The sequence below is a fragment of the Streptomyces sp. NPDC001902 genome (assembly GCF_042891295.1).
Classification (GTDB): Bacteria; Actinomycetota; Actinomycetes; order Streptomycetales; family Streptomycetaceae; genus Actinacidiphila.
The window spans coordinates 226,323-280,924 of sequence record NZ_JBIATA010000008.1; the positions used below are offsets into that span (position 1 = coordinate 226,323).

56 protein-coding genes and 2 pseudogenes (2 of these 58 cut by a window edge) are annotated in these 54,602 nt (G+C 73.3%); 31 read left to right on the plus strand and 27 right to left on the minus strand.

The features are described 5' to 3' along the window. From ACFYYN_RS16375 to ACFYYN_RS16385, 3 genes are all read left to right on the plus strand, one after another. Positions 1-1,986, plus strand: partial view of an FdhF/YdeP family oxidoreductase gene (locus ACFYYN_RS16375; RefSeq protein WP_500546343.1) — the 3' portion only. It extends 309 nt beyond the left edge of the window; only the last 1,986 of its 2,295 coding nucleotides appear in the window; the start codon falls outside the window, past its left edge; the stop codon is at positions 1,984-1,986. Continuing rightward, complete coding sequence (fdhD, locus tag ACFYYN_RS16380) at positions 1,974-2,813, plus strand: formate dehydrogenase accessory sulfurtransferase FdhD (protein ID WP_500546344.1); 840 nt, start codon at positions 1,974-1,976, stop codon at positions 2,811-2,813. Before ACFYYN_RS16375 ends, fdhD begins: the two co-directional genes overlap by 13 nt. Positions 2,814-3,073: 260 nt before the next feature. Next, positions 3,074-3,991 (plus strand): LysR family transcriptional regulator, encoded by a 918-nt coding sequence (locus ACFYYN_RS16385; RefSeq protein ID WP_500546345.1) that lies wholly within the window; start codon positions 3,074-3,076, stop codon positions 3,989-3,991. A gap of 94 nt (positions 3,992-4,085) precedes the next feature. Here ACFYYN_RS16385 and ACFYYN_RS16390 read toward each other — a convergent pair whose 3' ends face one another. The 7 genes from ACFYYN_RS16390 to ACFYYN_RS16420 form a co-directional block, all read right to left on the minus strand. Then, complete coding sequence (locus ACFYYN_RS16390; protein WP_500546346.1) at positions 4,086-5,750, minus strand: glycoside hydrolase family 13 protein; 1,665 nt, start codon at positions 5,748-5,750, stop codon at positions 4,086-4,088. Next, entirely contained in the window at positions 5,747-6,943 is a 1,197-nt protein-coding gene (locus tag ACFYYN_RS16395) for a Gfo/Idh/MocA family protein (protein ID WP_500546347.1), read from the minus strand. Before ACFYYN_RS16395 ends, ACFYYN_RS16390 begins: the two co-directional genes overlap by 4 nt. Further along, complete coding sequence (locus ACFYYN_RS16400; RefSeq protein WP_500324916.1) at positions 6,940-7,956, minus strand: glycoside hydrolase family 130 protein; 1,017 nt, start codon at positions 7,954-7,956, stop codon at positions 6,940-6,942. Before ACFYYN_RS16400 ends, ACFYYN_RS16395 begins: the two co-directional genes overlap by 4 nt. Before the next feature lie 91 nt (positions 7,957-8,047). Further along, positions 8,048-8,941, minus strand: coding sequence for a carbohydrate ABC transporter permease (locus tag ACFYYN_RS16405; RefSeq protein WP_499605135.1), 894 nt, complete (start codon positions 8,939-8,941; stop codon positions 8,048-8,050). Between the two features lies 1 nt (position 8,942). Then, complete coding sequence (locus ACFYYN_RS16410) at positions 8,943-9,905, minus strand: carbohydrate ABC transporter permease (RefSeq protein ID WP_499515940.1); 963 nt, start codon at positions 9,903-9,905, stop codon at positions 8,943-8,945. A 9-nt stretch (positions 9,906-9,914) separates the two neighbouring features. Further along, positions 9,915-11,189 (minus strand): extracellular solute-binding protein, encoded by a 1,275-nt coding sequence (locus ACFYYN_RS16415; RefSeq protein WP_500546348.1) that lies wholly within the window; start codon positions 11,187-11,189, stop codon positions 9,915-9,917. Between the two features lie 113 nt (positions 11,190-11,302). After that, positions 11,303-12,334, minus strand: coding sequence for a LacI family DNA-binding transcriptional regulator (locus ACFYYN_RS16420; RefSeq protein ID WP_500546349.1), 1,032 nt, complete (start codon positions 12,332-12,334; stop codon positions 11,303-11,305). A 435-nt stretch (positions 12,335-12,769) separates the two neighbouring features. On the opposite strand from ACFYYN_RS16420, the gene ACFYYN_RS16425 reads away from it, so the two are divergent. Together ACFYYN_RS16425 and ACFYYN_RS16430 are read left to right on the plus strand one after the other, a co-directional pair. Continuing rightward, on the plus strand, positions 12,770-13,330 hold the full coding sequence (locus ACFYYN_RS16425; protein ID WP_500546350.1) for a GNAT family N-acetyltransferase: 561 nt from the start codon (positions 12,770-12,772) through the stop codon (positions 13,328-13,330). Between the two features lie 401 nt (positions 13,331-13,731). Then, the gene (locus tag ACFYYN_RS16430; RefSeq protein WP_500546351.1) at positions 13,732-14,277 is read left to right on the plus strand and encodes a GNAT family N-acetyltransferase; all 546 of its coding nucleotides are present in this window, start codon (positions 13,732-13,734) and stop codon (positions 14,275-14,277) included. A gap of 420 nt (positions 14,278-14,697) precedes the next feature. Here the strand turns inward: ACFYYN_RS16430 and ACFYYN_RS16435 are convergent, their stop codons facing one another. Continuing rightward, positions 14,698-15,489, minus strand: coding sequence for a class I SAM-dependent methyltransferase (locus ACFYYN_RS16435; RefSeq protein ID WP_500546352.1), 792 nt, complete (start codon positions 15,487-15,489; stop codon positions 14,698-14,700). A 50-nt stretch (positions 15,490-15,539) separates the two neighbouring features. Further along, on the minus strand, positions 15,540-16,295 hold the full coding sequence (locus ACFYYN_RS16440; RefSeq protein WP_500546353.1) for an SDR family NAD(P)-dependent oxidoreductase: 756 nt from the start codon (positions 16,293-16,295) through the stop codon (positions 15,540-15,542). Positions 16,296-16,388: 93 nt separating this feature from the next. On the opposite strand from ACFYYN_RS16440, the gene ACFYYN_RS16445 reads away from it, so the two are divergent. After that, positions 16,389-17,018, plus strand: a complete 630-nt coding sequence (locus ACFYYN_RS16445) for a TetR/AcrR family transcriptional regulator (RefSeq protein WP_500546355.1) — start codon at positions 16,389-16,391, stop codon at positions 17,016-17,018. 16 nt (positions 17,019-17,034) lie between these two features. On the opposite strand, the gene ACFYYN_RS16450 is transcribed toward ACFYYN_RS16445, so the two are convergent. From ACFYYN_RS16450 to ACFYYN_RS16465, 4 genes are all read right to left on the minus strand, one after another. Continuing rightward, positions 17,035-17,877 (minus strand): aldo/keto reductase, encoded by an 843-nt coding sequence (locus tag ACFYYN_RS16450; protein ID WP_500324831.1) that lies wholly within the window; start codon positions 17,875-17,877, stop codon positions 17,035-17,037. Between the two features lie 78 nt (positions 17,878-17,955). Further along, positions 17,956-18,741 (minus strand): rod shape-determining protein, encoded by a 786-nt coding sequence (locus ACFYYN_RS16455; RefSeq protein ID WP_500546356.1) that lies wholly within the window; start codon positions 18,739-18,741, stop codon positions 17,956-17,958. Continuing rightward, positions 18,741-19,136 carry a TraR/DksA family transcriptional regulator gene (locus ACFYYN_RS16460; RefSeq protein WP_500546357.1) on the minus strand — a complete coding sequence of 132 codons (396 nt, stop codon included), beginning with the start codon at positions 19,134-19,136 and terminating at the stop codon, positions 18,741-18,743. The genes ACFYYN_RS16455 and ACFYYN_RS16460 overlap by 1 nt, the downstream gene beginning before the upstream one ends. A gap of 26 nt (positions 19,137-19,162) precedes the next feature. Further along, positions 19,163-19,486 carry a TraR/DksA C4-type zinc finger protein gene (locus tag ACFYYN_RS16465; RefSeq protein WP_500546358.1) on the minus strand — a complete coding sequence of 108 codons (324 nt, stop codon included), beginning with the start codon at positions 19,484-19,486 and terminating at the stop codon, positions 19,163-19,165. Here ACFYYN_RS16465 and ACFYYN_RS16470 point away from each other — a divergent pair. The 6 genes and pseudogenes from ACFYYN_RS16470 to ACFYYN_RS16495 all read left to right on the plus strand — a co-directional run. Further along, positions 19,425-19,622 (plus strand): annotated as a pseudogene (locus ACFYYN_RS16470) (sensor histidine kinase); the annotation flags it as partial. The gene ACFYYN_RS16465 and the pseudogene ACFYYN_RS16470 overlap by 62 nt on opposite strands. Next, positions 19,619-20,284, plus strand: a complete 666-nt coding sequence (locus ACFYYN_RS16475) for a response regulator (protein WP_500546359.1) — start codon at positions 19,619-19,621, stop codon at positions 20,282-20,284. The pseudogene ACFYYN_RS16470 and the gene ACFYYN_RS16475, both read left to right, overlap by 4 nt. 59 nt (positions 20,285-20,343) lie before the next feature. Then, entirely contained in the window at positions 20,344-20,772 is a 429-nt protein-coding gene (locus ACFYYN_RS16480) for a hypothetical protein (protein WP_500546360.1), read from the plus strand. A gap of 64 nt (positions 20,773-20,836) precedes the next feature. After that, complete coding sequence (gene secD, locus ACFYYN_RS16485) at positions 20,837-23,101, plus strand: protein translocase subunit SecD (protein WP_500546362.1); 2,265 nt, start codon at positions 20,837-20,839, stop codon at positions 23,099-23,101. 108 nt (positions 23,102-23,209) lie between these two features. Beyond that, entirely contained in the window at positions 23,210-24,034 is an 825-nt protein-coding gene (locus ACFYYN_RS16490) for an LLM class F420-dependent oxidoreductase (RefSeq protein ID WP_500546363.1), read from the plus strand. A gap of 31 nt (positions 24,035-24,065) precedes the next feature. Beyond that, positions 24,066-24,518, plus strand: coding sequence for a TIGR03668 family PPOX class F420-dependent oxidoreductase (locus ACFYYN_RS16495; protein WP_500546364.1), 453 nt, complete (start codon positions 24,066-24,068; stop codon positions 24,516-24,518). 28 nt (positions 24,519-24,546) lie between these two features. Here the strand turns inward: ACFYYN_RS16495 and ACFYYN_RS16500 are convergent, their stop codons facing one another. Further along, positions 24,547-27,066: an excinuclease ABC subunit UvrA gene (locus ACFYYN_RS16500; RefSeq protein ID WP_500546366.1), complete on the minus strand. Its 2,520-nt coding sequence runs from the start codon at positions 27,064-27,066 to the stop codon at positions 24,547-24,549. A gap of 130 nt (positions 27,067-27,196) precedes the next feature. After that, positions 27,197-28,072 carry a LysR family transcriptional regulator gene (locus ACFYYN_RS16505; RefSeq protein ID WP_500356608.1) on the minus strand — a complete coding sequence of 292 codons (876 nt, stop codon included), beginning with the start codon at positions 28,070-28,072 and terminating at the stop codon, positions 27,197-27,199. 169 nt (positions 28,073-28,241) lie between these two features. Here ACFYYN_RS16505 and ACFYYN_RS16510 point away from each other — a divergent pair, with 169 nt between their 5' ends. Next, positions 28,242-29,099 carry an aldo/keto reductase gene (locus tag ACFYYN_RS16510; protein WP_499515961.1) on the plus strand — a complete coding sequence of 286 codons (858 nt, stop codon included), beginning with the start codon at positions 28,242-28,244 and terminating at the stop codon, positions 29,097-29,099. Between the two features lie 56 nt (positions 29,100-29,155). Here the strand turns inward: ACFYYN_RS16510 and ACFYYN_RS16515 are convergent, their stop codons facing one another. Then, positions 29,156-29,923: an NPP1 family protein gene (locus ACFYYN_RS16515; protein WP_500436722.1), complete on the minus strand. Its 768-nt coding sequence runs from the start codon at positions 29,921-29,923 to the stop codon at positions 29,156-29,158. 271 nt (positions 29,924-30,194) lie between these two features. On the opposite strand from ACFYYN_RS16515, the gene ACFYYN_RS16520 reads away from it, so the two are divergent. The 5 genes from ACFYYN_RS16520 to ACFYYN_RS16540 all read left to right on the plus strand — a co-directional run bounded on the left by ACFYYN_RS16520 (position 30,195) and on the right by ACFYYN_RS16540 (position 33,741). Then, positions 30,195-30,617, plus strand: coding sequence for a hypothetical protein (locus ACFYYN_RS16520; protein ID WP_500546367.1), 423 nt, complete (start codon positions 30,195-30,197; stop codon positions 30,615-30,617). A gap of 259 nt (positions 30,618-30,876) precedes the next feature. Then, complete coding sequence (locus ACFYYN_RS16525; protein ID WP_500546401.1) at positions 30,877-31,452, plus strand: VIT1/CCC1 transporter family protein; 576 nt, start codon at positions 30,877-30,879, stop codon at positions 31,450-31,452. 171 nt (positions 31,453-31,623) lie between these two features. Then, the gene (locus ACFYYN_RS16530; RefSeq protein ID WP_500324848.1) at positions 31,624-32,496 is read left to right on the plus strand and encodes an aldo/keto reductase; all 873 of its coding nucleotides are present in this window, start codon (positions 31,624-31,626) and stop codon (positions 32,494-32,496) included. A 94-nt stretch (positions 32,497-32,590) separates the two neighbouring features. Then, positions 32,591-33,046 carry a tellurite resistance TerB family protein gene (locus tag ACFYYN_RS16535; RefSeq protein ID WP_500358628.1) on the plus strand — a complete coding sequence of 152 codons (456 nt, stop codon included), beginning with the start codon at positions 32,591-32,593 and terminating at the stop codon, positions 33,044-33,046. 104 nt (positions 33,047-33,150) lie between these two features. Further along, positions 33,151-33,741 (plus strand): shikimate kinase, encoded by a 591-nt coding sequence (locus tag ACFYYN_RS16540; RefSeq protein ID WP_500546368.1) that lies wholly within the window; start codon positions 33,151-33,153, stop codon positions 33,739-33,741. A 65-nt stretch (positions 33,742-33,806) separates the two neighbouring features. On the opposite strand, the gene ACFYYN_RS16545 is transcribed toward ACFYYN_RS16540, so the two are convergent. Next, positions 33,807-34,241 (minus strand): hypothetical protein, encoded by a 435-nt coding sequence (locus ACFYYN_RS16545; RefSeq protein ID WP_500546369.1) that lies wholly within the window; start codon positions 34,239-34,241, stop codon positions 33,807-33,809. Positions 34,242-34,323: 82 nt separating this feature from the next. Here ACFYYN_RS16545 and ACFYYN_RS16550 point away from each other — a divergent pair, with 82 nt between their 5' ends. From ACFYYN_RS16550 to ACFYYN_RS16560, 3 genes are all read left to right on the plus strand, one after another. Then, entirely contained in the window at positions 34,324-35,175 is an 852-nt protein-coding gene (locus ACFYYN_RS16550) for a DUF3626 domain-containing protein (RefSeq protein WP_500546370.1), read from the plus strand. Positions 35,176-35,210: 35 nt separating this feature from the next. Beyond that, a complete protein-coding gene (locus ACFYYN_RS16555) occupies positions 35,211-36,491 on the plus strand; it encodes an MFS transporter (protein ID WP_500546371.1) in 1,281 nt (426 codons plus the stop codon). A gap of 65 nt (positions 36,492-36,556) precedes the next feature. Beyond that, a complete protein-coding gene (locus ACFYYN_RS16560) occupies positions 36,557-37,285 on the plus strand; it encodes an HAD family hydrolase (protein WP_500546372.1) in 729 nt (242 codons plus the stop codon). 134 nt (positions 37,286-37,419) lie between these two features. On the opposite strand, the gene ACFYYN_RS16565 is transcribed toward ACFYYN_RS16560, so the two are convergent. From ACFYYN_RS16565 to ACFYYN_RS16575, 3 genes and pseudogenes are all read right to left on the minus strand, one after another. After that, positions 37,420-37,734: a hypothetical protein gene (locus tag ACFYYN_RS16565; protein WP_500546373.1), complete on the minus strand. Its 315-nt coding sequence runs from the start codon at positions 37,732-37,734 to the stop codon at positions 37,420-37,422. Further along, on the minus strand, positions 37,731-38,033 hold the full coding sequence (locus ACFYYN_RS16570) for a hypothetical protein (RefSeq protein WP_500546402.1): 303 nt from the start codon (positions 38,031-38,033) through the stop codon (positions 37,731-37,733). The genes ACFYYN_RS16565 and ACFYYN_RS16570 overlap by 4 nt, the downstream gene beginning before the upstream one ends. A gap of 92 nt (positions 38,034-38,125) precedes the next feature. After that, positions 38,126-38,467 (minus strand): annotated as a pseudogene (locus ACFYYN_RS16575) (hypothetical protein); the annotation flags it as partial. A gap of 81 nt (positions 38,468-38,548) precedes the next feature. Between ACFYYN_RS16575 and ACFYYN_RS16580 the strand changes: the two are divergent. Then, a complete protein-coding gene (locus ACFYYN_RS16580) occupies positions 38,549-38,836 on the plus strand; it encodes a DUF6480 family protein (RefSeq protein WP_499515973.1) in 288 nt (95 codons plus the stop codon). A gap of 45 nt (positions 38,837-38,881) precedes the next feature. On the opposite strand, the gene ACFYYN_RS16585 is transcribed toward ACFYYN_RS16580, so the two are convergent. Together ACFYYN_RS16585 and sbnA are read right to left on the minus strand one after the other, a co-directional pair. Then, positions 38,882-39,811, minus strand: coding sequence for an ion transporter (locus tag ACFYYN_RS16585; protein WP_500546374.1), 930 nt, complete (start codon positions 39,809-39,811; stop codon positions 38,882-38,884). Positions 39,812-39,932: 121 nt separating this feature from the next. After that, positions 39,933-40,943, minus strand: a complete 1,011-nt coding sequence (gene sbnA, locus ACFYYN_RS16590; protein ID WP_500546375.1) for a 2,3-diaminopropionate biosynthesis protein SbnA — start codon at positions 40,941-40,943, stop codon at positions 39,933-39,935. A 277-nt stretch (positions 40,944-41,220) separates the two neighbouring features. On the opposite strand from sbnA, the gene ACFYYN_RS16595 reads away from it, so the two are divergent. Further along, a complete protein-coding gene (locus tag ACFYYN_RS16595) occupies positions 41,221-43,845 on the plus strand; it encodes a non-ribosomal peptide synthetase (RefSeq protein WP_500546376.1) in 2,625 nt (874 codons plus the stop codon). A 476-nt stretch (positions 43,846-44,321) separates the two neighbouring features. Then, positions 44,322-44,588: a hypothetical protein gene (locus ACFYYN_RS16600; protein WP_500324872.1), complete on the plus strand. Its 267-nt coding sequence runs from the start codon at positions 44,322-44,324 to the stop codon at positions 44,586-44,588. Positions 44,589-44,863: 275 nt separating this feature from the next. On the opposite strand, the gene ACFYYN_RS16605 is transcribed toward ACFYYN_RS16600, so the two are convergent. Then, a complete protein-coding gene (locus ACFYYN_RS16605; RefSeq protein ID WP_500546377.1) occupies positions 44,864-45,685 on the minus strand; it encodes an SAM-dependent methyltransferase in 822 nt (273 codons plus the stop codon). 82 nt (positions 45,686-45,767) lie between these two features. Further along, positions 45,768-46,676: a Sco1979 family transcriptional regulator gene (locus ACFYYN_RS16610; RefSeq protein WP_500324875.1), complete on the minus strand. Its 909-nt coding sequence runs from the start codon at positions 46,674-46,676 to the stop codon at positions 45,768-45,770. 160 nt (positions 46,677-46,836) lie between these two features. Between ACFYYN_RS16610 and lplAB the strand changes: the two genes are divergently transcribed. The 3 genes from lplAB (at position 46,837) to ACFYYN_RS16625 (ending at position 49,963) form a co-directional block, all read left to right on the plus strand. Continuing rightward, positions 46,837-47,901: a lipoate-protein ligase LplAB gene (gene lplAB / locus ACFYYN_RS16615; protein WP_500324877.1), complete on the plus strand. Its 1,065-nt coding sequence runs from the start codon at positions 46,837-46,839 to the stop codon at positions 47,899-47,901. A gap of 136 nt (positions 47,902-48,037) precedes the next feature. Then, complete coding sequence (locus tag ACFYYN_RS16620) at positions 48,038-49,225, plus strand: CE1758 family FMN-dependent luciferase-like monooxygenase (RefSeq protein WP_500546378.1); 1,188 nt, start codon at positions 48,038-48,040, stop codon at positions 49,223-49,225. A 3-nt stretch (positions 49,226-49,228) separates the two neighbouring features. Next, positions 49,229-49,963, plus strand: coding sequence for a CE1759 family FMN reductase (locus ACFYYN_RS16625; RefSeq protein WP_500546379.1), 735 nt, complete (start codon positions 49,229-49,231; stop codon positions 49,961-49,963). On the opposite strand, the gene ACFYYN_RS16630 is transcribed toward ACFYYN_RS16625, so the two are convergent. Further along, positions 49,908-50,777, minus strand: a complete 870-nt coding sequence (locus ACFYYN_RS16630) for a phosphatase PAP2 family protein (protein WP_500546380.1) — start codon at positions 50,775-50,777, stop codon at positions 49,908-49,910. The two genes, ACFYYN_RS16625 and ACFYYN_RS16630, sit on opposite strands and share 56 nt — an antisense overlap. 685 nt (positions 50,778-51,462) lie before the next feature. On the opposite strand from ACFYYN_RS16630, the gene ACFYYN_RS16635 reads away from it, so the two are divergent. Both ACFYYN_RS16635 and ACFYYN_RS16640 read left to right on the plus strand, forming a co-directional pair. Further along, the gene (locus ACFYYN_RS16635; protein WP_500546381.1) at positions 51,463-51,615 is read left to right on the plus strand and encodes a thiamine pyrophosphate-binding protein; all 153 of its coding nucleotides are present in this window, start codon (positions 51,463-51,465) and stop codon (positions 51,613-51,615) included. A 37-nt stretch (positions 51,616-51,652) separates the two neighbouring features. Then, positions 51,653-51,910 (plus strand): hypothetical protein, encoded by a 258-nt coding sequence (locus ACFYYN_RS16640; protein ID WP_500546382.1) that lies wholly within the window; start codon positions 51,653-51,655, stop codon positions 51,908-51,910. 19 nt (positions 51,911-51,929) lie between these two features. Here ACFYYN_RS16640 and ACFYYN_RS16645 read toward each other — a convergent pair whose 3' ends face one another. Beyond that, on the minus strand, positions 51,930-52,415 hold the full coding sequence (locus ACFYYN_RS16645) for an MFS transporter (protein WP_500546383.1): 486 nt from the start codon (positions 52,413-52,415) through the stop codon (positions 51,930-51,932). Then, complete coding sequence (locus ACFYYN_RS16650) at positions 52,412-53,359, minus strand: MFS transporter (protein WP_500546384.1); 948 nt, start codon at positions 53,357-53,359, stop codon at positions 52,412-52,414. The genes ACFYYN_RS16645 and ACFYYN_RS16650 overlap by 4 nt, the downstream gene beginning before the upstream one ends. A 160-nt stretch (positions 53,360-53,519) precedes the next feature. On the opposite strand from ACFYYN_RS16650, the gene ACFYYN_RS16655 reads away from it, so the two are divergent. Both ACFYYN_RS16655 and ACFYYN_RS16660 read left to right on the plus strand, forming a co-directional pair. Continuing rightward, on the plus strand, positions 53,520-54,089 hold the full coding sequence (locus tag ACFYYN_RS16655) for a MarR family winged helix-turn-helix transcriptional regulator (protein WP_500546385.1): 570 nt from the start codon (positions 53,520-53,522) through the stop codon (positions 54,087-54,089). A 205-nt stretch (positions 54,090-54,294) separates the two neighbouring features. Next, positions 54,295-54,602, plus strand: partial view of an LLM class flavin-dependent oxidoreductase gene (locus ACFYYN_RS16660; RefSeq protein WP_500546386.1) — the beginning only. 1,990 nt of this gene lie beyond the right edge of the window; 308 of the gene's 2,298 nt are visible here — the first part of the coding sequence; its start codon is at positions 54,295-54,297; its stop codon lies beyond the right edge, outside the window.

Genomic DNA, 54,602 nt, shown 5'->3' on the forward strand with positions numbered 1-54,602 from the left:
GAGGAGTTGGGACGTAAGTCCGACTACTGGCTCAACCAGCAGGGCAGACTGACCGAACCGATGGTCAAGCGGCCCGGGTCGGAGCACTACGAGCCCATCGCCTGGCCCGAGGCCATCGCCCTGATGGCCGAGGAGCTGCGCGCCCTGGACTCCCCGGACGAGGCCCTGTTCTACACCTCCGGGCGGGTGGGCAACGAGGCCGCCTTCCTCCTCCAGCTCTTCGCCCGCGCCTACGGCACCAACAACCTGCCGGACTGCAGCAACATGTGCCACGAGTCCAGCGGCGCCGCCATGAACGAGACGCTCGGCGTTGGCAAGGGCACCGTCAGCCTCGACGACATCCACGAGGCCGACCTGATCTTCGTCGTCGGACAGAACCCCGGCACCAACCACCCGCGCATGCTGTCCGCACTGGAGGAGACCAAGCGGGGCGGCGGAAGCGTCGTCGCCGTCAACACCCTCCCCGAGGCCGGGCTGATGCGGTTCAAGCACCCGCAGAAGGCGCGCGGCGTCATCGGGCGCGGCACGGTCATCGCCGACCAGTTCCTCCACATCCGCGCGGGCGGCGACCTCGCCCTCTTCCAGGCGCTGAACCTGCTGCTCCTGGAGGCCGAGGACGCCGCTCCCGGTACGGTCCTGGACCACGACTTCATCCGCGAGCACAGCACGGGCTTCCAGGAGTTCGCCGAGCACGCGCGCAAGACGTCGTGGGACGACGTGCTGACGGCCACCGGCCTGACGCGCGAGGAGATCGAGCAGGTCCACGAGCGCGTCCTGGCCGCCAAGAGCGTCATCGTCTGCTGGGCCATGGGCGTCACGCAGCAGAAGCACGGTGTGCCGACCATCCGCGAGATCGTCAACTTCCTGATGCTGCGCGGCAACCTGGGCAAGCCCGGCGCCGGGGCGTGCCCGGTGCGTGGCCACAGCAACGTCCAGGGCGACCGCACCATGGGCATCTGGGAGAAGATGCCGCAGAGCTTCCTCGACTCCCTGGGACGGGAGTTCGGCTTCACACCCCCCGTCAAGCACGGCCACGACTCCGTCGACGCCATCCGTGCCATGCGCGACGGCGAGGCGAAGTTCTTCCTCGGGGTGGCGGGGAACTTCGTCCGGGCGACCCCCGACAGCGACGTCACGGAGCGGGCGATGCGCCGCTGCCGGCTGACGGCGCACATCTCCACCAAGCTCAACCGCTCGCACACCGTGTGCGGTGACACCGCACTGATCCTGCCCACCCTGGGCCGCAGCGACCGGGACGTCCAGGCGGGCGGCGAGCAGTTCGTCACCGTCGAGGACTCCATGAGCATGGTGCACGCCTCCCGCGGCAAGCTGGCGCCCGCCTCCCCCGACCTGCTGAGCGAGGTGGCGATCATCTCCCGGCTGGCCCGGGCCACCCTCGGCGATTCCCCGGCGATCGGCTGGGAGGAGTTCGAGGCCGACTACGGCACCGTCCGGGACCGGATCTCCCGGGTCGTCCCGGGGTTCGCGGACTTCAACCGGCGCGTCGCCGAACCGGGCGGCTTCCAGCTGCCGAACCCGGTGAACGCGATGACCTTCCGGACGCCGAGCGGCAAGGCCGTCTTCACCCGCAACGACTTCGAGATGCCGCGGGCGCCCAAGGGCCACCTCATCCTGCAGTCCCTGCGGTCGCACGACCAGTGGAACACCATCCCGTACGCCATGGACGACCGCTACCGCGGCATCCAGGGCGGACGCCGGGTCGTCATGGTCAACCCCGAGGACATCGCGGCCCTGGGGCTCACCGAGATGCAGATGGTGGACCTGGTGAGCATCTGGACCGACGGCAGCGAGCGCCGGGCCGAGTCCTTCCGCCTGGTGCCCTACCCCACCTCCCGGGGGTCGGCCGCCGCCTACTACCCGGAGACCAACGTCCTGGTCCCGCTGGACAGCGTCGCGGACGTCAGCAACTGCCCCACCTCCAAGGCCGTCGTCGTACGACTGGAGGCGGCGGCATGGGCCGGGTGACCGCGCGGCGGCGGGTGCTGCGGATCAGGGACGGGGTGCCCGGGCACCGCTCGGACACGCTGGCCGCCGAGGAGCCGATGGAGATCCGGGTCGGCGGCCGCGCGCTGACGGTCACCATGCGCACCCCCGGCAGCGACTTCGACCTCGCGGTGGGCTTCCTTGTCAGCGAGGGCGTCATCCACGGTCCGGACGACGTGCTGGGCATCCGCTACTGCGCCGGCGCCACGGACGACGGCGGCAACACCTACAACGTCGTCGACGTCGTCCTGGCCCCTGGCGTGCGCCTGCCCGACCTCTCCCTGGAGCGCAACTTCTACACCACCTCCTCCTGCGGTCTGTGCGGCAAGGCGAGCCTGGACGCGGTGCGGACCACGCAGCGCTGGAGCGTGGCGGGCGACGACGCGGAGATCGATTCCGAGGTGCTCTTCACCCTCCCCGACCGGCTGCGGGCGGCGCAGCGGGTCTTCGACAGCACGGGCGGGCTGCACGCTGCCGGGCTGTTCACGACGGAGGGCGAGATGCTGTGCCTGCGTGAGGACGTGGGCCGTCACAACGCCGTCGACAAGGTGGTCGGCCACGCGTTGCAGGAGGGGCTGCTGCCGCTGCGGGGCACCGTGCTCATGGTCAGCGGGCGGGCGTCCTTCGAACTCGTGCAGAAGGCGGCCATGGCGGGCATCCCGGTGCTGGCCGCGGTGTCCGCGCCGTCCTCCCTCGCCGTGGACCTGGCCGACGAGACGGGGATGACCCTGGTGGGCTTCCTGCGCGGCCGCTCGGCGAACGTGTACACCGGCGCCGGGCGGCTGCGCGTGGCCCAGCCCGTCGCCTGACGCGGAGCGTCGCCCGGCGGTGCGTGCGCGAGGGGTGCCGCCCGTCCGGGCGGCACCCGTTCCGCGCCCGGTGCCGGCGTGACCGCATCCTCGACTCGCCGCGCACGGCACTCACCGGTTCACTGGGAACACGGGCGCTCCGGGCACTTCGCGGAGGCGGGCGCCGTCGGCCCGCCGGGAGCGACTTGGTATACAGCTCGGAACCCGGGAACAGGTCCGACGCGTCTCCCGGCCGGTGGAATCCTGAGAGGTGCTCAGCCGTGCTCTTCCGGCAGCTCGAATACCTGGTGGCCCTGGCGCAGGAGGGGCATTTCGCCCGTGCCGCGCAGAGCTGCGGGGTGTCCCAGCCCTCGTTGTCCGAGGGCATCCGCAAGCTGGAGGAGGAGATGCGGGTCCCGCTGATCCAGCGGGACCGGCGGTTCGACGGCCTCACCGCCGAGGGCGAGCGCGTCGTGGTGTGGGCGCGGCAGATCCTGGCCGACCGGGACGCCATGGAGGGCGAGGTCGCCGCCATGCGCACCGGACTGAGCGGCCGCATCCGCATCGGCGTCGTGCCCAGCGCGGCCACCGCCGTGCCGCGCCTGGTCGACCCGTTGTGCACGCGGCACCCGCTGCTCACCGCGCACATCGTGAACGACCTGACGTCGAGTGACATCCTCACGATGCTCAGGGACTTCACCCTCGACGCCGCCGTCACCTACCTGGACGACGAGGTGCGTGCCGCCTTTCGCACCGTGCCGCTGTACCGGGAGAAGTACGCACTGCTCACCGACGCCTCGTGGGCCCCGGCCGGCGGCGCCACGGCGACCTGGGCGGAGGCGGCGGCCCTGCCACTGTGCCTGCTCACCTCGACCATGCGGGGACGGCGCACCATGGACGCCCTCTTCGCCGCGGCCGGGGCCGAACCGACGGCGAGGGTGGAGACCGACTCGTTCGCCTCGCTGATCGCCCACGTCGTGCCCGGGCGATGGGCCGGGATCGCCCCTCTGGCGTGGATCCATGCCCTGGGAGTGCCGCCCGGGGTGCGGGCGGTCCCGATGGTGGAGCCCGCCCGGGCTGCCGAGATAGGGCTGGTCGCCTTCCGCCGCGATCCCGAGTCCGTGATGGTGCAGGCGCTGGTCGCCACCGCGCAGCACGCCGACCTCAAGCCGCTGGAGTCGCTTCCCCGGATGCCGTGAGACCGGGGATCGCGGCCGACGACGCCCGGCGGCGGGAGCGCGGACGCACGTCCCCGTGCCCCCGCGAGTCCCGGTCCGCCCTGGGACTGCCCGTCTAGGACGTGACCCCGGTCGTGGCCCCGGCGGGGCGGAGCCACACGGTGGTGTCCGCGGGCACCGAGCGGCCGTCGAGCGGGGTGCTGGCCAGCAGCACCTCGTCCCCCTCCGCGAGGGCCAAGGGATCCGGGCCGAAGTTGGTCAGGCACCGCAGCCCCGGCGCGCGGTCGAAGGCGAACCAGGAACCGTCCGCGGGCCCCTGCGGAACCGGCGCCGCCTCCGCCGGGACCGGTGCGGCGCGGCGCAGCCGCAGCGCGGAGCGGTACAGGGCGAGCATCGAGGCGGGGTCGTCCTCCTGGGCCCGGACCGTCAGGTCCGCCCAGTCGTCGGGCTGCGGGAACCAGCAGGCCTCGGCGGGGGCGCTGCTGAAACCGTAAGGAGCCGCCGGGCCCTCCCAGGGCAGCGGCACCCGGCAGCCGTCGCGGCCGCGCTCGCGGTGGCCGGAACGCTCCCAGAGGGGATCACGCAGCCGCTCGTCCGGCACGTGGGCCTGCGGCAGCCCCAGTTCCTCGCCCTGGTAGACGTACGCGGCGCCGGGCAGCGCGAGCATGAGCAGCGCGGCGGCCCGGGCACGGCGCCGGCCGCGCTGCCCGCCGCCGTAGCGGGTGACCGGGCGGACCGCGTCGTGGCTGGACAGGACCCAGGTGACCGGCGCCCCGACGGCCCGCATCGACGCGACGGACCGCCCGATGACCGCGCGCATTTCCCTCCCGTCCCAAGGGGACTCCAGGAAGGCGAAGTTGAAGGCCTGCTGCATCTCGCCGGGGCTGACGTACCGGGCCAGCCGGGCCGGTTCGAACACGGCGGCCTCGGCCACCATCACGCGCTGCCCCGGGGGGACCGCGCCGGGCGGTGCCGGATGGGTGTCCAGCAGCCGGCGCCAGGAACGGAACAGCGGGTGCAGTTCCTCCTGGTCGTGGTACGGCAGCAGGTGGTTGCGCAGGATGTCCTGGTGCTGCCCGGGTCCGGCGTCGGGCAGGCCCGGGGCTTTGAAGAGGGTGTGGGCCACGTCGATGCGGAAACCGTCGACGCCGCGGTCGAGCCAGTGCCGCAGGATCCGCTCGAAGTCGGCGACGACCTCCGGCCGGCGCCAGTTGAGGTCCGGCTGCTCGGGCGCGTGCAGATGCAGGTACCACTCGCCCGGGCCGCCGTCCGGTGCGGGCACACGGGTCCACGCCGGACCCCCGAACGCGGACTCCCAGTCGTTCGGGGGGAGTTCACCGTCCACGCCGCGTCCGGTGCGGAAGAGGTAGCGGTCCCTCGCCGCGCTCCCCGGGCCGGCCGCGAGCGCCTCCCGGAACCAGGGGTGCGTGTCGGAGGTGTGGTTGGGAACGAGGTCGATCAGGACCCGCAGCCCCAGGCCGTGGGCGCGCGCGACGAAGGCGTCGAAGTCCGCGTCGGTGCCGAGGTCGGGGGCGACGGCGGTGTGGTCGGCGATGTCGTAGCCGCCGTCGGCCAGCGGGGACGGGTAGAACGGGGTGATCCACACCGCGTCCGCCCCCAGCCGGGCCACGTGGTCCAGGCGGGCGGCGGCGCCGGCGAGGTCGCCGACGCCGTCCCCGTCGCCGTCGGCGAACGCGCGCGGGTGGATCTCGTAGCAGACCGCGTCCCGCCACCAGGGCGTGTCCGGTGCGGGAATGGTGGTGCTCACGGTGCTCCTCATGCTCCTGTCGGGCCGGACGGGACCGGCAGGGTGCGGCCGGTCTCCGCGGAACGCGTGGCGGCCTCGGCCACCGCGACCGCGGTCCGCCCGGACCGCGCGTCGGCCACCGGGGTGCCGCCCTCGGTCGCGCAGCGCAGCAGGTCGGTGAAGGCGGCGCGCACGCTCTCGGCGTACACGTGCTGCTTGCGCGCCTCTCCGCCCAGGTCGACCACGCAGGTCACCCGGTGCGGGACGCTCCGCTCCGCACCGCGGCCGCGGGCGGGCGCCGCCGGTCCCGCGTCGCGTTCCACCGTGACGGTGATCCGCTCCTCGCCGTGCGGCCGCAGCCCCGGTACGGCCAGCAGCGCGGCGGCACGCGAGGGCAGGTCCTCCCAGCGGCGGGCGCCCTGCTCGTCCGTCCAGGCCGTGACCGTCGCGTGGGTCGGGATCCAGCCGGTGACCCGGGCCTCGGCGAAGCCGTAGTCCAGGCGCATCAACTGCCGTTCGGCGCGATGGGCGTGGGTGAAGGAATGGGTGTGGGTGGCGACGGCGCCGCCGGGGTGGGTGGCGGTGGCCACGACGATGTCGACCGGGCCGCCCTCGCGGCGCACGGCCGTGCCGTGCACCTCGACGGGCTCGCTGCCCATGAGGGCGCGGGCGGCGTCGAAGAAGTGCACGCCGTGCTCGACGTGGATGCCGCCGCTGTGGGCGGGGTCCCAGAACCAGTGGCCGGGGCCCAGGTCCTCGTCGGCGGCGTCGTTCTCGAAGGCGAAGCGCACCAGCGGGTCCAGCAGCCCTTCATCACGCAGCCGCTCGAGCATCCGCAGGACGGGGTTGTAGCGCAGGACGTGGTCGACGACGAGGACGCCGGCGGAGCGTTCGGCCTCGGCCTCCACCCGCAGGGCGTCCTCCAGCGTCACGGCCAGCGGCTTCTCGCAGAACACGTGCCGGCCCGCGCGCAGCGCGCCGACGGCGAGTTCCGCGTGGGTGGCCGGGGGAGTGGCGATCGCCACGACGTCCACCCCGCGCAGGCCGGCCAGCGCCGCGGCGTCGGCGGAGACGGCGGCGCCGTGCCGCCGCGCGAGGGCGGCGGCACGGTCACCGTCGGGGTCGGCGCACGCCACGACGCGTACGCCGGGCAGGTCGGCCACGGCGTCCAGCAGGTAGGCGCCGAACGCGCCGCAGCCGGCCAGGCCCAGACCGAGCGTGGTCACTCGGCACGGTCCAGGCGGGCGACGCCGATGTGGGCGTCGGCCATGCCGTAGAAGACGTAGCGCACGCCGTCGATCTCCTCGATCGCGGTCGGGAAGACGACGTTCGGCACGGTGCCGGAACGCTCCTCCTCCGTCTCCGGCTCCATGAGAGGCTCGTCGGTGCGGGCCAGGATCCGGGCCGGGTCCTGCGGGTCGAGGATCATGGCGCCCGCCGCGTAGCTGACCTTCTGCTGCTGGGCGAAGGGGTCGTCGATGGTGCCGGACACGCCGTGGTGGATGAGCAGCCAGCCCTCCTCGACGCGGATCGGGGCCGGGCCGGCGCCGATCTTGAGCTCTTCCCAGGGGTGCTCGGACAGCGCGACCAGACGGTGGTCACGGGGGCGGGCCAGGGCGCTGAGGTCCTTCTCCACCTCGGCCACCGGGACGTAGGAGATCCAGATGCCGGGGCGCTCGTCGGTCACGCCGGCCGGCAGGTGGACGCCCTCCCCGGGACGGAACCAGCCCAGGTCCCACATCGGGCGGTGCAGCATGGCGAAGGCGGGCTCGCCGTCCGGGCCCGGGACGGGCTCGGGGAAGTGCACCACGTCCTTGTTCGGGAAGAGGTTGAGGTCGGTGTCGAGGTCGGCCTGGTAGGCGAACTGGATCGGGCCCAGGCGCTCCCAGGTGACCAGGTCCTTCGAGACGGCCAGCGCCGGCTTGGGGCCGAGCGGGCCGTAGGCGACGTACGACATGACGTGCAGCCCGAGCGCCTCGATCCACGTCGTGCGCGGGTCCTCCACGCCGGCGTTGTTCTTGCCGCGCTCCCAGCCGGCGTCGGGGGCGAGGACGACGCCGCGGCGCTCGACGCCGGTGGGCACGCCGTCCTCGATCACGACCTCGGCCAGGCCCACGCGGGAGACGTTGCCCTCCGCGACGAGGCGGGGCAGCAGGTGCAGGGTGCCGTCCGGGGTGCGGCCGGACGCGGGGTTGAGCACGCCCTCGGCCTCGTTGGCCTCGCCGGCCAGCGGCGACATCACGACGCCGACGCGGGTCAGGCGGTAGGGCACGGAACTGTTGGAGCCGGTGGTACGGGCGGTGCTGGTGGTGCGGTCGTTCACGGCGAGTTCAGCCCTTCGTGGCGGAATCGAGGTCGGTGGAGGTGAAGCGGCTCTGGAAGACGAGGTAGAGGGCCACCGCGGGCGCGGCCAGTACGCAGGCACCGGCGAGGATGGCGCCGAACGGGTTGGCGGCCGCGGAGGAGACCGTGCTGATGTAGTTGGCCAGGGACACCGCCAGCGGCTGCATGTCCTGCTCCTTGGTGACCAGGAACGGCCACAGGAACTCGTTCCACGGCCCGGTGAAGCTCAGCAGCACCACCGAGGCGAGCGCCGGCTTGCACAGCGGGATCGCGATCCGGAACAGGATCTGCAGCTCGCCCGCGCCGTCGATGCGCGCGGCCTCGAACATCGCCTGCGGCAACTGCAGGAAGAACTGCCGGAAGATGAAGACCGCGCTGGTGTTGATCGCGAACGGCAGGATGATCCCGATGTAGGAGTCGGCCAGGCCGTAGTCGCGGACGATCAGCACGTACAGCGGGATCATCAGCAGCTGGAACGGGATGACCTGCACCAGCAGCACCAGGGCGAAGGTGGAGCCCTTGCCCCGGAAGTGGAGCCGGGCCAGGGCGTACCCCGCCAGCAGGCCGAAGACGGTGGTGCAGACGATGACGCCGCCGGTGAAGATCCCGGAGTTGATCAGGGAACGGCCGAGCGAGATGGCCGAGTTGATCTCCGCGTAGTTGTGCAGGGAGAGGTTCCCCGGTTGCGGGAAGGCGCCGGCGGGGCTGCTGTCCGGCTCGCGCTGCAGGGAGCCGATGAGCATGTAGTAGAAGGGGAAGAGGAAGGCGAAGGCCCCGGCGAGCAGGGCCAGCCGCGACAGGATCCTGCGGGCGCGCGAGTGCGTGTGCGGCCTGTGGTGCGCCGAGCGGCGCGGGAGCGAGGGGGCGTGTGCGTCGGCCATGTCAGTCCCTCTCCAGCAGACGGCGGTAGAGGAGGGAGATCCCGGTGATCAGCACGACGAGGATCACGCCGATCGCCGCGGCCTCGTCGGGGTGGCCCTGCTGCAGACCGCGCTGGTACATCAGCAGCACCGGTGAGGTGGTGGCGCCGTCGGGTCCGCCGCCGCTGGTCAGCAGGTACGGCTCGGTGAACAGGTTCGCGCCCGTCACCGTCGCCATGACCAGCACCAGCAGCGTCGCGGTGCGCACCGCAGGGACGGTGATGGACCAGAACATCCGCACCTTGCCCGCGCCGTCGAGCGCGGCCGACTCGTAGAGCTCGCCGGGCACGTTCTGCAGCGCCGACAGGTAGAGCACGATGAAGAAGCCGAGCTGCTTCCAGGCGACGAACAGCGCGATGGTCGGCATCGCGAGGTGCGAGTTGACCAGCCACGACGGGTCCGGCGCGAGCGGCCCGAGCGCCTTGTTGACCAGGCCGTTGGAGTTGAACAGGAAGAGCCACACACCGACGACGGCGACGCTGGCGGTGATGTACGGGACGTAGTAGGCGGTGCGGAAGAACGTGCGCGCCCGCAGCTTGGAGTTGAGGGCGGTGGCGAGCACGAGCGACGCCGCCACCGTCAGCGGCACGTTGATGACCAGGAAGACCGCGATGTTGCCGAAGGAACGCCACACGGCCGGATCGGTCAGCACGGCCGTGTAGTTGGCCAGCCCCACGAAGGGACGGTCCACCTGGGCGCCCGGCGCGGCGAAGAAGTAGTCGTGGAAGGAGATCCACACCGCGAAGCCGAGCGGGTACAGGAAGATCGCGGCCAGGTAGATCAGGTACGGGGAGACGAAGGCAAGGCCGATCGGCTGCCGGCCCGCGAACCGCAGCCGGCGCGGCCGCGGCTCGCGGTCGGCCCGGGGGCGGGCCCCGCCCCGGGCGGACCCGGGGCGGAGGACGTCATGGTGCGTGGAGGACATGGCCGTGACTCACTGCTTCGCCAGGCCGTCGACCTTGCCCGCGGCCTCGCGGAAGGCGCCCTCGACGTCGCCCTTCCCGAAGATCACGGACTTGGTGTAGGCGTCGCGGAACGTCTGCCAGATCTCGACGGAGTTCGGCACGTTCGGGGCCTCGACGGTGCGGTCGGCCTGCTCGGCGAAGGTCTTGTAGTCCGGGTGCGAGGCGAAGTAGTCGGGGAACGCGGCCTGGAGGTCCTGCCGCATCGGCATCTGGCCGGTGGCCTTCAGCAGCTTGCCGTCCTGCTCCTTGCTGGTGGCGAACTTCAGCACGTCCCAGGCCGTGCCCTTGTTCTTGCACGCGGTGAACATGCCGATGGACTTCTCGTCGCTGAAGGTGCCCTTGGCCTCGGCGCCGGTCGCGGTGGGCACCGGCACGGCGCCCCACTTGACCTTGTCGCCGTAGACGGAGACGGCCCACGGGCCGACGATCGCCATGGCGGACTTGCCGTCGGCGAAGGAGTCCCCGTTGTACTGCTCGTTGGGGGCCAGGTGGTCCGCGTACATCGTCTTCCAGAACTCGGCGGCCTTGACGCCGTCGGGCGAGGCGAACTGGGCCTTGCCGTCCTCGACGAGCTGCTTGCCGGTCTGGGCCGCGAAGAGCGGGTAGAAGTCGAACCAGGACTGGTAGAACTCGGAGGTGGGCGCCGGCCAGATGGCGGCGTGCGCACCGCCCTTCACCAGGGCGCGCGAGGTGGTCAGGAAGTCCTGGTAGGTGGAGAGCTTGGGGTGCTCGGGGTCGAGCCCGGCCTTCTTGAACAGGTCCTTGTTGTAGAAGATCATGACGGGGTTGCTCTTCCAGGGCATCTGGTAGTACTTGCCGTCGGGCGACGCGTACTGCGAGAGCCGGTCGCCGGTCCGCGCCTTGAGGTACGCCTCCCCACCGGGGAAGTCGTCCAGGGCCACCAGGCCGCCCTGCTTCTGGAAGCCGGGCACCGCCGCGGGGGCGGTGTTGAGGATCAGGCACGGGGCGTTGCCCGCCGTGATGGCCGCGCCGATGACCTCCTCGGAGCTCTTGCCCGCCGGTATCTCCTGCGCCTTCACCTTCTCGTCGGGGTGGGCGGCGTTCCAGGACGCGACCATGCTCTTGCCCCAGGCGACCTCCTGGGCGTTGTTGGAGTACCAGACCGTGATCGGCCCGTGGGCGGCGTCGCCGCCCCCGGCGGAGTCCGACCCGCCGCTGCCGCACGCCGCGAGGGGCACGGTCAGGGCGACGGCCGAGAGGACGGTCAGGAGGGTTTTCTTCATTGCGGTGGCTCCGGGTTCTCAAGGGGTGGGGAGAGGCCGTTCCGGGGCGTCGTCCTGCCTCGGTGACGGCCCTCCGGGGAGCGGAGAACGTCGTGGGCGCGTCGGGCGCGCGTTCAGGGGCGTGCGGTTCCGGCGGGGGCCGGGCCCGTGGAGCCGCGCACCATGAGCGCGGCCGGGTCCAGTTCCACGTGCGGGGTGGTGCCCTGCTCGATCGTCTCGATCAGGGCGAGTGCGGCGGCGCGGCCCCAGGTGGCGGCGTCGGCACGGCAGGTGGTGAGCGAGGGTCTGGTCCAGGAGGCCAGCGGTACGTCGTCGAAGCCGACCACCGACAGGTCGTCGGGCAGCCGCAGGCCGGCTTCCTGCGCGACCGCCATGCCGGCGGTGGCCGACAGGTCGTTGGCGTACACGATGGCGGTGGGCCGGTCGCCCCGCGTGATCAGGGCCTGCGTCGCGAGCGCGCCGCCCTCGGCGGTGAAGCCGCCCGGCAGTACCGGGCCCGGGGGCAGGCCCGCCTCCGCGAGCGCGTCCCGCCAGGCGCCCAGCCGCCGCTGGGCGTGCAGGTACTCCTCGGGGCCCGCGACGTAGGCGATGTGGCGGTGGCCGAGTCCGACGAGGTGGTGGACGGCGCCCGCGACCACCGGCCGGTCGTCCAGGTTCACGGTGGCGATCCCCTCGACACCGTCGTCGGCGCCGACGGCCACGGCGGGCAGGCCCAGTTCCCGCAGCAGCGCGGGGCGGGGGTCGTCCATGCGCAGGTCGGTGAGGAACACCCCGTCCACGCGCTGGTCGTCCACCAGGCGGCGGTAGGTGTCCATCTCGTTGCGGGGGCCCGTCACGTGCAGCATGAGGCCGTCACCGGACTCGGATATGACGGACTCGATGCCCGCCATGAAGGCCGGGTAGAAAGGGTCGGTGCCGATCAGGTCGGGCTCGCGGGTCAGGACCAGGCCGACGGCCCTGGCCCGCCCGGTCGACAGCGCGCGGGCGCTGCGGCTCGGCGTCCAGCCCAGCTTCTCGGCCGCCGCGCGGACCCGTTCCTGGGTCGCGGCGGCCACGCCGGGGCGGTCGTTGAGGACGAAGGAGACCGTCGCCCTGGACACACCCGCCAGCTGGGCGACATCGGCGATCGTGGGGCGTCTGGCCATGCGGACTCTCCGTGTACGGCGGCGGAAGGGCGCCACATCCGCATCCGCGGGTCCCGTCGGCCGGCGTACCCCGAGGGGCACACCGTCCGGCGGCACCTTCGGCGCCGGAGGCAGCACGTTCTTGCACTCGCATACCGGGGCAACCAGCGCGAAGGGATCTCGTCACCTCGCGTTTGAACCGGTTTAAACGAGCGATGTGAGGAACCATGAACCTCGGGGGGCGGAGTGTCAAGGGCCTACTCTCAGTTGGGGAGTTATATGTGGCAAGTGCAACGATAAGTCCGAAATGTCGCCTCGATGCACCGTCACCACGCAGGGAGCGAGCTGTGACAGTGCGTCACGGCCCCTGAGGGGCTGCCGGTAGGGCACGGCGTGCTGCTAGCGTCTGCCCAACCCCGCCGCGGGCGGCGGACGGAGACGACGACGGAGACGGATGTGTTCCCGGACACGGTCCTGCGCACCGAACGGCTCCTCCTGCGCCCGTTCACCCCGGACGACGCCCATGACACCCGGGCCAGCTGTGAGGACCCCCACACCCAGCGGTGGCTGCCCCTGCCCCGCCCCTACACGCTCGACGACGCGACGGCCTGGTGCACGACGGTCTCGCACGCCCTGCGCGAGTCCGGCGACGGCATCCACTTCGCCGTCACCGACGCGGACGGCGGACGGTTGGTGGGCACCGTCGGCCTGAAACGGACCGACTGGCGGGCACTGACGAGCGAGGTCGGTTACTGGGTCTCCCCCTGGGCGAGGGGACGCGGCATCGCTACGGAGGCGACCCGGGCCCTCGCGACCTGGCTGCTGGCCGAACAGGGCTTCCAGCGCCTGGAACTCCGCGCGGCGACGGGCAACACCGCCTCCCAGCGCGTCGCCACGAAGGCCGGCCTGCGCCGTGAAGGCGTCCTGCGCAACGCGGGGTTCGTGCACACCGGCCGGGTCGACCTCGTCGTGTTCTCCCTGGTGCCGGGGGACTTGGCGGGCGTCGTTGGTGGCTGACCGGGGCAGGGTCGTAATCGGACGCGGTCCGGACGCGATTGAGCGATGTGCCGCGAGCGCATCGTCAGGCGGTGAACGAGGGCGACGAGTTCACCTCGCCCAGGTCACCGCAGGCGAAGTTCGCTGCCCGGACGAACGGCTCGACGTAGACCTGGACTTCGATGCGTTCGCGGCGCGGTCCGAACGCTGGTGTGCCCCGCAGGCACAGGCGTACCGGTGGATGCGGCCTCCGGCATGGTCCATCCCCAGCACCCCGGCTCTGGGGACTCTGCCTTCCGCTTCGCAACAGGACGCCGAAGTCGCAGGCTGGTATGAGTCCAGCGGCCCGGTACCCGGCAACAAGCCCTTCGGGTGAGGGAATCGCCGGGCATCGGACACCGACCCGTACCTATGATCGGCCCATGATCCGCACTGCCGTTCCCGAGGACGCACGGACCATCGGCGCACTGAAGGTCCGTGCGTGGAGAGCGGCGTACGCCGGTTTCATGAGCCCGGGATTCCTCGACGGGCTCGACCCTGTGAGCGACGCCGAGGACTGGGCCGACTACCTGGCCGAACTCCCGGACGAGCACCGCCTGTGGGTCGTACAGCAAGGCGACGCAGTAGCCGGGTTCTGCCGGACCGGCCCGGCCGATCAGGACCAGGACTCGGACCTCGGACCCAGCGCCGCCGAAGTCTACGGCCTCTACGTCGAACCCGACCGCATCGGCACCGGCCTGGGCCGCCGGCTCTTCGCACACTCGGTGGCCGACCTCGAGGGCCGCGGCTACGGTCCGTTGTGCGTGTACGCGTACGTTCCGAACGCTCTGGCGATGCGGTTCTACGAACGAGCGGGCTTCGATCGCGACGGCACGAGTCGCGCAGCCGACGACTCCGGGATCGGTGTCCTGGAGGCGCGGCTGGTAAAGCCGGACCGCCGCGGAGAGAACCGCACGTACAGCTCGTGAAGGTGTGACTGCGGGGTGCGAGATCGGCTGACCTCGCCGAATGATGCGGCCCGCAGTGCAGGGGCTGGTCGGCCGCGCCGGCTGGGTAGCGGTACTCCGGGCAGTCACTCGGTGGGCTCTTCGTCTTCCTCTGTGCCGAGTTCGCCGATGCGGAGTGTGGTCGCCGAAGTACGCCGACCGCGGGCAGCACTCGCGGCGGAGGGGAGCCTCGGCATGCCGCAGGCCCCCGCCGCGCCGTTGCGGCAGGGGCCCGACTCATGGCGATGAGGGCTCGAACGGGGAGAGTCGGAGCCCTCCAACTACACCATCGCCCAGCCTCGTCGTGGGCCCGCGCGCTCGCACGCCACCGGGGGCCGGTCGGGTGATGCTCCCCGCGCCCATGGGTGGCGTCACGCCGTTGGCCGGTGCCCGGCGGCATGCCTAGAGCGGCGACCGGCCCCAGGCCGTGAGCATGCCGGGGGACAGGTCGGCGCACTGGGGGGAGTCCAGGTAGCGCAGGGCCTCGTCGAGGAGGGTGTCGTCGACGAGGCCGGTGGCGATCATGGTGGACCGGGTCCGGTGCCAGGTCTCCGCCCAGAACCGGCTGATCGTGCTGCCGGGCAGGAGCGGCGGAACGTGGATCTCCGCCGCGACCGACCGGAGCCCGGCCGCCCTGAGCATCCCGGGGTAGCGCGGCACCCGTGAGACGTCGGTGCCGATGGTGTCGCGCAGCCCCCGCCACATCGCCCGCATGGCCAGCGTGTACGGCGTGTCGGGGGCGGCGGCGGTGGTCAGGTCCACGGCGTCGCAGACCACCAGGACGCCGCCGGGGGCGAGCAGGCCGCCGAGCGTGGCGATCATCCGGTCCGGCGACGGCAGGTGCATCAGCACGAACCGCGCGTGGACGAGGTCGAACCGCCCCGGCGGGAGGTCGTCCACGGTGACGTCCGCCTGCCGCACCGTGAGGCCCGGCGTCGGACGCGCCGCCAGGAACCGTACGTCCCGGTCGACCGCGAGCACCTCGCTGACCCCGGCGTCGCGCAGCAGTCTGCGCGCCACCGTGCCCGTGCCGGCGCCGACGTCCAGGCAGCGCCACCCGGGGCCCGCCCCGAGCTGCCGCAGGCGGGCGAGGGTGGTGTCGTCGTACGTGGCGGCGGCGAGGTCGATGCGGTCGCCCTCGCCGGCGTCCTCCGGGCGGAAGAAGTGCTCACCGTAGCGACCGGCGCTGGTCATGCCCTCATTGTGGCAAGCACCGGACGCGGTCACCCGTCGGCGGCCGGTCGCTACACCGCGGTGAACCCGCCGTCGACGGTGAGCGTGGCGCCGTGGATCTGCGAGGCCTCGTCGCTCGCCAGGAACACGACGGCCGATGCCACCTCCGCCGGGTCGCCGGCGCGGCGCGCGGGCATGCGCGCGATGATCGGGGTCAGGTGCTCCTCCATCGCCGCGACCTTCTCCGTCAGGGTGGGACCGGGGGCCACGGTGTTGACCCGGACCCCGTGCGGTCCGTACTCCGCGGCCCACGACATGGTGAGCGAGTGCACGGCCGCCTTGGTCATGCTGTAGAGCGCCGAATGCGCCGTGCCCCGCATGCCGTTGATGGACCCCAGGTTGACCACGGCGCCGTGGCCGCGCTCGGCCATGGGCGGCGCCAGCAGGCCGGTGAGGAGGAACACCGACCGCACGCTCACCGCCAGTGCCTGGTCGATGGTCTCCTGCGGGACCTCGGCGGTCGGCGTGGGCGTGAGCAGGAGCGCCGCGTTGTTGACGAGGACGTCGATCCGGCCGCCGGCCGCCGCGAGCGCGTCGGTGACGAGGCGGCCGACCGCGTCGGCGCCGCCCGACAGGTCGGCGCCGACGAACGCCGCCGAGCCGCCGTCCTTCTCTATGCGTGCCACGACGTCGGCACCGCGGGCCGCGTCTCGTCCGCTGACGACGACGAACGCGCCCTCGGCGGCCAGGGCCGCCGCGATGGCGGCGCCGAGGCCCGTGGTGGAACCGGTGACCAGGGCCGTCCGCCCGGTGAGTCGCTGGGTCATGTTTCCGCACCTTTCTCCGTGAACCGGCTGGGAACGGCCAAGGTGCCACCCAGAAATTGGACCTGCAAGTCCAGAAAGTGGCAGGATGGAGGCATGGCAGCACGACTGACGGCCAAGGGCGCCGCCACCCGGCAGCGGATCGTCGAGGGGGCCGCGGAGGAGATCCGCGAGCGAGGCGCGGTCGAGACCACCCTGGACGACATCCGCGCCCGCACGGCCACCAGCAAGAGCCAGCTCTTCCACTACTTCCCCGGCGGCAAGGAGGAGCTGCTGCTCGCCGTGGCCCGGCACGAGGCCGGCCGGGTCCTGGCCGACCAGCAGCCGCACCTCGGCGCGCTCACCTCCTGGCAGGCCTGGTACGACTGGCGGGACGCGGTCGTCGACCGCTACCGGCGGCAGGGGCAGCAGTGCCCGCTCGGCACGCTCATCTCGCAGCTGAGCCCCGCCACGCCCGGCGCGCAGGCCGTCACCAGGGAACTCCTCGCCTCGTGGCAGGCCCAGATCACCACCGGCATCCGGGCCATGCAGGAGCAGCGGGAGATCTCACCGGAGATGGACGCCGACCGTGTCGCGGCCGCCCTCCTCGCGGGCATCCAGGGCGGTGTCTCGATCCTGATGTCGACGGGCTCGCTCACGCACCTGGAAGCCGCCCTCGACCTGGGCATCGAACGGCTCCTCGCCGCACCCGTACCGGTACCCGCACCCGTGCCGTCGGCTCCCTGACCGGGCACGGCACCCCTCAGAGCACCTCCAGCGGCACGGGCCCGCGGGGCGGCGGGAACGCGGCGTCCAGCGCCGCCAGCGCTTCCGCGGGGAGCCGCAGGTCCGCCGCGGCGCGGTTCTCGCGCACGTGCTCGGGCCGCCCCGAGCGGGGGATCGCCGCCACGCCCTGCTCCAGCACCCACGCCAGCGCCACCTGGGCGGGCGTGGCGCCGAGGCCGTCCGCCACGGCCAGCAGCGGTGCGGAACGCAGCAGTCTGCCCTGCTCGACGGGGGAGTACGCCATCACTCCGGCCCGGTTGCGCCGGCACCAGGGCAGCAGGTCCCACTCGATGCCGCGCCGGGTGAGGTTGTAGAGCACCTGGTCCACCGCCACGGCCGAACCGCCCGGGAGGGAGACCAGTTCGGCCATGTCCCCGGCGTCCAGGTTGCTGACCCCCCAGGTGCGGATCTTTCCGGCGGCCATCAGCTCGGTGAACCCGGCCAGCGTCTCCTCCAGCGGATGCCGCCCCCGCCAGTGCAGCAGGTACAGGTCCAGGATGTCCGTGCGGAGCCGTCGCAGACTCGCCTCGCAGGCCGCGACGACGCCACGGCGGTCGGCGTGGTCCGGCAGCACCTTGCTCACGAGGAACACCTCGGCACGGCGTCCCGCGATCGCCTCCCCGACCAGTTCCTCCGCCGCGCCGTCGCCGTACATCTCGGCGGTGTCGACGATCGACATGCCCAGGTCCACACCGAGCCGCAGGGCGGCGAGCTCCTCGCGGCGGCGGCCCGGGTCCGCACCGAGGTACCAGGTGCCCTGGCCGAGCGCGGGGACGTCCCTGGAGGACAGCCGGACCGTACGCATCGACGCTGTCGCCATCCCTGCCTCCCCGGCACGACACCCCTTCAGGCCACCACCCCGCATCCGGTCGTGCAACTCGGTGGACCGCGCCGGCTCCTACTCCGGCACCGGCGCGCGGACGTTGCCGGTGAACGACGGGTGGAGGCGGGCGGATCCCAGGAGTTCGGCCGCGCCGCGCACGGCCGCGGTGTGCGGGGCCGGCGCCACCTTGACGGGGACGTCGAGCCGGCGCGCGAGACGGTGGACGACCTCGGGGCGCAGTGCGCCCCCGCCGGCGAGGAGGACGCCGTGCGCCAGGGCGGCCGGTGCGGCAGCCGTCCGGTCCTCCTCCAGCACGGTCGCCACGGTGGCCACCAGCGCGTCGACGAGGCGTGCGGCGGCACCGGGGTCCGCGTCGAGGCCGGTGGTGCCGAGCTCCGCGCGGTGCGCGTCGGTCACCGCGCCGTCGACCAGCAGGACCGTCTCCGTGAGGTGGGCGCCGACGTCCACCACGAGCAGCGGGCGGTTCAGGTCCTCGCGGGCCGCGAGGGCCACGGCCCGCGCCGTGGGCACCGTCAGGACGGCGCGCGGCCGCAGGACCTCCACGGCGGCCCGGGCCGCCGCGCGGTAGGCGACGCCGTCCAGGACGGGCGCCGTCAGCACGACCAGCGGGCGGCCGAGACGGGGCAGCCGGTGGCGGAGCAACCGGTCGAGCATCCGGGCGGTGCCGGGGACGTCGATGACGCCGCGGCGGACGGGGTGGACGGTGCCCGAGCCCGGGAACGTCACCGTGGGCACGTCGAGCACCATGCCCCGGCCGAGGGCCCGGACCCGCGTGCGGGCACTGCCCAGGTCGAGGGCGAAGCCCGTCTGCCGGCGCACCGGCAGCCACGGCGCGCTCATCACTCGGCCCCCCGCGCCTGCAGGCAGCGGCCGCAGTATCGGGCCTGGGGGACGACCACCAGGTGGTTCAGCGGGATGGGCTCCCGGCACAGCGGACAGACCCCGTACCGCCCCTCGCGCATGCGCTCCAGGGCCGCCTCGACGTCGGCGAGCACCATCCGGGCCGAGGCGGCGAGCGCGGCGCGGACCTCTTCCCGCGCGGCCGCCCGCTCTCCCGCCCGCTCTCCTGCCCGCTCTCCCGGCGGCCGGAGCGGCCCGGCCGGCCCTGCCGCGGCGACCTGCCGCAACTGGTCCCGGCGGAACAGGCGTTGCTCGTGGAGGCTCGCGCGCAGCCCGGCGAGGTCCTCGGCGGACAGATGAGCGGCGCGGTCGTCCGCGGTCCGGTGGTTCACCACGTCACCTTTCTCCGGCTGGTCACGGGTCACGCGGCACGGCGCCCGCAGGCGACGCAGCAGCGCGCGTACGGGAGGATCTCCAGGCGCTCGGCCGGTATGGGCTTGGCGCAGTCGGGGCAGACCCCGTAACTGCCCTCCTGGAGGCGTGCGAACGCGGCCTCGATCTCCCCCAGCACCCGCTGGATGGCCTCCTTCTGCACGACCATGACGTGGTCGTCCGCCGCCCAGCCGGCCTCGGCGACGGCCCGGAGCTGGGTCAGCCGGGTGCTGCGCTCGTGCTCCAGGCGCCTGCGCCACGGCGCCGGCCACGTCGTGCTCGGCGTCAGCGACGACGGACGCGGCACCGGCATCGTCCACGAGGGCGCCGGCATCCGCGGCATGCGCGAACGGGCCCTGCTCCTCGGGGCCGCGCTCGACATCACCTCCACTCCACGGGCCGGCACCCAGGTCCGCCTGACCGTGCCCGCCCCGAGGGACCGCTCATGACCCCGACCGGACCGACCCCGATCCGCATCCTCCTCGCCGACGACCACGCCCTGGTGCGCCGCGGGGTGCGGCTGATCCTCGACCGCGAACCGGACCTGGAGGTCGTCGCCGAGGCCGGCGACGGTGCGGAGGCCATCGCGCTGGCCCGCGCCCAGGACGTCGACCTCGCCATCCTGGACGTCTCGATGCCCCGGCTCACGGGCCTGCAGGCGACCCGCGACCTGGCCGCGCTGAAACCGGGACTGCGCATCCTGATGCTGACGATGCACGACAACGAGCAGTACCTCTTCCAGGCGCTCAAGGCGGGTGCCTGCGGCTACGTGCTGAAGTCGGTCGCCGACCGCGACCTGGTCGCCGCCTGCCGGGCCGCGATGCGCGACGAACCGTTCCTCTACCCCGGCGCGGTCACCGCCCTGATCCGCAACTACCTCGACCGCGCCCGCCACGGCCAGGAGGCCCCGGACCACGTGCTGACGGCGCGCGAGGAGGAGGTGCTCAAGCTCGTCGCCGAGGGCCACTCCTCCAAGGAGATCGCCGAGACGCTGGTGATCAGCGTCAAGACCGTCCACCGGCACCGCGCGAACCTGCTGGGCAAACTCGGCCTGCACGACCGGCTGCAGCTCACCCGCTACGCGATAAGGGCCGGCCTCATCGAGGCGTGAGCCCGCCGCCCGGACTTCGCTTCCCTCCCCACCCCCGACGACCGACGAGGAGGTGCCGTTTGGCGCCGCGCCGTGCCCCCGCGGCCCGCCCGCGCGGCCCTCGCCGGTCGGCGACGGCGGTCGCCGGGACGCTGGTCGCCGGCCTGCTTGCCCTCCTCGGGCTCCTCGTCCCGGCCGTCGCCGCGTCAGGACCCGGGCACGCCCCGCCGTCCCCCGCCGCCACGGGTGACCGGGACCCCGGTCCGTACGTCGCAGGTCCGTACGCCACCGGGCCGTACGCCGACCGTGCCGCGTCCGCCCGGTCCTGGCGCGACGCCCCGGGTGAGCGGCACTCGCCGCTCCTCGACGCCGCGACCGCCTCCGCCCGGACCGCCCTCACCTGCCCGCGGTCCGTCACGCCGCGACCGTCCGCAGCCGGTGACGCCCCCGAGACCGCGCAGGCGTCACCCTGCCGCGGACGTTCCCCGCCCTCCTCCACAGGCATCTGATACTCCCTCACATTTCCCTCGCAGGCCGCCCCGTGCGGCTGCGCCCTGCCTGCTGGAGGCCCCCGTGACACGCGCCACGCGCGTGCGGGCGTTGCTCGCCCTCGTTGCCGTCGCCCTCTCCCTCTACGTCGCCGCCACCGTGCCGGTCCGCCTCGGACTCGACCTGCGTGGCGGCACCCAGATCGTCCTGGAGACCCGCTCGACCCCCTCGGCGCCCGCCGACGCCGAGGCCACCGCCCGCACCGTCGAGGTGCTGCGCGGCCGCGTCGACGCCCTCGGCGTCGCGGAACCCGCCATCGTGCAGTCCGGTGACCACCGGATCATCGTCGAACTGCCCGGTGTGCAGGACCCGGCGCAAGCCGCCGCCGTCCTCGGCCGCACCGCCCAGCTCACCTTCCACGCCGTGCTCGGCACGGCCCGCGAAGGCGACGAGGTCACGACCCCGCTGCCCGAGCGGCCTGCGGAACGCGTCCTTGCCGACGAGTCAGGCCAGTCGCTCCGGCTCCGTGCCGCCTCCCTGACCGGCGGGGACGTCAAGGGCGCGCACGCCCGCTTCGACCAGGACACCGGTGCGGGCTGGTACGTCGACCTCGACTTCAAGGGGGAGGGCCGGGAGGCGTGGGCGCGCCTGACCGGCGAGGCGGCCTGCCGTCCCCCGGGCGACCCGTCGCGTCGCGTCGCCATCGTCCTGGACGACAAGGTGATCTCCTCCCCGCAGGTCGACCCGTCGGTCGCCTGCCGGACCGGCATCACCGGCGGCTCGACCCGGATCACGGGCACGTTCGACGACGCCGAGGCACGCGAACTGGCCCTGCTCATCAGCGGGGGCGCCCTACCCGTACCCGTGGAGACCGTCGAGCAGCGCACGGTCGGCCCCACCCTGGGCGCCGCGGCCGTCACGGCCGCCGTCTGGGCCGCGGGCATCGGCACCGTGCTGACCTCGCTGTTCGTCATCGCGGTCTACCGCCTCGTCGGCGCCCTGGCCGTCGTCGCGCTCGCCTGCTACGGCCTGGTCTCCTACGCCGCGCTGGCAGCCCTCGGCGCGACCCTCACCCTGCCGGGACTCGCGGGATTCGTCCTGGCGATCGGCATGGCAGTGGACGCCAACGTGCTCGTCTTCGAACGGGCCCGCGAGGAGTACGCGGCACGGCGCCGCGCCAGCCTGAGGTCCGCGCTGACCGCCGGGTTCCGGAAGGCCTTCAGCGCCGTCGCGGACACCAACGTCACCACCCTCATCGCCGCCGCGCTGCTGTTCTTCCTGGGCTCCGGGCCGGTGCGCGGCTTCGGCGTCACCCTCGGCATCGGTGTCCTCGCGTCGATGCTCAGCGCGCTGGTGATCACCCGGGCCCTCGCCGAAACGGCCGTCGCCCGCCGCTTCGTCCGATGGCGCCCGCACCTGTCCGGCATCGCGGGCATCGGCGCCGTACGGGAACGGATCACCCGCCGCGACCCCGACCTGATGCGGCGCCCACGGCGCTGGCTCGCCGTGTCGGCGGCGGTCCTCGTCCTTGCGGGTTCCGGCGTCCTGGTGCGGGGTGCCGACCTCGGGGTGGAGTTCACCGGTGGCCGGCTCATCGAGTACGCCACGGACCGGCCGGTGAGCGCCGACCGCGCACGCGAGGTCCTCGGCGGTGCCGGGTTCCCGCGGGCCGTCGTGCAGACCTCGGGCGACGACCGTCTCACCGTGCGCACCGCGGACCTGACCGAGCCGGAGCAGGACCGCGTCACCGCGGCGATCAGCGGCCTCGGCGGGCAGGCGGAGAAACTCCGTGACGAGTCCGTCGGGCCCGGCATCGGCAAGGAGCTGCGCCGCGGCGCCGTCATCGCCCTCGCCGTGGCCCTGGCCGCCCAACTCCTCTACCTGGCCGCCCGGTTCCGGTGGACGTTCGGCGCGGCGGCGGTGGTCGCCATGGTGCACGACGTCGTCGTCCTGGTGGGGGTGTTCGCCTGGCTCGGCAAGCCCGTCGACGGCGTCTTCGTCGCGGCCCTGCTGACCGTCGTCGGGTACTCGGTCAACGACTCCGTCGTCGTCTTCGACCGGGTCAGGGAACTGACCCGGCGCGACCGGAGGCGCCCCTTCGCCCGTGTCGCCAACGCGGCGGTCCTGCAGACGGTGCCCCGCACCGTGAACACCGGGATGGGCGCGGCGTTCGTCCTCGCCGCGCTCGCCGTGCTGGGGGAGGGATCGCTTGCCGACTTCGCGCTGGCCCTGTTCATCGGGCTCGCCGTGGGCACCTGGTCCTCGGTGTTCACCGCCGCGCCGCTCGCCGTGGAACTGCACCGGCGCGAGCGGGCGCCGGTGACCGCGCGCCCGGTGGCGGCCGGCTGAGGGACACCCGGCGCGATGCTCCTCCCGGGTGGTCGTGGGCGCGCGGCCACCCGGACGGGGTAGGCAGCACAGAGGTGCCATCCGCTCGCCGCCACCCACGGAGCCGTCGTGTACATCGGGATCTCCACCTTCATCACCGACCAGGGCATCCGCCCCGCCCCGCTCGGCACCGCCCTGGAGGAACGGGCGTTCGACTCGCTCTTCATCGCCGAGCACAGCCACATCCCCGTCAAGCGCGAGAGCCCCTACCCCATGGGTGGCGAGCTGCCGGAGGTGTACTACCGCACCCTCGACCCCTTCGTCGCCCTCTCCGTGATCGCCGCCGTCACCCGGCGTCTGCTGCTGGGCACCGGGATCGCGCTGATCCCGCAGCGCGACCCGATCCACACGGCCAAGGAGGTGGCCTCCCTCGACCTGGTCTCCGACGGCCGTGCCGTTCTCGGCGTCGGCGTCGGGTGGAACCGCGAGGAGATGCGGAACCACGGCGCCGACCCCGCCACGCGCGGCCTGCTCACCGACGAACGGCTGCGGGCCATCCGCGAGCTGTGGACCGCGGACAGGGCCGAGTTCCACGGCCGGTTCGTCGACTTCGACCCCGTCTTCGCCTGGCCCAAGCCGGTACGGCGGCCCCATCCGCCGATCTACGTCGGCGGCGGCGAGCGCGCGTTCCGTCGGGTCGCCGAGTTCGGTGACGCCTGGCTCGCCAACAGTGACGCGCCGGACGACCTCGGCCCGCGCATCGAGCGGCTGCGCGAGGTCACCGGGCGCGACGTGCCCGTGACGGTGTACGGGGTCCGCGGCGGCCCCGAGCAGCTCGAGGGCTACCAGCGGCTCGGCGTCGAACGGGTGCTGCTCCACCTGCCGACGCTGCCCGAACGGGAGACCCTGGAGCACCTGGACGGACTGGCCGCGCTGGCCGACCGGTTCCGCTGACCCGGCGGGACCCCGACGAGGGGAGGACCCGATGCCGGCCCTGACGAGCGGCGAGGCACGCGAGCGCTTCGCCGCGGCACGCGTCGCACGCCTGGCCACCGCCGACGCCGTCGGTGTGCCGCACCTGGTGCCGGTGGTCTTCGCCGTGGACGGTGACACGGTCGCGCTGGCCGTGGACCACAAACCCAAACGGACCACGCGCCTGAAACGCCTGGCCAACATCGACGCCAACCCGTCGGTCTGCCTGCTCGCCGACCGCTACGACGAGGACTGGGACCTGCTGTGGTGGGCCCGCGCCGACGGCACGGCCCGCGTCCTCCCCCCGGTCGGAGAACCGGCCGGCGGACCGACCTGCGGATCGGCAGCGGCCGCCCGCTGCGTCGCCCTGCTGACCGCCAAGTACGGTCAGTACGCGGGCCGTCCGCCCGCCGGGCCCGTGGTGGAGATCTCCGTAGGGCGCTGGAGCGGCTGGCGGGCCGTGTGAAGCCGGGGGCGGACCGCGGAGGGAAGGGTCAGCCCGTCAGCCGGCGCGCCAGGTAGGGCGCCGTACGGCTGCCCCCGGCCCCGGCCACCTCCGCGGGCCGCCCGGTGGCGACGACCTTCCCTCCGGCGTCCCCGCCGCCGGGGCCCAGGTCGATGACCCAGTCGGCACCCGCCACGACGCTCATCTCGTGCTCGACGACGAAGACCGAGTGGCCGGCGTCGACCAGCTCGTGCAACTGCCGCATCAGCAGCTCCACGTCGGCCGGGTGCAAGCCCGTGGTGGGCTCGTCCAGCAGGTACACGGTGTGCCCGCGGCGGCCGCGCTGCAGCTCGGAGGCGAGCTTGATCCGCTGCGCCTCGCCGCCCGACAGCTCGGTGGCCGGCTGCCCCAGCCGCAGGTAGCCCAGCCCCACCTCCTGGAGGGTGCGCAGGCTGCGGGCGACCGCGGGGACGTCGGTGAAGAACTCCGCCGCCGCGTCCACGCTCATGCCGAGCACCTCCGCGACGTTCCGCCCCCGGTAACGGACCGACAGGGTCTCCTCGTTGTAGCGGTCCCCGTGGCAGGTGGGGCAGGGGGCGTACGTGCCGGGCAGGAACAGCAGCTCGACGGCGACGAAGCCCTCGCCCTGGCAGGTCTCGCAGCGGCCGCCCGCGACGTTGAAGGAGAAGCGCCCGGCCTTGTAGCCGTGCCGCCGCGCGTCGTCGGTGGCCGCGAAGAGCTTGCGCACCGCGTCGAACAGGCCGGTGTAGGTGGCGAGGTTGGAGCGCGGGGTGCGGCCGATGGGCTTCTGGTCCACCCGCACCAGCCGGTCCACCGCCTGCAGGCCGTCCGCCAGGACGCCGAACGCCGGCCCGGCGCCGGCGCCCTCCCAGGCCTCGTCGTCGTCGCCGTCGCCGTCGGCGGCGTCCGCGCGAACGGCCGCGTCGTCCGCGGTGCCGGAAGGCCCCAGGTGCTCCGTCAGCACCCCGGCCAGTACGCCCACCAGGGTCGACTTGCCCGAACCCGACACCCCCGTGATCGCCGTGAACACCCCGAGGGGCAGGTCGACGTCCATGCCGCGCAGATTGTGCCGGGCGATGCCGCGCAGACCCAGCCACGACGACGGCTTCCGTGCGGTGCGCCCGGCGGCCGGATCGGGTCCCGCGGCGAACAGGAACCGGCGGGTGGCGGACTCGGCGACCGCCTCCAGTCCGTCCACCGGGCCGCTGTACAGCACTTGGCCGCCGCGCTCGCCCGCGAGGGGTCCGACGTCGACGATCCAGTCCGCGCGGCGCACCACGTCCATGTCGTGCTCGACGACGAACACCGAGTTCCCGGCCTCCCGCAGCCGCACCAGGACCGTCAGCAGTGCCTCGCTGTCCGCCGGGTGGAGCCCGGCCGAGGGCTCGTCCAGCACGTACACCACACCGAACAGGCCGGAGCGCAACTGGGTCGCCAGGCGCAGGCGTTGCAGCTCGCCGGGGGAGAGCGTGGGCGTCGTGCGGTCCAGGCTGAGGTAGCCCAGGCCGAGTTCGGTGACGACCTCGATCCGCGCGACGAGGTCGGCGCACAGCGTCGTGGCGATCTGCCGTTCCGGGCCTTCGGGGAGGTCGTCCACCGCGCCGCGGGCGGCCGGGCGCAGCACGTCGGCGAGCCGTGCGAGGTGCATCGCGTTGAGCTCGGCGATGCTCCGGCCGGCGAAGGTGACGGCCAGGGACTCCGGGCGCAGCCGGCTGCCGTCGCAGGCGGGGCAGAGCGAGCTCTCCAGGAACCGCTCCGCGCGGGCGCGCAGCGCCGGGCTCTTGGAGTCGGCGAAGGTGTGCATGACGTAGCGCTGCGCGCTCTGGAAGGTGCCCTGGTACGGGCGCTGGATCCGGCCCGCCTCCCGCACCGGGTGCACGGTCACCACCGGCTGTTCGTCGGTGAACAGGATCCACTCCCGGTCCTGCGGGGGCAGGTCGCGCCAGGGCCGGTCGACGTCGTACCCGAGGGTGCGGGTGACGTCCCGCAGGTTCTTGCCGTGCCAGGCGCCCGGCCAGGCGGCGATCGCGCCCTCCCGGACGCTCAGCGAGGGATCGGGGACCATCAGCTCCTCGGTGGCCCGGTGCACCCGTCCCAGCCCGTGGCAGACCGGGCAGGCGCCCGCGGCCGTGTTGGGGGAGAAGGCGTCGGAGTCCACGGGTTCCGCCCCCTGCGGGTAGCGGCCCGCGCGGGAGAAGAGCATCCGCAGCGTGTTGGACAGGGTCGTCACCGTGCCCACGGAGGAGCGGGAGGTGGGCGCCCCGCGGCGCTGTTCCAGGGCGACCGCAGGGGGCAGCCCCAGGACGTCGTCGACCGCCGGCGCGCCCACCTGGTGGATGAGCCGGCGGGCGTACGGGGCGACGGACTCGAAGTAGCGGCGCTGCGCCTCGGCGTAGATGGTGCCGAACGCCAGCGAGGACTTGCCCGAGCCGGAGACCCCCGTGAACACCGCCAGCGCGTCCCGCGGGACGTCGACGTCGACGTTGCGCAGGTTGTGCTCGCGGGCGCCGCGCACCCGGACGTACGGGTCGTGGGCCGTGCTGTTCATGCCCCTCCGGAGAACGGGGTGGGGGTACGTGCCGGGAGCGCGGCACCGCGCGCCCGGCACCAGTGTGCGCGCGGCTGCGGGTGCCCGCAGGTCCACGGCGGGGCCGCCGGCGAAGGCGTGGACGGTGACGTCACGGCAGGTAGGACAGCAGTTTGCGGGCGGCGGGGGAGACCCGGTCCTCCTGGGGCAGGGCGGCCGACACCTCCCAGACGTGGTCCTCGGCGCCGTCCAGCGTCACGGTGCGCAGTCCCGCGGCGTGCTCCTTGCGGGCGATGGGCCGTGGCACGACGGCGATCCCGAGCCCGTGGTGGACCAGGTCGATCAGGCTGTGCACGTCGTTGACCTCCAGGGCGACCCGGCGCGGTACCCCGTTCGCGGCGAAGGCCCGGTCGGTGAGCCCGCGCGCGCCCCAGTCGGGGTGGAAGTCCACGAACTCCTCGCCGCCGAGGTCCGCCCAGCCGGCCGAGTCCGCCCCGGCCAGCCGGTGCCCGGGGTGGCACAGCAGGACCATCGGGGCCCGGGTGATCGGCATCAGCCGCACTCCCTCGGGCGCCTCGCCGCTCAGGGCCGTGAACGCCACGTCCAGCCGGCCGCTGGTGATGTCCTGCACCAGGGCGGCCGACCCGGCCTGCCGCAGCCGGACCTCCACGCCCGGGTGCTGGGCCCGGAAGCGGGCCAGCAGTGCCGGCACGTCGACGCCGGCCAGGCACTGCTCGGTGCCGATGGTGAGCACCCCGCGCATCAGGCCCTGCACGGCCGCCACGGCCTCCTTGGCGGCCCGTACGCTCGCCAGCGTGCGGCAGGCCTCGTCCAGCAGGGCCCGGCCCGCCGCGGTCAGCTCCACGCTGCGGGTGCTGCGCACGAACAGCGGCGTGCCGAGCTCCTGCTCCAGGGCGCGTACGGAGGCGGACAGACCCGACTGCGAGATCATGAGGCGTTCGGCGGCGCGGGTGAAGTGGTGCTCCTCCGCGACCGCGACGAAGTACTCCAGATGGCGTAGCTCCATGATTCAGAAGCCTAGCTCCTGAATGCGTTCGCTTTCTTCTATTGGACGTGTGGGTGCAGCTCCGGCGAGGCTTGAGCGCGTGCCCGCACGGCTGCGGCCCGTTTCCGGCCGTGCCGGCACGCCATCAGTGCGCAAGAACGAGACGCAAGCCGAGAAAGGCCACGGACACATGGAGACTCGCCGCATCGGCGCCACCGAGGTCAGCGCGATCGGCCTGGGCGGCATGCCCATGTCGATCGAGGGCCGGCCGGACGAGGCGCGGTCCATCGACACCATCCACGCGGCGCTCGACGCCGGTGTCACGCTGATCGACACGGCGGACGCCTACCACCTGGGGGCCGACGAGGTCGGCCACAACGAGACCCTGATCGCCAAGGCGCTGGCGTCCCACGGACGCGGCTCCGACGTCCTGGTCGCCACCAAGGGCGGCCACCTGCGCCCCGGCGACGGCCGCTGGACCCTCGACGGCTCGCCCGAGCACATCAAGCGGGCCTGCGAGGACTCGCTGCGCCGGCTGGGCGTGGAGGCCATCGGCCTGTACCAGTTCCACCGCCCCGACCCCAAGGTCCCGTACGCCGAGTCCGTCGGCGCGGTGCGCGACCTGCTCGACGAGGGCAAGATCCGCATGGCCGGCGTCTCCAACGCGGACCCGGAGCAGATCCGGCAGGCGGACGAGATCCTGGGCGGCCGGCTGGTCTCCGTGCAGAACCAGTTCTCCCCGGCCTTCCGCTCCAGCGAGCCGGAGCTCGAACTGTGCCACGAGCTCGGCATCGCCTTCCTGCCGTGGAGCCCGCTCGGCGGCATCTCCCAGGCAGGCGAACTCGGCTCCTCCTACGCGCCGTTCGCCCGGGTCGCGCAGGCCCACGGGGTCAGCCCGCAGCGCGTGTGCCTGGCGTGGATGCTCGCCAAGTCCCCCTACGTGATCCCGATCCCCGGCTCCAGCCGGCCGGAGACCATCCGTGACTCGGTGGCCGCGGTGGAACTCGTGCTCACCGCCGAGGAGATCGCGGAGCTGGACGCCGTCTGACACGGCCGTGCCCGGGACGGGGCGGGGCGGTGCGCCGCCCCGTCCCGGCGCACGCGTCAGGCGTTCGGGTCGAACGGGATGCCCGCCGGCTTGGCCTTGGCCAGGTGGCCGTTGAAGTTGCCGTCCTTCAGGCCGAAGACCGCGCTGCCGAAGTCGGCCTGGCTCAGCTTGTCGCGCAGGCCCGCGGGGTAGCCGTTCCAGCCGATCAGGTCGGGGAACTGCCAGCCGTGGTAGTGGTTCTCCGGCGGCTCGTCGTTGGTGTTGGCGGGACGGAAGCAGTGCGTGCCCGCGCCGTCCTTGTGGTAGACGACCTTGGGGTGGGTCCCGTCCCAGCGGATCTGGTCGCGGCCGTAGATGTTGAAGTTGCCGTGCGCCGACGTGGACACGTACTGGGCCTGGTCGTCCTTCACCCAGACCACGACGTGCTCCCAGTCGTTGCGGTGGCCGCCGAGGCTGATGCCGGGTATGGCCTGGTCCTTCTCGAAGTAGAGGCCGTAGATGATGGCGCACCAGCCGTTGTTGCACTTGTAGCGGGCGTAGCCGTTGGTGTTGTCCAGGTCCGACTGGTCGCGGCAGTTGCCGTTCAGGGCGCCGGTGGGGTTGAGGCCCGGGTTGATGGTGCCGTCGGGGCCGATGGCGGGGGTGGGGTAGCAGCCGTCCGTGTCGTAGTCGAACGCCGGCTGGAACGTCTGCTCCAGGCCGTCCGCGTTGGCGGGCAGGGCGGGGGGCGGGGCGGCGAACGCCGTCCCCGGAAGGGCGATCACCAGCGCGACCGCGCTGCCGACGACAGCCGGGACCCTGCCGGTACGCGAGCTTCTCTTCACTTGCTTCCTCCTGGTCGACCGCGGTGGGGGAATGCACGGCCTGATTGACATGCTCGGCTCATCTTTCCCGAACCGCGGTGACACGTCGAGCCTCGCCGGATGTCCCGGTGATGAAGCGTCAACCAATAGCGGGGGCAGGGCCGGACGGCCGCGACGTCCCGGGACCGTCACCGCCGGCCACCGAACCCGTGTGCCCGCGGGACATGCGCCGGCGGATGGCGTTGGATGGCGGCACCGGACGTCGTGGGGGCGTCCTGAAGGAGGGGGAACCATGAAGTACGCAGTGCCCGCCGCCCTGTTGCTGCTGCTCCTGACCGCGTGCGGCGGCAAGGGCGCCGAAGCGGGGGGCGGATCGCCCTCCGCCGGCACGCCGGCGCCGGACGCGAGCGCGAGCGCGTCGAGGAGCGCCTCCGCGCAGGACCCGGCGAAGGACGGCGACGCCAACCCGGTCGACGCCGCGGCCTTCTGCGCCTTCCTCACCGATGAGCAGCCCAAGGTGAAGGACATCGGCTCCGATGTCGGGGCGCAGGCCGCCCTGGCGATCGACCTGGCCACCTGGGTCTCCGACCACCCGGAGCAGCAGCCGCGCACGGCCGCGGACTTCGACGCCGCCGCGCAGCAGGGCTGCCCCGGGGTCCGCGAGTCGATCCTGGCCGCCACCGGTCACGACAGCCTCGAGGACGCGGTCGGCTGACGGCCGGCCGCTCCCCCGGCGGGCCCGGCACACCGCCCCGCCGCCCTTCACCGCCCCCGCACCGGGCACGACCGCAGCCTGATGCGACGAACGGCGAGGAGGCTGTGCAGGGCATCGACGGGTCCTGACCGTTCGGTGCTCGCGCCGCGCTGGGACCCCCCGCCCGGCGCAGCGCGCAGGGCGACGCCGTCGCGGGGGCCGAACTCGCCGCGCTCGCCCGCACCGCCCATCGCGTCGCGGGCGGCGGCGGGCCGCCCTGCTGGGCGTCAACGACGGCCTGGTCACCAACCTCTGTCTGATCCTCGGCGTCGCGGGCGCGAGCGCCGGTCCCGGGACGGTACGGCTGACCGGCCCCGCGAGCCTGCTCGCCGGCGCCCTGTCCATGGCCGCGGGGGAGCGGGTCTCCGCACGCGGCCGGCGGCAGATTGCCGGCGGCATGGAGGACGCGCTCCACCGGGCGTGGACACTGTCGCCCCCCGTCGTGCCGGCGCACATGACGCGCCGCATGCGCGACCGCGGCCCCGACAAGGAGACCGCGGTCCGGGCCGGCGGGGGCATCGCCGCCGCCGAGCGCACCACCCGGCAGACGACCCTGCGCATCCTGTTCGGCGTCAGCGCCCGGGAGGCCGGATCGCCCATGGTCGCCGCCGTCAGCTCGCCGCTGCTCTTCGCGACGGGGGCCCTCGTGCCGCTGCTGCCGTGGTTCCTCACCTCCGGGACGGCCGCGGTGGCCGCGTCCGCCGCCGTGACCGCCCTCGCCTCGCTCCTGGTCGGCGCCTCGGCTCCGGCGCGGGCCCCCGCAAGGCCGCCTGGACCGCGGCACGCCAGTCGCTGATCGTCGCCGCCGCCTCGGCCGCGACGTACGCCCTGGGCGCCCTGGGCGGGCAGGCGGTGAGCTGAGGGACCGGCCGGGGGGCGCCGGTCGGCGTAGTCCGCCGAGCGGGGAGCGGACGCGGCCCCGAAGCTGGTGAGCAGCCGTCCGCCGGCACGACGCGAGGAGACCCCCATGACATCCACGAGCGCGCAGGCCGACGCCCGCGACTCCGGCACCTTCGACCTCGGCGGCGACCTGCCCGTCCACCGGCTGGGCTACGGGACGATGCAGCTGACCGGCGAGGGCGTGTGGGGCGACCCCGCGGACCCCGACGAGGCCGTACGGGTCCTGCGGCGCGCGGTCACCCTCGGCGTCACCTTCATCGACACCGCGGACGCCTACGGCCCCTTCACCGCCGAACTGCTCCTGCGCAAGGCCCTCCACCCCTATCCGCAGGACCTGGTGATCGCCACCAAGGCGGGTTTCGCCCGCCCGGGCCCCGGACAGTGGGTCGCGGTCGGGCGGCCCGCGTACCTGCGGCAGCAGGTGGAGCTGAGCCTGCGCCACCTGGGCGTCGAGCGCATCGACCTGCTCCAGCTGCACCGCGTCGACCCCGAGGTGCCCATCGCCGACCAGGTCGGGGAACTCGCCGCGCTGCAGCAGGAGGGCAAGATCCGGCACATCGGGCTCAGCGAGGTGACCACGGCCCAGATCGAGGAGGCCGCGAGGACCGCCACCATCGTCTCCGTGCAGAACCGCTACAACCTCGCCGACCGGGCGGCCGAGGACGTCCTCGCCCACGCCGAGCGGCACGGCATGGGCTTCATCCCCTGGTTCCCGCTCGCCACGGGCGAACTGGCGCGCAAGGGCGGCCCCCTGGACCGCATCGCCGAGGCGCACGGCGCCCAGCCGTCCCAGCTCGCCCTCGCCTGGCTGCTGCGGCGCTCCCCGGTCATGCTGCCCATCCCCGGCACGTCCAAGGTCGCGCACCTGGAGCACAACATCGCCGCCGCGGGCATCCGGCTCACCGACGAGCAGTACGAGGCGCTGACGACGGCGGTCTGACGCGAGGGCACGGCCGCCGCGCGGCGCGGCACTCGCGCCGCGCGTCCTTCGTTACCTCCTCGGTGAACGCCGGACCATCACCTGAGGAGAGACCGTGGCCCTCTGGGACCGCATCAAGGACTCGGCCGCGACGATGCAGACGCAGCTCGTCGCCAAGAAGAACGACCTGAAGAGCGGCGCCTTCCGCGACGCGAGCATGGCGATGTGCGCCCTCGTCGCCGCCGCGGACGGCACCGTGGACCCCTCCGAACGACAGCGCGTCGCGCAGCTCATCGCGACCAACGAGGTCCTGCAGAACTTCCCGGCCGCCGACCTGCAGCGGCGCTTCGACGACTGCCTCGACAAACTCACCGCCGACTTCGACTTCGGCAAGGTCGGCATCCTCCAGGAGATCGCCAAGGCCAGGAAGAAGCCCGCCGAGGCGCGGGCCGTCATCCAGATCGGCATCGTCATCGGCGGCGCCGACGGCAACTTCGACAAGACCGAGCAGGCCGTCGTCCGCGAGGCCTGCTACGCCCTCGACCTGGCCCCGGCGGAGTTCGACCTCTGACCCTCCCCGAACGGTGCGCACGCCGGGCCGCCCCCGGGACCGGGGGCGGCCCGACGCGTCCCGGCCCTCCCCTCGCCGCGGGGGATGCAGCATCATGGCCCGCCATGGAAGCCGCACCGCTGCTCGTCCTCGTGGGCCCGGCCGCGACGGGCAAGTCGACCGTCGGGCGGGGCGTCGCCGCCCGGCTCGGGCGCCCCTTCACGGACCTCGACGCGGTCGCCGACACCTATTACCGCGAGGTCGGCTGGAGCGTCGCGCGCCTGCGCGAGCGCATCACCGCCCTCGGCCGCGTGGCAGCCGAACGTGAGTGGGAGCCCGCCCGGGTCCACGCGGTGCGGCGGGTCCTCGCCGACCACCCCGGGGCGGTGGTCGCGCTCGGCGCGGGCCACACGAGCTACGCCGACCCCCGCCACGCCGCACAGGTCCGCGCCGCCCTCCGCCCCTGCACCGCGGTCCACCTGCTGCTCCCCGCCGCGGATCCGGAGCGCGCCCTCACCGTGCTGCGCAGCCGCTCGATGGCGTCCAAGGGGACCGACTGGATCACCGACGGCCATGACTTCCTCGCGCAATGGCTCCACGACCCCATGTGCCGTGCCGTCGCGACGCACGTCGTGTGCACGGAGGGCGACACCCCGGAACAGAGCATCGACCACGTGCTGCGCCTCCTGCCCGCCCACCCGGGCGGCCCCGTGTGAAGGTGCGTCGTGGCCGGGGAGTTCGCCGGGGTCGTCCGCGGCAGACCGTGCGGCGACTCCCGGCGTCAGGAGGCTTGGGCCTTCTGGCACTGCGCCTGGGGATCGTTGGCGTCGAGCTCGCTGCCGAGGCTGAGGACGCGGGCCTGCAGTGCGTCCGCCTCGTCCGTGCCGTCCGACGCCGGCGCCGCATCCGCCTTCAGGTCGGCGAGTTCGAGGCTCGCCGAGGCCCACTCCACCGTCCTGGACAGCCCTTGGGCGAGTTCCCGCCAGTCCGAGTCGAGGCGGGCGGCCTGGGCGGCCTCGCGCGCACTTTCCTCGAGAGCGGGTATGTCCCGCTCGCGGACGGTGTCCCGGTCTTCGGGAGTGTCGAAGCCGCCGGGGAGGAACATCTCGTAGGTCCCGCACGCATCACGGGCCAGGCCGCGTGCCCGGTCGCTGTCCCCCGACCCGCAGGCGCCGGCCAGGGCCGTCAGGGCGAGGGCGACGGTGACTGAACCCAAAGATGATCTCCGCATGGACACATCATGCCTGGCCGGTGATGCGGATGTGCGAACTCCCCGTCGTCCGCGGGACACTGCGTGGATGACCACCGACGCCACCGCCCCGACCCCGCGGGAGCGGGCCCTGCGGCACGTCGCGGGGCTGTCGTCGGGACCTCCGGTGGATCCGGCGCTGCGGGTGACGCTGAACTTCCACCCGGACCGGGCCGCGCGGGGCAAGCCGGTGCTGCAGGCCCTGTCCGAAGGCGGCGTCTACCACTCGCAGTTCGTCACGGGGACGAGCAACGGCGGCCTGACCGCCCGGCCGGGCGGTGACCGGTGGCGGTGGGAGAGCCGCATCTTCAACGGTGCGTACGATGCCGCGCCGCCCGCCGAACGCCCCGTCTACGGGGCGCTGAACTTCCGCCGCAAGACGGTCGGCGCCGCGCCGCGGTTCGGGTCCGCCCACTTCCGCCTGAGCGCAGGGACGGTGGCCCGGACGACGTTCTGCTACCCCGACAGCTTCTTCGAACCCTCGGACTTCGGCGTCGGGGACCGCATGGGCCTGGTCGCGCTCGCCCTGGCCGATTCCAGGGACGCCCTCGACGACTACATCGAGGCACAGGTCCACGGACCGGTCCGTCTGGACCGCGATGTCGAGGCGCTGGTCCTGGACCCCTGCTACCAGGGAACGGCCGTCGAGGACGCCGCCCGCCGACTGCCCTGCCCCGTGGAGTGGCACGGCGGCTTCCGGCTCACCGTCGAGGAACTGCGGCTACGCCCCGCGTACCGCGGCCAGGAGTACGTGGGCCTGGGCGCCGGGATCGCGGTCGACGGCCTGCTCGACCCCCGCGTCATCGGCACGGCCGCCGCGACCGGCCGCCACGACCCCCAGGCGCTCAAGAAGGTGTGGCACTGCCTCGCCCGCTTCGGGATGGACGGCGCCCGAAGTTGACGCCGCGTCGGACAATGCATCGGGGGATGGGGACGATGACCTCGGCACGCTTCACCGCCCGTTTCACCGCCGCATGGCTTCCGCTGTCCGGTCCCCTGTTCCGGCGGCACTTCGCGGCGCGGGTGCTGTCGTGGACCGGGACCGCGGTCTCGCCGATCGCGCTGGCGTTCGCCGTGCTCGGGATCGGCGGGGGCGTCGGGGGGCTCGGGGTCGTGCTGGCGGCCGACATGGCCGCACGAGCGGCGCTGCTGCTGGTCGGCGGCGCGGTGGCGGACCGGTGGCCCCGGTCCACGGTGCTGGTCGCGGCCAACGTCGTCGCCGCCGTGGGGCAGGGCTGCGCGGCTGCGCTGGTGTGGTCCGGGACCGCCCAGGTCTGGCACCTGGCGGTGTCGGCGGCGCTCGGTGGCGTGGCGGGGGCGTTCATCGGGCCCGCGTCGAGCGGGGTGCTCCGTGCGGTGGTCCCGCCGGAACAGCTCCGGCAGGCCAACGCGCTGCTGCGGCTGGCGCAGAACTCCGTGAAGGTGGCCGGCCCGGCGCTGGGCGGCATCGTGGTGGCGGCGGCCGGGCCGCAGTGGGCCATCGCCTGGGACGCGGCCACGTACCTGGCCGCGGGACTCCTCTCCATCCGCCTCCGCACCCCGCGGCCGCCCAACGCGCGCCGGCGGACCGGCGGCCTGCGGCCCGGCGAGGGATGGCGGGAGATCGCCGCGCGTCCGTGGCTCCGGCTGCTGCTGGTCCAGGGGACGGTGGTGGTGCCCGTCTGGCTGGTGTCGTTCCAGACGCTGGGGCCCGCCTACGCGGAGGAACACCTGGGTGGTGCGGCAGCGTGGGGCTTGGCCATGACCGGCTTCACCGCGGGGATCCTCGTGGGCGCCGCCGTGGCGCTGTGGTGGCACGTGCGCCGCGTGGGCCGGCTGCTCTGCGCGGGGACCGCGCTGATGGCGCTGCCCATGCTCACCATGGCGGCCGGTACGGGCCTTCCGGCCGTGGGGGCCGGGTACTTCCTGGCCGGTGCAGGGGAGGCACTGGTGTCGACGGTGTGGACCCTGCTGCTCCAACGCCGCGTTCCCGACGAGGCGTTCGGCCGGGTCATCGCGTTCTCCACCCTGCTCCAGCTCGCCCCCGTCCCCCTGGCCTCCCTGACGGCTGCGCCGATGGCCCACGCTTTCGGCGTGCGGCCGGCGCTGGCCTGCTGCGGCCTGGTCACGCTCGGCGCCGCCGTGGTTCCGCTGGTGCGCCGTCGAGTCCGCGTGCTGTGCCTGCCGGCGAGCGGGGAGGAGGGGCTGCCCCGGCGCAGAACCCAGCAGCAGTCCTGAGCTGTCACCGTCCGGCCCTCCGCCGGGCCTGGTGGCTGCCGTGGGGCGTGCGGTAGGAAGATCGAATGACACAGCCTCCCGTCTGCGGCCCCGAAGGGCCCCTGCGTGCCGCGGTCGTCGCCCGTGGGTCCGCGCCCGTGCGTGCCGTTCTCTTCGACTTCTCCGGGACGCTGTTCCAGATCGCGTCGTACGAGGACCGGATCCGCGCGGTGCTGGAACGGCCCGTGGGCGATGCGGAGATGGACCGGCTGCTGGACGGGCTGGAGGCGGGGCTCACGGATCCCGAGGTGGTGCGCGCGCAACGGGGCCGGGACGTCTCCTCGACGGCGCACCGTCACGCTTTCACGACGTGGTACGCCTCCGTTGCCGAACTCGCCCCGTACGCCGACGCGCTCTACGAGCAGCTGCGGGCGCCCGGCCACTGGGTGCCGTACGCCGACGCCGCGGCCACGCTGGAAGCCTTGCGGGGTGCGGGCATCGCCATGGGCGTCGTCAGCGACGTGGGCTGGGATCTGCGGCCGACCTTCGCCCATCACGGGCTCGACCACCACTTCTCGGCGTGGGTGCACTCCTACGCGTACGACACCGAGAAGCCCGACGCCGTCCTGTTCGGGCACGCCTGCCGTCAACTGGGCGTCGATCCGGCCGAGGCGCTCATGGTGGGTGACCACCCGGCCAAGGACGGCGGCGCGGCCGGCGCGGGACTGCGTTCGTACGTCCTGCCCGCAGGCGCGGCCCCCGGCGGCCACCGGGGGCTGGAGGCGGTGCTCCGGCTGGCCGGGGTGCGGTCGTGAGCGGCCCGGGGCACCTCACACGGAGCTGAACCAGCGGTGGCAGTGGGCCGCGCCCCTTCCTGGCCGCCTCCGCTTTCAGGACTCCTGGTTCGGGGAGGGGCGAGGGCGAGGTCCCTGCGCCACCCGCGGGGTGCTCACGCACGGCTCCACTCGATCTTCAGCCCGCGCCCCAGTGCCCGTCCGGCCTCGGCGGCGGGCCGGCGGGTGGCGGGGTCGAGCGGGTTCGTGCCGATCGCCGCCAGTGACGCCTCGTCCGGTTCGACCACCGCGACCTCGGCGCCCGCGGCCCGTAGTTCCGCCAGGGCCCGCTCCAGGGGCAGTTCGCTGGGGAACAGGTCCGTGGTCCCCATCGGCGCGATCGCCAGCACGCGCGACGCGCCCCCGGCATAGTCGGCGTTCGTGGCGGACCGTACGCCGCCGTCGACGAAGCGGCGCCCCTCGATCGTCACGGGGGCCAGATTCCCGGCACGGCGCAGCTCGCCGCGACGGCGTCCACGAGGCCCACGCCGCAGGAGCCGTCGAAGACGCGCGGCTGCCCCGTCTCCGCGTCCACGGCGACGATCCGTACCGTCCGGGAGGCCGGCCAGTCGTGTGAGGGGAGACGGGACTCGATCACCCGCCGCCGTTCCGCCTCCGGCACGGTCTCGGCGTCCAGGGCGTACCTGGCGACCGCGCGCCGCATGTCGGGGACGGAGGCCGCGTCCTGCAGCACGTCGGCGATGCCCGCGCCGAAGTTCGCCAGGTCCACGTCCGCATGATCTCGGCCGACTGCAGCTCCGGCTCGGTCTGGCGGGCGTAGAGCTCCTGCAGCGACAGCCCGCTGCCCAGTTGCGCCGCGACCGTCGCCCCCGCCGACGTCCCGACCAGCACGTCGGCGCCTGACACGTCCTGCCCCGCGTCCGCGAGCCCCGTCAGCAGTCCGGTGATCCAGGCGATCCCGGCGACGCCCCCGCCACCGAGCACCAGTGCGTCGGTCATCTTCCGCCCTCTCCCTCGGCGTTGCCCTCGTCGGCCCTCGTCCCATCCTCTCCCGTGGCGGCCGGATCGTCCGGTCCCGCGAGGAGGACGGGTGTCATCGGCCACCCAGCGTGACGTGATGCGTACGAAGGGATCCCTGATCGTGGATCCCTTCGTACGGATATAAGATGAATCGCCCGGGCGGTGTGCGGCGGAGACCTCCATGGACCCCGGCCGCCGCGGCCCGGGGTGACGCCATGCGGAGCGGTTCCCGCGTCCGCCACAGGAACGTCCGGAGTGGTGAGCATGTCCGAGACACTGATTCCTCCCCGGCCGGTGATCGGCCCCACGATCGGCCCGGCGTTCGGCGCCACGACCGGCACCGCGGCGCAGCCCGCGCCGGCCCTGCGCCCGCACCGGGACCGGGTGGCGCCCACCCCGACGCCGGCCTGCGAGGAGAGCACCACCGCGGGCATCTCGTACACCGAGCCCCCGGAGGTCCCGAAGACCTGGGAGATCGTGGCCCTGGTGGCGATCTTCGCCGTCACGCTCCTGATCGCCGTGGGGATGTTCGGCCGGGTCCTGACGCTCTGACCGGTCGCCGGCGGCACGTGGTCCAGGACGCCGGAGCGCCCGTCCTCAGGTCGGGGCCGGTGACCCGGCCGGACGCCCGCCGGACGGGGCGGCCGGGACGGCGGCTACGGGGCCCGCGCTCTGCGCGCCCACGAGATCGAGCCCGGCTTCCAGCTCGTCCAGCGCCCGCCGGGCGGCGGCGAGACGTTCCCGTAGGTCGGGGGGCGGCTCGCCCTCGGTCGGCCGGGGCGGTGACTCGCGCTCGCGCTCCAGTTGCCTGGCCTCCTCCAGCGAGCTGATGACCACGCCGATGAGCAGGTTGACCAGCACGAACGAGCCGAGCAGCACATAGGAGGCGTAGTAGAGCAGGCTCCAACGTGAGATCTCCAGGCCGCCCCGGACGGCGTCGCCGATGCCGTCGAGGGTGATCAGCAGGAAGAGCGACAGGGCGGCCCGCCCGACGGACCCGTAGTGCTCGGGGTCGTCGTCGGCGAAGAAGACCCAGCCGGTCATGGCGTAGACGTACAGCAGCATCGTGCCGACGAGCAGGAAACTGACCGTGCCCGGCAGGCTCTTGCCGATGGCCACGATGATGATGCGAAGCTGCGGCAGGAAGCGGGCGGCGCGCACGACCCGGGCCAGCCGCAGCAGACGCAGCACCGTGGCGTTCTCGCGCGCGAAGGGCAGGTAGGCCAGCGTCACCACGGCCAGGTCGAAGATGTTCCACGGGTCGCGGAGGAAGTCGCCGGGGCGGTCGGCGTGGGCGCAGGCGCGTAGGACGACCTCGGCGGTGAAGGCCGCCAGGAAGGCGTGCTCCACCAGTTTCAGGGGGCCGTGCCAGCGTGCCGCGATGCCGTCGTAGGTCTCGACGCCGAGGACGGCCGCGTTGGCCAGGACGAGGGCGAAGACGGTGACGCCGAACCACTCGGAGTCGACGACGCGACGGCAGCGCACGGCGAGCGCACGGCCCGGGGGAGTGGCGATGTGTTCGGCCATGTACGTGTACCCGGTCCTCCGCTGCCGCCTGCCTGTTGACCCGACTGAAGTGGATCTTATGGCCGGCAGGCTGGCCCACGGGTCCGCAGGCGCACTCAACTGCCGTTCGGGCGCCGGTGGTTCAGTGGGCCCGGGTGGCGGTGGAGGCACCGGCGGGGCGCGGTGCGGGGTCGTCGGGGCCGGCGAGCGCGTCGTCGCCGTAGAGGTCCCTGACCCAGGGGGTGTGGTAGACGGTGTCGAGGTAGCGTTCGCCGAGGTCGGGGGCGATGGCGACCGCCGTGAGGTCGTCGTGGCCGCGGTCGGCGAGCCAGTCGGTGGCGGCGCTGACGACGGTTCCGGTGGAGCCGCCGAAGAGGAAGCCGCGGCGGGCCAGGCGGTGGCAGGTGCGGATGGCGTCCGTCTCCGCGACGTGGACGACCTCGTCGACGCACGCGGTGTCGAGCAGCGGCGGGCGGACGCTCGTGCCCAGCCCGGGGATCATGCGCCGGCCGGGGGCGCCGCCGAAGGTGACCGAGCCCGCGGTGTCGACGGCCACGACGCGGACGCGGGGATGGTGGCGGCGGAAGTAGCGGGCGCAGCCCATCAGCGTGCCGGTCGTGCCCGCGCCGACGAACAGGACGTCCAGGGCGGGGAAGCGGGCGGCGATGGCCGGGGCGGTCGTCCGGTAGTGGGCCCGGCCGTTGTCGGGGTTGGTGTACTGGTTCAGCCACACGTAACCGTCGTCGGCGGCGCACAGCGCGCGGACGTGGTCGATGCGGGCCCGCAGCCAGCCCCCGACGGGAGCGGGTTCGGTGATCAGGTGCACCCGGGCGCCGAGGGCGGCGATCATCTGCCGGGTGGCCAGGTTGCAGCGGGTGTCGGTCACGCACACGAAGCGGTGGCCCCGGTTCGCGGCGATCATGGCCAGGGCCACGCCGAGGTTGCCCGACGAGGACTCGACCAGGACCGAGCCCGCCCCGAGGCGTCCGCTGCGCTCGGCGGCCCCGATCATGGCGGCGGCCGCCTTGAGTTTGATCGACCCCGCGAAGTTGAAGCCCTCGCACTTGAGGAACAGCCGCTGCGCGAGGACGGGTTCGAGGTCGACGTACAGATCGTCCTCGTTGAAGTCCTGGGGTGCGGATATGACCGGCACGGTGTCTCCCTTCCGGGGGTGGTCGTGCTCCCAGTGACACCCATCGGGAGCTGTCCGTCATGTCACCGGAATCCGTGACTTGACGCCGTCCGGGAGCGCCGTTACGGGCGGGCGCCGAACGGGGCGGGGCGGGCGGATTGTCGGGACGTACGCCGACACGTCAAGTACCGAATTGCCGGGGCAGGACAGGCCGTCGGCGCCGGTGCCTACTGGAGGGCGGCGCCCTCGGCACACCGACCACCCGACGCCACCGCATCGCACCGGAAGGACGACCCCGATGGACACGTACGCCCACACCGGCCGCAGGTTCTGGCACTCCATGGTGACCACCGGCGGGTTCACCTCGATACCGCGCTGGACCTGCCGGCCGTCCCCACCGGGCACCGCCGTGCACCGGCTGGGGCTCCCGGACGGGCTGGTGGCGGCCTTGCGACGGCAGGCGTACCGCCTCGGCGTGCCGCTGCGCTCGATGCTGCCGGCCGCGCACGCCAAGGTGCTGGCGGCCCTGTCGGGGGAGGCGGAGGTGGTGACCGGCTACGCCGTCGAGGACGGGAGGGTGCTCCCGTGCCGGCTGTCGGCGGCCGCTGCCACGTGGCGCGGGCTGGTGCTGGCCACGCACCGGGTGGAGGCGCAGGTGCTGGCCTTCCAGGACTACCCGGTCGGTGAGCTGAGCCGGGAGCTCGGGATGACCGGCCCGCTGTTCGAGACCGTCTGCGATCCGGCGGGCGTGGGCGCCGGTCTGGCCGGCGCGGACGGCGCACCGGACCGGTCCACGGTGCTGCGGGTGGGCCTGGGCGCCCACGAGGGCCGTCCGGTACTGGAGCTGGGCTACCGCACCGACGTGCTGGACGAACCGGCGGCAGCCCGGATCGCCGGCTACCACCTGACCGCCCTCACCCTGATGGCCACCGACGTCGACGCCGAGCACGCGCGCCAGAGCCTGCTCACAGCGGAGGAGACCCGGCTGCAGCTCGACGGCATGGCGGGGCCCCGGCGCAGGCTGCCCGACCGGCGCTTCCACGAGCTCTTCGAGGAGCGGGCGGCACGCCGGCCCGAGGCGGTGGCGGCCGTCCACGCCGGCCGGCGGTGGACGTACGGGGAGCTCAACGCCCGTGCCAACCGCCTGGCCCACGCCCTGCTGGCCCGCGGGCTGCGGGCCGAGGACGTGGTCGCGGTGGTCACCGGGCGGAACCTGGACTGGCTGGCCGCGGTGCTGGCCGTGCTCAAGGCCGGGGGCGCGTACCTGCCCGTCGAGCCGCACCTGCCGCCCGGCCGGATCGCCGCCGTCCTCACCCGCGCCGCCTGCACGACCGTCATCACCGAGCACGGCAGCACCGAGGCCCTGGAACGGGCCCTGCACGGGCTGCCCGGCACCACGACCGTCTTCGTGGAGGAGGCCCGCGCGCAGGATCACCCGCCGTCCGATCCCGGTGTCCCCGTGGCCGGCGACCAGCTGGCGTACCTGTACTTCACCTCCGGCTCGACCGGGGAGCCCAAGGGCGCGATGTGCGAGCACGCCGGATTCCTCAACCACCTCTACGCCAAGATCGACGACCTCGGCATCGGGGAGGGCCAGGTCGTCGCGCAGACCGCGCCGCAGAGCTTCGACATCTCGCTGTGGCAGCTGACCGCCCCGCTGCTGGCCGGAGGGCGGGTCCTCGTCGTCGAGCAGGACGTGGTCCTGGACGCCGACCGCTTCCTCGACGCGGTCGCCGCGGAACCGGTCGAGGTGCTGCAGCTCGTCCCCTCCCACCTGGACGTCGTGCTGTCCGCGCTGGAGAGCCGGCCGCGGCGCCTGCCGGACCTGCGGTGCGTCTCGGTGACCGGGGAGGCGCTGAAGAAGGACCTCGTCGAGCGCTGGTTCGCCGCCGTGCCGGGGACCCGGCTGGTGAACGCGTACGGGCTGACCGAGACCAGCGACGACACCAACCACGCGGTCATGGACCGTCCCCCCGCGTCCGACTGGGTCCCCGTCGGCCGGCCGGTCAACAACGTCCGCGTGTACGTCGTCGACGAGCACCTGGCGCCCGTCCCGCTGGGCGCCCCCGGCCTGATCGCGTTCTCGGGGATCTGCGTCGGCCGGGGCTACGTGAACGACCCCGAGCGCACCCGCGAGGCCTATCTGCCCGACCCCCACCACCCCGGGGCGTGGCTCTACCGCAGCGGTGACGTCGGTCGCTGGCATCCCGGGGGCCGGCTGGAGTTCCTCGGCCGGACCGACGACCAGGTGAAGATCCGGGGCTTCCGCATCGAGATCGGCGAGATCGAGAACACCCTCACGCGCGCCGACGGCGTCCATGACGCCGCCGTGGTCCTGACCGAGCACGGGAGCCGGCTGGCCGCCTTCTGCACCGGGGACCGGCCGGTACCTGCAGCCGCGCTCCACGAACACCTGGCGGCGGCGCTGCCCGCCTACATGATCCCGGCGGCCTTCCACTGGCTGGAGCGCCTGCCGCTGACCGGCAACGGGAAGACCGACCGCGAGGCCCTGGCCGCGCTCGCCGGCCGTGCGGAGCCTGCCGGTGCCCACCAGCCCCCGCACACGGCGGCCGAACGCCGCCTGGCCACCGCCTGGGCTCAGGCGCTCGGAATCGCGGAGCACCGCGTCGGCCGCGGTGACCACTTCTTCGACCGGGGCGGCACCTCACTGGCCGCGGTGCGCCTGGCGATCCTGCTGGACCGCGACGTCACCCCCGCCGACGTCAACGCCCACCCGGTGCTGGCCGACCTCGCAGGGACACTGGAGGCCCGGCGGTGCGCGGGCGGGCCGCAGGACGGGGAGCTCAGGCAGCCGGGGGCCGGCACTGCCGGAGGTCCGCCGGCACCGGCCCGTCGACACCCGGCACCGGCGGCGCCGCCGGTCGCTGGCACGCGGGGCACAGCTGATGCCCCCGCGTCGTGATCCGGGTGCCCCACCCGAGGCAGACCGTGCAGTTGCGCGCCGCGGCCAGGTCGGGATGCGGGACGGCGGGAGCGGAGAGTGCTCCGTGGGACATCCGGGACTCCTAGGGGTGCACGGAGAGGCGGCATGATGTCGGGCCTTATGGGCTCTTTATCCAGGTATAAGCGGAATACCCTATTTTGAGCAAACGCCGTGCGTGACCGATCGCGCACCACAAGTGACATCGCGGCGCGGCTGTCCCGCCGCCCGCGACGGGAATGGCATCGTCCGCCCGGCGGTTGCACACAACGCGGGTGACCGGTGGCGGGAGTACGCGACCTGGCGCCGTGGGGACCGCGCAGCGGTCCGGCCCTCACGCTGCCGCCGGGGAGCGGCGACCGGCACCCGCCTCATTCCCGCGCCGGTCCGGCCCCCATCCGGGCCGGCGCAGGCTGCTTCCCCGGGGATTGTCGGTGCCGGGTGGCACCGTGGACACCATGGACGAGGTGATACACCCCAGGGTCTACGGTGCCGACGTGGACGACCCGCATCCGGGCCCCAAGCCGGGGCACGTCTACCGGGAACTGGTCGGCGGCCCGCTGGACGGTCTGTTGCTCGACGTGACCGGCTGGACCGCGCCGCAGCACTCGGCGGGCGCGGAGCTGCGCACCGACATCGGCCGCTTCGGTCCGGGCGGCCGCGCCCGGTACGCCCCCCGCGACGGCGACACCGACCACTGGGACTGGCACGGCGACAGCCGCTGACCGCCCCCGGCGTCGCGGACGCCCCGTCACGGTCGCGTGCACCGGGCCGGGTTGCCGCGGGGGCCCCGGGTGGGTCAGCCCGGCTCGCCGGATCGCGCCCCGGGGTGTCTGATGAACACAGCGGTCCCGGGGCCCCGGAGTGGCCCCCGGTTCGGTCCCGGGCCGCTCTTCCCGCCGTGCCCGGACGGCCCGGCGCCCGCCGCGGAGTTCACGGGCGCGTGGTCGACGCGGCGGGTGGACGAGCGCGCCGGCGGCGAGCCCGGAAGGGCCGCCGGTTACGGCTTCCTGGCCATCCCGGCGGCGATGAGACGTTCCCAGACGGTGAGTTCACGCTCGGTGTCGCCGATGCGGGAGACACCGTCGCTCGCGTCCGGTCGCCACAGCGACGCGGGGACGATCCCCGGCTCCAGGACCTCCAGGCCGTCCAGCAGGTCCTCGATCTCCTTGCCGGTGCGCCACCGCCCGCGGCCGAAGGTCTGCTGGAGGATCCGCTCGGACTCGGCGGTCTCCGCGTTGTTGCCGGACCGGAAGTGGCTGACGAAGAAGTAGCTGCCGGAGGGCACTTGGTCGCGCCAGTAGTCGACGATGCCCGCCGGGTCCTCGTCGTCGTTGACGTGGTGGAGGATGGCGCTGAGGATGACGGCGACGGGCTTGTCGAAGTCGATCACCTCGAGGGTGTCCGGGTGGTTCCGGATGACCTCGGGTTCGCGGATGTCGGCCTGGATGACGCGCGTGTCGTCGTTCTGCTCCAGCAGCGCCCGGCCGTGGGCGAGCACGATCGGGTCGCTGTCCACGTACACCACCGTGGAGCCGGGGGAGTGGCGCTGGGCGACCTGGTGGACGTTGTCCGCGGTCGGCAGACCGCTGCCCAGGTCGACGAACTGGCGTACACCGGTCGTGGTGGCGATCTCCCGGATCGCGCGGATCAGTGCCGCGCGGTTGGCGAAGGCGATCGCCACCGAGCCGGGCAGGTCCTTCTTGAACACGTCGCCGATCTCCCGGTCGACGGCGTAGTTGTCCTTGCCGCCGAGTAGGTAGTCGTAGACGCGTGCGATGCTTGGTCTGGTCTGGTCGACCCAGGAGACGTCGTCCGTCATGACACCCATCCTTCTCCGCGATGACGCCGGGCAACCGTCATCCTAGGGAAGGTCGTGGGCAGTTCACCCCCGGCGGTGGTGCTCAGCCCATGCGGTCGATGAGGCGGGTCAGGATCCGGCCGGTGTTGCGGGGCGGCTGCGACTCGGCGGCGAGCCGGTCCATGACGGTCAGGTAGTGCTCCACGTCGTCCTGCTTGTCCAGGTAGAGCGCGCTCGTCAGCTGCTCCAGGTAGACGATGTCGGGCAGGTCCGGCTCCGAGAAGCGCAGGATGGTGACGGGGCCGCCGGCGGCGGCCAGACCGCCGATGTCGAACGGGGCGATCTGCAGCGTCACGTTGGGGAGCGCTGCGACCTTCATCAGGTGCTCCAGCTGACCGCGCATCACCTCGACGCCGCCGAGCGGGCGGTGGAGGCAGGCCTCGTCGAGCACGACCCACAGCTGCGGCGCGTCCGCCTTGGCGAGCAGGTCCTGACGGGTCATCCGCAGGTCGACACGGCGGCTGATCTCCCGCTCGGTCGCGCGGGGGTGGCCGAGCCTGGTGACGGCCCGGGCGTACGCCTCGGTCTGCAGCAGGCCGGGGACGAACTGCACCTCGTAGGTGCGGATGGTGTGGGCGGCCTCCTCGAGGCCGATGTGCGTCTCGAACCAGCTCGGCAGGACGTCGGCGTACTGGTGCCACCAGCCGGGGGTGTTGGCCCGCAGGGCGAGCCCCAGCAGGTCGGCGCGCTCCTGCGCGTCGGTCACGCCGTACAGGGTGAGGAGGTCGGCGACGTCGCGCTCCTTGAACCCCACCCGGCCCAGCTCAAGGCGGCTGATCTTCGCGTGCGACGCGCGGATCGCCTCGCCGGCCGCCTCGCGGCTGATCTGCCGGGACTCGCGCAGCCTGCGCAGCTGCGTGCCCAGGACGATGCGGAGCACCGTCGGCCCGCCGCGCTGCGCGGCGAGCGGCGAACCGGTGGCGGGCGCGTGGCCCGGCCGGGCGGCAGTCATGTCGGATCCCCCTGGACGACTGGTTGCGGATTCAGTGTTCCATCGCCGGGCCCGTCCGTACAGGCACATCCGCATCGCGGCGGCGTGCCCGGTGCCCACCGCGCGCGTGCCCGGCGCACCCGCCGGGAGTAAAGGGGCGGCCGGGAGGGTTGTCGTCAGCATGCACGGTGAGTACAAGGTGCCCGGTGGGAAGCTCGTGGTCGTGGACCTCGACGACCACGACGGGATGCTCCGCAATGTTCGCGTCGCAGGCGACTTCTTCCTCGAACCGGACGAGGCGATCACCGCCATCGACCGGGCGCTCGAGGGCGCTCCCGCCGACACCGACGCCGCCGGCCTCGCGGCCCGGATCGAGGCTGCCCTGCCCGAGGGGACGGTCATGTACGGCCTGACCGCGGAGGGGGTCGCCGTCGCCGTACGGCGGGCCCTCGCCCAGGCCACGGACTGGACGGACTACGACTGGCAGCTGATCCACGAGGGACCGCAGTCCCCGGCCCTGCACATGGCCCTCGACGAGGTCGTCACCGCGCAGGTCGCGGCCGGCCGCCGGCCGCCGACCCTGCGCGTGTGGGAGTGGGGCGGTCCCGCGGTCGTCATCGGCAGCTTCCAGTCCCTCGCCAACGAGGTCGACGCGGGGAACGCCGAGCGCCACGGCCTGACCGTCGTGCGGCGGATCTCGGGCGGCGGCGCGATGTTCGTGGAGCCCGGGAACACCATCACGTACTCCCTGTCGGTGCCCGCCTCCCTGGTGTCGGGGCTCTCGTTCGCCGACTCCTACGCCTACCTCGACGACTGGGTGCTCGACGCCCTCGGGGACATGGGCATCAAGGCCTGGTACCAGCCGCTGAACGACATCGCCACCGAGGCCGGCAAGATCGCCGGCGCCGCGCAGAAGCGCGTGGTCGCCCCCGACGGGGGCGCGGGTGCCGTCCTCCACCACGTGACGATGTCCTACGACATCGACGCCGACAAGATGCTCCAGGTGCTGCGCATCGGACGCGAGAAGATGTCCGACAAGGGCACCCGCAGCGCACAGAAGCGCGTCGACCCGCTGCGCCGCCAGACCGGGCTGCCGCGCGAGGCCGTCATCGACCGGATGATCGACTCCTTCCGTGCCCGCTACGGCCTCACGGACGGGAGCATCAGCGCCGAGGAGCTCGCACGCGCGGAGGAACTCGTCGCCGCGAAGTTCGGCACCGCGGAATGGACCGCTCGCGTGCCGTGACGCACGCGCCCGACCCACGTCTTTGACTCGTCAAGCATATGTATGCTTGACGAGTCAAAGACGTGGGGTGCGGGCCTGCCGGCGCGGACCCCGGAACCCCCGGGCGTCCGTCCGCGCACCAGAAAGACGAACCACCATGCAATTCGGCATCTTCGGAGTCGGCGACGTCACCCGGGACCCGGTCACCGGACGCACGCCGAGCGAAGCGGAGCGCATCGACGCCATCGTGCGCATCGCGCGGCGCGCGGACGAGCTCGGCCTGGACGTCTTCGCCATCGGCGAGCACCACAACCCGCCGTTCATCCCCTCCTCGCCCACCACGATCCTGGGGCACATCGCGGCGCTCACCGAGCGGATCACGCTGAGCACCTCCGTCACACTGATCACGACGAACGACCCGGTGCGCATCGCGGAGGAGTACGCGATGCTGCAGCACGTCGCCAAGGGCCGGGTCGACCTCGTCCTCGGACGCGGCAACACGGCGCCGGTCTACCCCTGGTTCGGGCAGGACATCCACCGGGGTGTCGAACTCGCGCTGGAGAACTACAACCTGCTGCACCGCCTGTGGCGGGAGGACGTGGTCGACTGGGAGGGCAACTTCCGCTCCGCCCTGCAGGGCTTCACCTCCACCCCGCGCCCCCTGGACGACGTGCCGCCCTTCGTGTGGCACGGCTCCATCCGCACGCCCGAGATCGCCGAACAGGCCGCGTACTACGGCAACGGCTTCTTCGCCAACAACGTCCTCGCGCCGTACGGGCACTTCGAACGGCTCGTCGCCTTCTACCGCCAGCGGTTCACGCACCACGGGCACGGCGCCCCGGAGCAGGCGATCGTCGGCCTCGGCGGCCAGGCCCACATCGCCCGGCGCTCGCAGGACGCGGTCGCGGCGTTCCGCCCGTACTTCGAGGGCCACCCGCTGTTCCGCGGGCACTCGCTGGACGAGTACCGCAAGCTCACCCCGCTGTCGGTGGGCAGTCCGCAGGAGGTCATCGACAAGACGATGGACTTCCGGGAGCGCTTCGGCGACTACCAGCGCCAGTTGTGGAACGTGGACGGCATGGGGCAGCCCGTCGAGGTCGTCCTGGAGCAGATGGAACTGCTGGCGACCGAGGTGGTGCCGGTGCTCCGCAAGGAGATGGGCTCGCTGCGCGCCCCGGGCGTGCCGGACGCGCCCACGCACGCGAGCCTGGTGCGGGCGAAGTACGGCGACGCCGAGCCGCGGCAGCCGCGGCCGAACCCCAACCGCGGGGACAACGTCACCGGCGCCTCGCCGTACCAGGACAGCGATCCGTCGGTCGCCGCGCACCGGCCCCTGGCAGGCTGAGCCATGAGCACCGGAACCCCGGCCGCCGACGCGTCCGCCGCCCGCCCGCTCAGCCTCGTCGTCGTCGACGCGGGGGTCGGCGATCCCTCCTCGTCGCGGCTGCTGGCCGGTCGCATCGCCCACCGGGCCGTCGCCGCGCTGCGTGAGCAGGGGCGTGCGGCCACGACCCGGTCGATCGGACTCGGCCCGCTAGCCGTCGACATCGCCCGGGCGATCGTCTCCGGGCATCCCGGTGAGGACCTGCAGGCGGTGATCGGCGAACTGGCCGCCGCCGACGGCGTGATCACCTCCACCCCGGTCTACACCGCCGGGGTGAGCGGCCTGTTCAAGTCGTTCTTCGACGTCCTGGACGGCGACCTGTTCGTCGCCAGGCCCGTCCTGCTCGCCGCGACGGCCGGCAGCGCGCGTCATGCGCTGGTGGTCGAGGACCAGGTCCGCCCCATGTTCGCCTACCTGCGCGCCCTCTCCGTCCCGACGTCGGTCTTCGCCGCCCCCGAGGACTGGGGCGCGTCGGCGCTGGGGGACCGCATCGGCCGGGCGGCCGTCGAACTCGCGGCGCTGATGGCCAGCGGGGTCGCCGACACGATCGCGGACCGGGCCTGGTCCGGCTACCAGCACCGCTTCGGCGGCAACGCCACGCGTGCCGAACGCACCGCCGCCGACGTCGACTTCGACACCCCGCTCATGCGCCTGGCCGCCGGTGGAGCCCCGTTGCGGAAGGAAGGCCCCGCCGGCTGACCGCCGAGGCGATCCCGCCGCTCCGGAGCCGGAGCCGGAGCCGGGGCCGGGACCTGAGGTGTCCGGCGGCGTACCAGCCGGCGTGGGCCAGGGCGGCGCCCGCGAGGGCGTCCAGGACGTAGTGGTTGGCGGTCAGGACGACGGTGGCGTCCATCGACACGGTGAGCGCGACGGCGAGGACGCGGAGCCAGACCTTCCGGGTGGCGGCGAGGACCGCCAGCGTCATGAGGAGGTTCCAGCCGACGTGCAGGCTCGGCATCGCCGCGTACTGGTCGGTGAAGGCGGGCGGCTGCAGGACCCGGTAGGCATGGGACTGCTGCGTGATGGTGTCCGTCATGCCCGTCGCCGCCAGTCGCGGCGGGGCCACGGGGAACGCGGCGAAGACGACGAGCCCGGCCGCGCCCGAGATCAGCATCGCGCCGGCCGCCCGGGTGTACACCTCCGGGTGCCGGGAGAGCAGCCACAGCAGGGTGAGCGCGATGACCGGCCAGTGGCCGAAGATGTAGATCCAGTTGAGGACCCGCGTGACGGTGCGGTCGTCGACGACCAGGTCCTGCAGCGGGGACTCCCAGTCCAGGTGCAGGAACCGCTCGGTGGCCTGGACCCGGGCGGCGTTGTGCAGGGCCGTGCCCTGCGAACCGTCGGTCAGGCCCCGGACGCCGAAGTAGCCGATGACGGCGGCCACGACCACCGCGCTCCGCGGGACCAGCCGGGACGCGGTGGCGGCCGGGGGCCCGTCATGGGCCGCCCGGCAGGAGACGGCGTCGTACGCCAGGTGGCGGGCGCGGTGCGCGTAGGGGGCGATGACGCTCATCGCGGGGTCCGGAAGCCCTGCCGGTCACTCTGGGTGCCCGGGTGCGACTCCGCGCGGACGCCGGGTCCCGCGAGCGGGGCCCGCCACAGCGGGACGACGATCCGGCTGCCGTCGGTGTTTCTGCCACTGCCGTCCGACGAGGGGAGTGGGCCGTTCATTTCTGCCTCCGGTTCAGTTGTGCTCGAACGCATCGCAACAACTGGGAGTTTCGTTTCCCGTATTCCGGAGGGTCGCGGTGGGGAAGATCACAGGAAGTCGTCGTGATGCGCCGGCCATGTCACGGCATGGGGGATCACGGGAGGCCGGGCGCTTCTTCCCTGAGGGGCAAGTGAACTGACCATGCGTCCGATGAGAGGTGTCACCGCTGCTCATGCGCCAGGTACTCGGCGTGGAGTTGACAGGGAACGGCGACCGGTATCTACTTGACGCTGCAAGCATCTGGGGTGGCGGCGGCTTCCGTGCGCCGTCCGGGGATGTGCGGTGAGGAATGCCGGGCATACCTGCGACAGGCCTTTCCGCGGCGATGAATTCCCGCCCGTGCAGGCGGAATTCAGCATCGGCCCGTTTCCGGCGGGTCGCTCGTGAGCGGCGCCCGCCGATGGCGGTGGCGTGCCGATTTGCCGATTCCCTGCGGCACTTCTACGGTCATGGGACAGGGTCCATCACCTTGCGTAAGGGGACGGCCGTGGTCACCGCCAGTGATGCCTTCTACCGAATCCTGCGCCATCACGGGGTGAAGGCGGTCTTCGGCAATCCCGGGTCCAACGAGCTCTCGTTCCTCACCGGACTGCCCGAGGACATCCCCTACTACCTGGCCCTCGGCCCGTCGTCGCCCTGATCGGCGACGGGGCCATGCAGTACACCACCTCCGCCCTGTGGACCGCCGCCCGCTAGTGCCGGTCACCTTCGTGGTCTGCAACAACCGCAGGTACCGGGCACTGGAGGAGTTCCCCCGGCTCCTCCACGTCCCGGAGGGCGACTACCTGGATCTCGCCGGCATCGGTGTCCTGGACCTCGCCCGTGGCTACGGCCTGGAGGCGCACCGCGCGGAGGACCTCCAGGACCTGACGGACTTCGTGCACCAGGGGCCGACCGCCCAGGTCCCCCGGCTCGTCGAGGTCCACCAGCGCTGAGGGGGCCGCCGGCGTCCCGTCAGGAGCGGGCGACGACCGCCTCCTTCGCGGGCGTGTGCCCGGCCGCGCTCCGACGGGGCACCAGCCATGCGGCGAGGACCGCCCCCAGTCCGGCGAGAGCGAGCGCGCCGAAGCCGTACGTGTACCCGGACTCGGCGGGCAGTCCGCCTCCGCCGACGCGGGCGCCGACGATCCCGCCCATGAGCGCGGCACCCAGGGCGCCGCCGATGGTGCGGAGGTTGGCGTTGACACCGCCCGCCACTCCCGTCTGCTCGGGGCGGACGGCGGCGACGACGACGTTCGACATCGTGGCGACGGCTCCCCCGAAGGCGGTGCCGAGCAGCACCATCGCGACCACCACCTGCCACGTGCGGTCGTGCCGGAAGGCGAGCCCGGCCAGCGCGACCACGTCGAGCACGGCCGCGGCGGTGAGCACCGTGCGCGCCCCGAGCCGGCGTGTCAGCCGCACCGACACCGGACCGGAGACGGACATCGCCACCGTCATCGGCAGCAGGAGCAGCCCGGCGCGGGAGACGCTCGCCCCGAAGCCGTAGCCGCTCTCCGGGGGCTCTGCAGGAAGGCGGGCATGAAGCCGAGCACGGCGAAGACGCCCGTGCCCAGCAGCAGCGAGACCAGATTGGTGGTCCACACCGCGGGGACGCGCAGCATACGCATGTCGACCAGCGGGCTCACGGAACGGCTCTCCGTCACGACCCAGGCCGCGCCGAGCGCGACGGCCGCGACCAGGGGGCCGGTCACCCTGCCCGACGACCACCCCCACGCCGAGGCCTGGGTCAGCGGCACGAGCAGCGCGAGCAGCCAGCCGGCCATGAGCAGGGCGGACCCCCAGCTGACGGACCCGTCGTTCCGGGACGGCGAAGGCGGCACCACGAGCCGTGCCGCCACCGCGGCGAGGGCGGTGAGGACCATCGGGACCCAGAACAACGCCCGGATGCCCAGGGCGTCGTCGAGCGGTCCGGCCAGGACGACACCGCTGCCGCCGCCCACCGCGGTCAGTGCCGACGCGAGACCGATCGCGCCGGGGATCCGCTCCCGTGGCAACTCGTCGCGGATGATCCCGAAGGCGAGCGGCAGGACGCTGCCGCCGATGCCCTGGACGGCCCGTCCGGCGATCATCACGGTGATGTCCGTGGCGACGGCCGAGAGCAGCGAGCCCGCGGCGAGCGCGGCGAGTGCCACGACGAGCATCCGGTCCTTGCCGTACCGGTCGCCGAGGCGTCCGACGACGGGTGTGAAGACGGACGCCGACAGGAGGAAGGCGGTGACGACCCAGGTGATGAGCGTCTGTGTGGTGCGCAGTTCCTCCTGCAACCGGGGGAGCACCGGGTTGATCAGCGACTGGAGCAGGGCGAACGCGAAGACGCCCAGCAGGACGACGGCCAGGACGGCGCGCGGGCGCGCGGGACGCGGGGGAACGAGGGGTGGCATGGGGCCTTCTCTGCGAACGGGTGCGGGTTCCGCCGGTCCCGGCGCCCGGGAGGCCGGACGGCACTCGGGTCCCGGAGAAAGATGCCAACCAGATCTTATGTAGGCAAGATGATCTGTCAAGCAGACGATATGTGGCACCGAGGTGAATTAGGGTGTCCTCGTGACTTCACAGCGCAGCCTCGGTGCGGAGGCCCCGGAGAGCGGACCGTCCGGACTGGACGGCGACTTCGGCTTCGCCATCGGCGCGGTCTTCCGCGCCTACGCGAAGGCGGTCGACGCCGCTGTCGGTGACATCCCCGGCGGGCCCCGCGGCTACTTCGTGCTCGCGGCCGCCGTCTCGGGCGAGGCGGGCAGCCAGAAGTCCCTCGCCGAACGCCTCGGGGTCGACCGGACGGTCATGACCTACCTCCTCGACGACCTGGAGGAGGCCGGTCTGGTGGAGCGCAGGCCCGACCCCGCCGACCGCAGGAGCCGGCACGTGTTCGCCACCGAGCACGGCGCCGAACGCTGGGAGGAGTTGCGCGCCCGGGTCGGCCTGGTCGAGCAGCACCTGCTCGGCGTGCTGCCGGAGGAGTCGCGGGAGGCGTTCCACGGAATGCTGTGCACCCTCGCCCGTCATGTGACCGGGCGCGACCCGATGGTCGACCCCTGCCAGGTGGTCGTCGAGTTCGGCATCGCCGAGGAGTCGCCGCGCGCACCGCGCCGCGGACGGCGGCGTCCCCTGAACTGACCGTCGGGGGTGCCGTGGTGGCGCCCCCGCCCCAATGCTGCCGCCGCCGTCCGTTCGGACGGCGGCGGCCTCGCGTACCGCCGTCCTTCCCCTCCGCCCTCGCCCCGGGAGAGCCGAGGAATACGTGTGCTCACAGATGTGCTGCAATATATATTATTTGCGAGGCAGATAAGCTGTCCGGCAGCACACTTAGAGGGACGAGGTCATGCCCGACCACGGTCACGAGCTCCTGCTCGGCACGTTCATCACCCCGACCGCCCACGACCCCGCGCAGGCCGTGGCCCTGGCCGAACTCACGGAGGCGTCGGGCCTGGACGTGGCGACGTTCCAGGACCACCCCTACAACCCGGACTTCCTGGACACCTACACGCTCATGACCTGGGTCGCGGCGCGGACGAGCCGGCTGCGCGTCTCGGCGAACGTCACGAACCTGCCCCTGCGCCCGCCCGCGATGCTCGCCCGTACGGCGGCGAGCCTGGACCTCCTGTCCGGAGGGCGGTTCGAACTCGGCCT

Bases quoted from the DNA above. Each gene is read 5' to 3' on its own strand.
- ACFYYN_RS16620 (WP_500546378.1), top strand. From the start codon at position 48,038: ATGCAATTCGGCATCTTCGGAGTCGGCGACGTCACCCGGGACCCGGTC.
- ACFYYN_RS16440 (WP_500546353.1), bottom strand. From the start codon at position 16,295: ATGACCCAGCGACTCACCGGGCGGACGGCCCTGGTCACCGGTTCCACC.
- ACFYYN_RS16595 (WP_500546376.1), top strand. From the start codon at position 41,221: ATGGACACGTACGCCCACACCGGCCGCAGGTTCTGGCACTCCATGGTG.
- ACFYYN_RS16455 (WP_500546356.1), bottom strand. From the start codon at position 18,741: ATGAGCGCGCCGTGGCTGCCGGTGCGCCGGCAGACGGGCTTCGCCCTC.
- ACFYYN_RS16465 (WP_500546358.1), bottom strand. From the start codon at position 19,486: ATGCCGGTGCCGCGTCCGTCGTCGCTGACGCCGAGCACGACGTGGCCG.
- ACFYYN_RS16645 (WP_500546383.1), bottom strand. From the start codon at position 52,415: ATGACGGTGGCGATGTCCGTCTCCGGTCCGGTGTCGGTGCGGCTGACA.
- ACFYYN_RS16555 (WP_500546371.1), top strand. From the start codon at position 35,211: ATGACCTCGGCACGCTTCACCGCCCGTTTCACCGCCGCATGGCTTCCG.
- ACFYYN_RS16505 (WP_500356608.1), bottom strand. From the start codon at position 28,072: ATGGAGCTACGCCATCTGGAGTACTTCGTCGCGGTCGCGGAGGAGCAC.
- ACFYYN_RS16530 (WP_500324848.1), top strand. From the start codon at position 31,624: ATGACATCCACGAGCGCGCAGGCCGACGCCCGCGACTCCGGCACCTTC.
- ACFYYN_RS16415 (WP_500546348.1), bottom strand. From the start codon at position 11,189: ATGAAGAAAACCCTCCTGACCGTCCTCTCGGCCGTCGCCCTGACCGTG.
- fdhD (WP_500546344.1), top strand. From the start codon at position 1,974: ATGGGCCGGGTGACCGCGCGGCGGCGGGTGCTGCGGATCAGGGACGGG.
- ACFYYN_RS16520 (WP_500546367.1), top strand. From the start codon at position 30,195: ATGAAGTACGCAGTGCCCGCCGCCCTGTTGCTGCTGCTCCTGACCGCG.
- ACFYYN_RS16650 (WP_500546384.1), bottom strand. From the start codon at position 53,359: ATGCCACCCCTCGTTCCCCCGCGTCCCGCGCGCCCGCGCGCCGTCCTG.
- ACFYYN_RS16550 (WP_500546370.1), top strand. From the start codon at position 34,324: ATGACCACCGACGCCACCGCCCCGACCCCGCGGGAGCGGGCCCTGCGG.
- ACFYYN_RS16435 (WP_500546352.1), bottom strand. From the start codon at position 15,489: ATGACCAGCGCCGGTCGCTACGGTGAGCACTTCTTCCGCCCGGAGGAC.
- ACFYYN_RS16630 (WP_500546380.1), bottom strand. From the start codon at position 50,777: ATGAGCGTCATCGCCCCCTACGCGCACCGCGCCCGCCACCTGGCGTAC.
- ACFYYN_RS16610 (WP_500324875.1), bottom strand. From the start codon at position 46,676: ATGACTGCCGCCCGGCCGGGCCACGCGCCCGCCACCGGTTCGCCGCTC.
- ACFYYN_RS16540 (WP_500546368.1), top strand. From the start codon at position 33,151: ATGGAAGCCGCACCGCTGCTCGTCCTCGTGGGCCCGGCCGCGACGGGC.
- ACFYYN_RS16625 (WP_500546379.1), top strand. From the start codon at position 49,229: ATGAGCACCGGAACCCCGGCCGCCGACGCGTCCGCCGCCCGCCCGCTC.
- ACFYYN_RS16430 (WP_500546351.1), top strand. From the start codon at position 13,732: ATGATCCGCACTGCCGTTCCCGAGGACGCACGGACCATCGGCGCACTG.
- ACFYYN_RS16605 (WP_500546377.1), bottom strand. From the start codon at position 45,685: ATGACGGACGACGTCTCCTGGGTCGACCAGACCAGACCAAGCATCGCA.
- ACFYYN_RS16400 (WP_500324916.1), bottom strand. From the start codon at position 7,956: ATGTCGCCGCTGGCCGGCGAGGCCAACGAGGCCGAGGGCGTGCTCAAC.
- ACFYYN_RS16600 (WP_500324872.1), top strand. From the start codon at position 44,322: ATGGACGAGGTGATACACCCCAGGGTCTACGGTGCCGACGTGGACGAC.
- ACFYYN_RS16390 (WP_500546346.1), bottom strand. From the start codon at position 5,750: ATGAGGAGCACCGTGAGCACCACCATTCCCGCACCGGACACGCCCTGG.
- ACFYYN_RS16500 (WP_500546366.1), bottom strand. From the start codon at position 27,066: ATGAACAGCACGGCCCACGACCCGTACGTCCGGGTGCGCGGCGCCCGC.
- ACFYYN_RS16495 (WP_500546364.1), top strand. From the start codon at position 24,066: ATGCCGGCCCTGACGAGCGGCGAGGCACGCGAGCGCTTCGCCGCGGCA.
- ACFYYN_RS16420 (WP_500546349.1), bottom strand. From the start codon at position 12,334: ATGGCCAGACGCCCCACGATCGCCGATGTCGCCCAGCTGGCGGGTGTG.
- ACFYYN_RS16510 (WP_499515961.1), top strand. From the start codon at position 28,242: ATGGAGACTCGCCGCATCGGCGCCACCGAGGTCAGCGCGATCGGCCTG.
- ACFYYN_RS16560 (WP_500546372.1), top strand. From the start codon at position 36,557: ATGACACAGCCTCCCGTCTGCGGCCCCGAAGGGCCCCTGCGTGCCGCG.
- ACFYYN_RS16445 (WP_500546355.1), top strand. From the start codon at position 16,389: ATGGCAGCACGACTGACGGCCAAGGGCGCCGCCACCCGGCAGCGGATC.
- ACFYYN_RS16580 (WP_499515973.1), top strand. From the start codon at position 38,549: ATGTCCGAGACACTGATTCCTCCCCGGCCGGTGATCGGCCCCACGATC.
- ACFYYN_RS16405 (WP_499605135.1), bottom strand. From the start codon at position 8,941: ATGGCCGACGCACACGCCCCCTCGCTCCCGCGCCGCTCGGCGCACCAC.
- ACFYYN_RS16410 (WP_499515940.1), bottom strand. From the start codon at position 9,905: ATGTCCTCCACGCACCATGACGTCCTCCGCCCCGGGTCCGCCCGGGGC.
- ACFYYN_RS16475 (WP_500546359.1), top strand. From the start codon at position 19,619: ATGACCCCGACCGGACCGACCCCGATCCGCATCCTCCTCGCCGACGAC.
- lplAB (WP_500324877.1), top strand. From the start codon at position 46,837: ATGCACGGTGAGTACAAGGTGCCCGGTGGGAAGCTCGTGGTCGTGGAC.
- ACFYYN_RS16450 (WP_500324831.1), bottom strand. From the start codon at position 17,877: ATGGCGACAGCGTCGATGCGTACGGTCCGGCTGTCCTCCAGGGACGTC.
- ACFYYN_RS16585 (WP_500546374.1), bottom strand. From the start codon at position 39,811: ATGGCCGAACACATCGCCACTCCCCCGGGCCGTGCGCTCGCCGTGCGC.